Source organism: Priestia koreensis, assembly GCF_001274935.1.
GTDB lineage: Bacteria > Bacillota > Bacilli > Bacillales > Bacillaceae_H > Bacillus_AG > Bacillus_AG koreensis.
Window position 1 is genome coordinate 691,223 of the sequence record NZ_LILC01000002.1, and the last position, 56,841, is coordinate 748,063.

Annotated in this window: 68 protein-coding genes (2 of these 68 only partly in view); 58 read left to right on the forward strand and 10 right to left on the reverse strand. The window is 40.2% G+C overall.

Features of this window, described 5'->3' with window-relative positions; translation table 11 throughout:
* The 5 genes from AMD01_RS03295 to AMD01_RS03315 form a co-directional block, all read left to right on the forward strand.
* A protein-coding gene (locus tag AMD01_RS03295; protein ID WP_053399949.1) for a formate--tetrahydrofolate ligase crosses the window boundary here: on the forward strand, positions 1-595 show its 3' portion. Its footprint begins 1,094 nt before the window's first position; the window shows 595 of its 1,689 coding nt (coding positions 1,095-1,689); its start codon lies off the left edge, out of view; the stop codon is at positions 593-595.
* Positions 596-783: 188 nt separating this feature from the next.
* Complete coding sequence (locus AMD01_RS03300; RefSeq protein ID WP_053399950.1) at positions 784-1,302, forward strand: hypothetical protein; 519 nt, start codon at positions 784-786, stop codon at positions 1,300-1,302.
* 74 nt (positions 1,303-1,376) lie between these two features.
* Positions 1,377-1,859, forward strand: coding sequence for a glutathione peroxidase (locus AMD01_RS03305; RefSeq protein ID WP_053399951.1), 483 nt, complete (start codon positions 1,377-1,379; stop codon positions 1,857-1,859).
* Between the two features lie 130 nt (positions 1,860-1,989).
* Positions 1,990-3,702: a methyl-accepting chemotaxis protein gene (locus tag AMD01_RS03310; protein ID WP_053399952.1), complete on the forward strand. Its 1,713-nt coding sequence runs from the start codon at positions 1,990-1,992 to the stop codon at positions 3,700-3,702.
* Between the two features lie 12 nt (positions 3,703-3,714).
* Positions 3,715-4,119, forward strand: a complete 405-nt coding sequence (locus AMD01_RS03315; protein ID WP_053399953.1) for a chemotaxis protein CheW — start codon at positions 3,715-3,717, stop codon at positions 4,117-4,119.
* 51 nt (positions 4,120-4,170) lie between these two features.
* Here AMD01_RS03315 and AMD01_RS03320 read toward each other — a convergent pair whose 3' ends face one another.
* A complete protein-coding gene (locus AMD01_RS03320; RefSeq protein ID WP_053399954.1) occupies positions 4,171-4,977 on the reverse strand; it encodes a M48 family metallopeptidase in 807 nt (268 codons plus the stop codon).
* Between the two features lie 177 nt (positions 4,978-5,154).
* On the opposite strand from AMD01_RS03320, the gene AMD01_RS03325 reads away from it, so the two are divergent.
* The 14 genes from AMD01_RS03325 (at position 5,155) to AMD01_RS03380 (ending at position 17,835) form a co-directional block, all read left to right on the forward strand.
* Entirely contained in the window at positions 5,155-5,805 is a 651-nt protein-coding gene (locus tag AMD01_RS03325) for an HD domain-containing protein (RefSeq protein WP_053399955.1), read from the forward strand.
* On the forward strand, positions 5,802-7,694 hold the full coding sequence (locus AMD01_RS03330) for an ABC-F family ATP-binding cassette domain-containing protein (RefSeq protein ID WP_053399956.1): 1,893 nt from the start codon (positions 5,802-5,804) through the stop codon (positions 7,692-7,694). The genes AMD01_RS03325 and AMD01_RS03330 overlap by 4 nt, the downstream gene beginning before the upstream one ends.
* Before the next feature lie 120 nt (positions 7,695-7,814).
* Positions 7,815-8,939, forward strand: a complete 1,125-nt coding sequence (locus tag AMD01_RS03335; protein ID WP_053399957.1) for a conserved virulence factor C family protein — start codon at positions 7,815-7,817, stop codon at positions 8,937-8,939.
* Positions 8,940-9,123: 184 nt separating this feature from the next.
* Complete coding sequence (ilvD, locus tag AMD01_RS03340) at positions 9,124-10,836, forward strand: dihydroxy-acid dehydratase (protein WP_053399958.1); 1,713 nt, start codon at positions 9,124-9,126, stop codon at positions 10,834-10,836.
* Positions 10,837-11,049: 213 nt separating this feature from the next.
* Positions 11,050-11,241: a hypothetical protein gene (locus AMD01_RS23865; protein ID WP_157052588.1), complete on the forward strand. Its 192-nt coding sequence runs from the start codon at positions 11,050-11,052 to the stop codon at positions 11,239-11,241.
* A gap of 164 nt (positions 11,242-11,405) precedes the next feature.
* Positions 11,406-11,840 (forward strand): BrxA/BrxB family bacilliredoxin, encoded by a 435-nt coding sequence (locus AMD01_RS03345; RefSeq protein WP_053399959.1) that lies wholly within the window; start codon positions 11,406-11,408, stop codon positions 11,838-11,840.
* Positions 11,841-11,962: 122 nt separating this feature from the next.
* A complete protein-coding gene (locus AMD01_RS03350; protein WP_053400110.1) occupies positions 11,963-12,736 on the forward strand; it encodes a class I SAM-dependent methyltransferase in 774 nt (257 codons plus the stop codon).
* A 503-nt stretch (positions 12,737-13,239) separates the two neighbouring features.
* Positions 13,240-13,836, forward strand: coding sequence for a YpjP family protein (locus AMD01_RS03355; RefSeq protein ID WP_053399960.1), 597 nt, complete (start codon positions 13,240-13,242; stop codon positions 13,834-13,836).
* A gap of 198 nt (positions 13,837-14,034) precedes the next feature.
* Positions 14,035-14,262, forward strand: a complete 228-nt coding sequence (locus tag AMD01_RS03360) for a hypothetical protein (RefSeq protein WP_053399961.1) — start codon at positions 14,035-14,037, stop codon at positions 14,260-14,262.
* A gap of 215 nt (positions 14,263-14,477) precedes the next feature.
* Positions 14,478-15,380, forward strand: a complete 903-nt coding sequence (gene purU, locus AMD01_RS03365) for a formyltetrahydrofolate deformylase (protein ID WP_053399962.1) — start codon at positions 14,478-14,480, stop codon at positions 15,378-15,380.
* A gap of 92 nt (positions 15,381-15,472) precedes the next feature.
* Positions 15,473-16,267 (forward strand): thymidylate synthase, encoded by a 795-nt coding sequence (locus AMD01_RS03370; protein WP_053399963.1) that lies wholly within the window; start codon positions 15,473-15,475, stop codon positions 16,265-16,267.
* Entirely contained in the window at positions 16,264-16,743 is a 480-nt protein-coding gene (gene folA, locus AMD01_RS03375) for a type 3 dihydrofolate reductase (protein WP_053399964.1), read from the forward strand. The genes AMD01_RS03370 and folA overlap by 4 nt, the downstream gene beginning before the upstream one ends.
* A 258-nt stretch (positions 16,744-17,001) precedes the next feature.
* On the forward strand, positions 17,002-17,160 hold the full coding sequence (locus AMD01_RS23870; protein WP_157052589.1) for a hypothetical protein: 159 nt from the start codon (positions 17,002-17,004) through the stop codon (positions 17,158-17,160).
* A 15-nt stretch (positions 17,161-17,175) separates the two neighbouring features.
* Positions 17,176-17,835: a suppressor of fused domain protein gene (locus AMD01_RS03380; protein ID WP_053399965.1), complete on the forward strand. Its 660-nt coding sequence runs from the start codon at positions 17,176-17,178 to the stop codon at positions 17,833-17,835.
* Positions 17,836-17,883: 48 nt separating this feature from the next.
* Here the strand turns inward: AMD01_RS03380 and AMD01_RS23875 are convergent, their stop codons facing one another.
* The gene (locus AMD01_RS23875; protein ID WP_157052590.1) at positions 17,884-18,042 is read right to left on the reverse strand and encodes a hypothetical protein; all 159 of its coding nucleotides are present in this window, start codon (positions 18,040-18,042) and stop codon (positions 17,884-17,886) included.
* Between the two features lie 183 nt (positions 18,043-18,225).
* Here AMD01_RS23875 and ilvA point away from each other — a divergent pair, with 183 nt between their 5' ends.
* The 7 genes from ilvA to AMD01_RS03415 all read left to right on the forward strand — a co-directional run bounded on the left by ilvA (position 18,226) and on the right by AMD01_RS03415 (position 25,036).
* Positions 18,226-19,497 (forward strand): threonine ammonia-lyase IlvA, encoded by a 1,272-nt coding sequence (ilvA, locus tag AMD01_RS03385; RefSeq protein WP_053399966.1) that lies wholly within the window; start codon positions 18,226-18,228, stop codon positions 19,495-19,497.
* Positions 19,498-19,639: 142 nt separating this feature from the next.
* Positions 19,640-19,891 carry a DUF2535 family protein gene (locus AMD01_RS03390; RefSeq protein WP_053399967.1) on the forward strand — a complete coding sequence of 84 codons (252 nt, stop codon included), beginning with the start codon at positions 19,640-19,642 and terminating at the stop codon, positions 19,889-19,891.
* 122 nt (positions 19,892-20,013) lie between these two features.
* Entirely contained in the window at positions 20,014-20,856 is an 843-nt protein-coding gene (locus tag AMD01_RS03395; protein WP_053399968.1) for a DegV family protein, read from the forward strand.
* A 157-nt stretch (positions 20,857-21,013) separates the two neighbouring features.
* Positions 21,014-22,663 carry an ATP-binding protein gene (locus AMD01_RS03400; protein ID WP_053399969.1) on the forward strand — a complete coding sequence of 550 codons (1,650 nt, stop codon included), beginning with the start codon at positions 21,014-21,016 and terminating at the stop codon, positions 22,661-22,663.
* Between the two features lie 50 nt (positions 22,664-22,713).
* Entirely contained in the window at positions 22,714-23,265 is a 552-nt protein-coding gene (locus AMD01_RS03405; protein ID WP_053400111.1) for an SCO family protein, read from the forward strand.
* 334 nt (positions 23,266-23,599) lie between these two features.
* Positions 23,600-24,445, forward strand: coding sequence for an SGNH/GDSL hydrolase family protein (locus tag AMD01_RS03410; RefSeq protein ID WP_053399970.1), 846 nt, complete (start codon positions 23,600-23,602; stop codon positions 24,443-24,445).
* Between the two features lie 15 nt (positions 24,446-24,460).
* Positions 24,461-25,036, forward strand: a complete 576-nt coding sequence (locus AMD01_RS03415; protein ID WP_053399971.1) for a YpmS family protein — start codon at positions 24,461-24,463, stop codon at positions 25,034-25,036.
* 43 nt (positions 25,037-25,079) lie between these two features.
* On the opposite strand, the gene AMD01_RS03420 is transcribed toward AMD01_RS03415, so the two are convergent.
* Positions 25,080-25,940, reverse strand: coding sequence for a DUF4397 domain-containing protein (locus AMD01_RS03420; RefSeq protein ID WP_245638871.1), 861 nt, complete (start codon positions 25,938-25,940; stop codon positions 25,080-25,082).
* Between the two features lie 145 nt (positions 25,941-26,085).
* Between AMD01_RS03420 and AMD01_RS03425 the strand changes: the two genes are divergently transcribed.
* The 14 genes from AMD01_RS03425 (at position 26,086) to AMD01_RS03485 (ending at position 38,641) form a co-directional block, all read left to right on the forward strand.
* Positions 26,086-26,265: a hypothetical protein gene (locus AMD01_RS03425; RefSeq protein WP_053399972.1), complete on the forward strand. Its 180-nt coding sequence runs from the start codon at positions 26,086-26,088 to the stop codon at positions 26,263-26,265.
* The gene (locus AMD01_RS03430) at positions 26,249-26,737 is read left to right on the forward strand and encodes a hypothetical protein (protein WP_053399973.1); all 489 of its coding nucleotides are present in this window, start codon (positions 26,249-26,251) and stop codon (positions 26,735-26,737) included. Before AMD01_RS03425 ends, AMD01_RS03430 begins: the two co-directional genes overlap by 17 nt.
* 113 nt (positions 26,738-26,850) lie before the next feature.
* Positions 26,851-26,988: a YjcZ family sporulation protein gene (locus AMD01_RS23335; protein ID WP_083446400.1), complete on the forward strand. Its 138-nt coding sequence runs from the start codon at positions 26,851-26,853 to the stop codon at positions 26,986-26,988.
* A 142-nt stretch (positions 26,989-27,130) separates the two neighbouring features.
* Complete coding sequence (locus AMD01_RS03435) at positions 27,131-28,546, forward strand: ATP-binding protein (RefSeq protein ID WP_053399974.1); 1,416 nt, start codon at positions 27,131-27,133, stop codon at positions 28,544-28,546.
* Positions 28,547-28,757: 211 nt separating this feature from the next.
* The gene (locus tag AMD01_RS03440; RefSeq protein ID WP_053399975.1) at positions 28,758-30,230 is read left to right on the forward strand and encodes an NAD(P)/FAD-dependent oxidoreductase; all 1,473 of its coding nucleotides are present in this window, start codon (positions 28,758-28,760) and stop codon (positions 30,228-30,230) included.
* A 124-nt stretch (positions 30,231-30,354) separates the two neighbouring features.
* The gene (locus tag AMD01_RS03445) at positions 30,355-31,326 is read left to right on the forward strand and encodes a S66 family peptidase (RefSeq protein WP_083446417.1); all 972 of its coding nucleotides are present in this window, start codon (positions 30,355-30,357) and stop codon (positions 31,324-31,326) included.
* A gap of 144 nt (positions 31,327-31,470) precedes the next feature.
* On the forward strand, positions 31,471-32,814 hold the full coding sequence (locus tag AMD01_RS03450; protein ID WP_053399976.1) for an aspartate aminotransferase family protein: 1,344 nt from the start codon (positions 31,471-31,473) through the stop codon (positions 32,812-32,814).
* A complete protein-coding gene (locus AMD01_RS03455; protein ID WP_053399977.1) occupies positions 32,815-33,507 on the forward strand; it encodes a CoA transferase subunit A in 693 nt (230 codons plus the stop codon). It begins immediately after the preceding gene.
* The gene (locus AMD01_RS03460; protein WP_053400114.1) at positions 33,492-34,154 is read left to right on the forward strand and encodes a 3-oxoacid CoA-transferase subunit B; all 663 of its coding nucleotides are present in this window, start codon (positions 33,492-33,494) and stop codon (positions 34,152-34,154) included. Before AMD01_RS03455 ends, AMD01_RS03460 begins: the two co-directional genes overlap by 16 nt.
* Positions 34,155-34,167: 13 nt before the next feature.
* Positions 34,168-35,436: a peptidase gene (locus AMD01_RS03465; RefSeq protein WP_053399978.1), complete on the forward strand. Its 1,269-nt coding sequence runs from the start codon at positions 34,168-34,170 to the stop codon at positions 35,434-35,436.
* Between the two features lie 85 nt (positions 35,437-35,521).
* Complete coding sequence (locus tag AMD01_RS03470) at positions 35,522-35,830, forward strand: hypothetical protein (RefSeq protein ID WP_053399979.1); 309 nt, start codon at positions 35,522-35,524, stop codon at positions 35,828-35,830.
* A gap of 93 nt (positions 35,831-35,923) precedes the next feature.
* Positions 35,924-36,778 carry a putative beta-lysine N-acetyltransferase gene (gene ablB, locus AMD01_RS03475; protein WP_053399980.1) on the forward strand — a complete coding sequence of 285 codons (855 nt, stop codon included), beginning with the start codon at positions 35,924-35,926 and terminating at the stop codon, positions 36,776-36,778.
* Between the two features lie 153 nt (positions 36,779-36,931).
* Positions 36,932-38,353 carry a lysine 2,3-aminomutase gene (gene kamA / locus AMD01_RS03480; RefSeq protein ID WP_053399981.1) on the forward strand — a complete coding sequence of 474 codons (1,422 nt, stop codon included), beginning with the start codon at positions 36,932-36,934 and terminating at the stop codon, positions 38,351-38,353.
* Positions 38,354-38,368: 15 nt separating this feature from the next.
* Positions 38,369-38,641, forward strand: a complete 273-nt coding sequence (locus AMD01_RS03485) for a YokU family protein (protein ID WP_053399982.1) — start codon at positions 38,369-38,371, stop codon at positions 38,639-38,641.
* 66 nt (positions 38,642-38,707) lie between these two features.
* Here AMD01_RS03485 and AMD01_RS03490 read toward each other — a convergent pair whose 3' ends face one another.
* Positions 38,708-39,652 carry a manganese-dependent inorganic pyrophosphatase gene (locus AMD01_RS03490; RefSeq protein ID WP_053399983.1) on the reverse strand — a complete coding sequence of 315 codons (945 nt, stop codon included), beginning with the start codon at positions 39,650-39,652 and terminating at the stop codon, positions 38,708-38,710.
* Between the two features lie 278 nt (positions 39,653-39,930).
* Here AMD01_RS03490 and AMD01_RS03495 point away from each other — a divergent pair, with 278 nt between their 5' ends.
* A complete protein-coding gene (locus AMD01_RS03495) occupies positions 39,931-40,173 on the forward strand; it encodes a hypothetical protein (protein ID WP_053399984.1) in 243 nt (80 codons plus the stop codon).
* 9 nt (positions 40,174-40,182) lie between these two features.
* On the opposite strand, the gene AMD01_RS03500 is transcribed toward AMD01_RS03495, so the two are convergent.
* Together AMD01_RS03500 and AMD01_RS03505 are read right to left on the reverse strand one after the other, a co-directional pair.
* Entirely contained in the window at positions 40,183-41,022 is an 840-nt protein-coding gene (locus AMD01_RS03500; protein WP_053399985.1) for an aminotransferase class IV, read from the reverse strand.
* 161 nt (positions 41,023-41,183) lie between these two features.
* Entirely contained in the window at positions 41,184-42,218 is a 1,035-nt protein-coding gene (locus AMD01_RS03505; protein ID WP_053399986.1) for an acyltransferase family protein, read from the reverse strand.
* A 606-nt stretch (positions 42,219-42,824) separates the two neighbouring features.
* Between AMD01_RS03505 and AMD01_RS03510 the strand changes: the two genes are divergently transcribed.
* Positions 42,825-43,061: a YozE family protein gene (locus AMD01_RS03510; RefSeq protein ID WP_053399987.1), complete on the forward strand. Its 237-nt coding sequence runs from the start codon at positions 42,825-42,827 to the stop codon at positions 43,059-43,061.
* Between the two features lie 203 nt (positions 43,062-43,264).
* Positions 43,265-43,945, forward strand: a complete 681-nt coding sequence (locus AMD01_RS03515; protein ID WP_053399988.1) for a hypothetical protein — start codon at positions 43,265-43,267, stop codon at positions 43,943-43,945.
* On the opposite strand, the gene AMD01_RS03520 is transcribed toward AMD01_RS03515, so the two are convergent.
* A complete protein-coding gene (locus AMD01_RS03520; RefSeq protein WP_053399989.1) occupies positions 43,940-44,122 on the reverse strand; it encodes a hypothetical protein in 183 nt (60 codons plus the stop codon). The two genes, AMD01_RS03515 and AMD01_RS03520, sit on opposite strands and share 6 nt — an antisense overlap.
* A 153-nt stretch (positions 44,123-44,275) precedes the next feature.
* On the opposite strand from AMD01_RS03520, the gene AMD01_RS23340 reads away from it, so the two are divergent.
* Positions 44,276-44,443: a YozD family protein gene (locus AMD01_RS23340; protein ID WP_083446401.1), complete on the forward strand. Its 168-nt coding sequence runs from the start codon at positions 44,276-44,278 to the stop codon at positions 44,441-44,443.
* 44 nt (positions 44,444-44,487) lie between these two features.
* On the opposite strand, the gene AMD01_RS03525 is transcribed toward AMD01_RS23340, so the two are convergent.
* Positions 44,488-45,540, reverse strand: a complete 1,053-nt coding sequence (locus AMD01_RS03525; protein WP_053399990.1) for a DUF2515 family protein — start codon at positions 45,538-45,540, stop codon at positions 44,488-44,490.
* Positions 45,541-45,656: 116 nt separating this feature from the next.
* Here AMD01_RS03525 and AMD01_RS23345 point away from each other — a divergent pair, with 116 nt between their 5' ends.
* The 9 genes from AMD01_RS23345 to AMD01_RS03560 all read left to right on the forward strand — a co-directional run bounded on the left by AMD01_RS23345 (position 45,657) and on the right by AMD01_RS03560 (position 51,753).
* Positions 45,657-45,863, forward strand: coding sequence for a hypothetical protein (locus tag AMD01_RS23345; protein ID WP_083446402.1), 207 nt, complete (start codon positions 45,657-45,659; stop codon positions 45,861-45,863).
* Between the two features lie 5 nt (positions 45,864-45,868).
* Positions 45,869-46,672, forward strand: a complete 804-nt coding sequence (locus tag AMD01_RS03530) for a serine/threonine protein kinase (RefSeq protein ID WP_053399991.1) — start codon at positions 45,869-45,871, stop codon at positions 46,670-46,672.
* An 11-nt stretch (positions 46,673-46,683) separates the two neighbouring features.
* Positions 46,684-47,454 carry a sporulation protein gene (locus AMD01_RS03535; RefSeq protein WP_053399992.1) on the forward strand — a complete coding sequence of 257 codons (771 nt, stop codon included), beginning with the start codon at positions 46,684-46,686 and terminating at the stop codon, positions 47,452-47,454.
* 57 nt (positions 47,455-47,511) lie between these two features.
* A complete protein-coding gene (locus AMD01_RS24870; RefSeq protein ID WP_277933955.1) occupies positions 47,512-47,646 on the forward strand; it encodes a hypothetical protein in 135 nt (44 codons plus the stop codon).
* Positions 47,647-47,749: 103 nt separating this feature from the next.
* Entirely contained in the window at positions 47,750-48,337 is a 588-nt protein-coding gene (locus AMD01_RS03540) for a phosphatase PAP2 family protein (RefSeq protein WP_169775926.1), read from the forward strand.
* A 58-nt stretch (positions 48,338-48,395) separates the two neighbouring features.
* Entirely contained in the window at positions 48,396-48,896 is a 501-nt protein-coding gene (locus AMD01_RS03545) for a hypothetical protein (RefSeq protein WP_053399994.1), read from the forward strand.
* A 110-nt stretch (positions 48,897-49,006) separates the two neighbouring features.
* Complete coding sequence (locus AMD01_RS03550; RefSeq protein ID WP_053399995.1) at positions 49,007-49,576, forward strand: hypothetical protein; 570 nt, start codon at positions 49,007-49,009, stop codon at positions 49,574-49,576.
* Positions 49,577-49,769: 193 nt separating this feature from the next.
* Positions 49,770-51,251, forward strand: a complete 1,482-nt coding sequence (locus tag AMD01_RS03555) for an aldehyde dehydrogenase family protein (protein ID WP_053399996.1) — start codon at positions 49,770-49,772, stop codon at positions 51,249-51,251.
* A gap of 178 nt (positions 51,252-51,429) precedes the next feature.
* Positions 51,430-51,753 carry a YodL domain-containing protein gene (locus tag AMD01_RS03560; RefSeq protein WP_053399997.1) on the forward strand — a complete coding sequence of 108 codons (324 nt, stop codon included), beginning with the start codon at positions 51,430-51,432 and terminating at the stop codon, positions 51,751-51,753.
* Between the two features lie 25 nt (positions 51,754-51,778).
* Here AMD01_RS03560 and AMD01_RS24415 read toward each other — a convergent pair whose 3' ends face one another.
* Positions 51,779-51,937 carry a hypothetical protein gene (locus AMD01_RS24415; protein WP_169775927.1) on the reverse strand — a complete coding sequence of 53 codons (159 nt, stop codon included), beginning with the start codon at positions 51,935-51,937 and terminating at the stop codon, positions 51,779-51,781.
* 178 nt (positions 51,938-52,115) lie between these two features.
* On the opposite strand from AMD01_RS24415, the gene deoD reads away from it, so the two are divergent.
* The 4 genes from deoD to AMD01_RS23880 all read left to right on the forward strand — a co-directional run bounded on the left by deoD (position 52,116) and on the right by AMD01_RS23880 (position 55,354).
* A complete protein-coding gene (gene deoD, locus AMD01_RS03565) occupies positions 52,116-52,823 on the forward strand; it encodes a purine-nucleoside phosphorylase (protein WP_053399998.1) in 708 nt (235 codons plus the stop codon).
* A gap of 258 nt (positions 52,824-53,081) precedes the next feature.
* Positions 53,082-54,413, forward strand: coding sequence for a hemolysin family protein (locus tag AMD01_RS03570; protein ID WP_053399999.1), 1,332 nt, complete (start codon positions 53,082-53,084; stop codon positions 54,411-54,413).
* A gap of 107 nt (positions 54,414-54,520) precedes the next feature.
* On the forward strand, positions 54,521-55,102 hold the full coding sequence (locus AMD01_RS03575) for a DUF2087 domain-containing protein (RefSeq protein WP_053400000.1): 582 nt from the start codon (positions 54,521-54,523) through the stop codon (positions 55,100-55,102).
* Between the two features lie 78 nt (positions 55,103-55,180).
* The gene (locus tag AMD01_RS23880; RefSeq protein WP_157052591.1) at positions 55,181-55,354 is read left to right on the forward strand and encodes a hypothetical protein; all 174 of its coding nucleotides are present in this window, start codon (positions 55,181-55,183) and stop codon (positions 55,352-55,354) included.
* 52 nt (positions 55,355-55,406) lie between these two features.
* Here AMD01_RS23880 and AMD01_RS03580 read toward each other — a convergent pair whose 3' ends face one another.
* Positions 55,407-56,573 carry an FtsW/RodA/SpoVE family cell cycle protein gene (locus tag AMD01_RS03580; RefSeq protein ID WP_053400001.1) on the reverse strand — a complete coding sequence of 389 codons (1,167 nt, stop codon included), beginning with the start codon at positions 56,571-56,573 and terminating at the stop codon, positions 55,407-55,409.
* A gap of 210 nt (positions 56,574-56,783) precedes the next feature.
* On the opposite strand from AMD01_RS03580, the gene AMD01_RS03585 reads away from it, so the two are divergent.
* Positions 56,784-56,841 carry the 5' end (the start) of a hypothetical protein gene (locus AMD01_RS03585; RefSeq protein ID WP_053400002.1) on the forward strand. Its footprint extends 488 nt past the window's final position, so only the first 58 of its 546 coding nucleotides appear in the window; the start codon lies at positions 56,784-56,786; its stop codon lies off the right edge, out of view.

The window sequence follows — 56,841 nt, forward strand, 5'->3', positions numbered from 1 at the left end:
CTTGAAAAAGCATACGGAAACGATTGAAGCATTCGGTGTGCCGTACGTGGTAGCAATCAATCGTTTCATTACGGATACAGATGCTGAAGGAGAGGCATTGCTATCATGGTGTAAGGAACAAGGGATTCCTGTCGCGCTGACGGAAGTATGGGAAAAAGGTGGCGAAGGCGGATTAGAGCTTGCAAAAACGGTTCTAGACGTCATGGAAAAAGAAACAAACCAGTTTGCGCCGTTGTATGATGTGAGTGATTCAATTGCGTCGAAAGCTGAAACGATTGCGAAAGTGGTATACGGAGCAGACGGAGTAGAGTTTTCTGCCAAGGCACAAAAACAAATGAAGCAGTTTGAACAAAACGGGTGGGATAACTTACCGATCTGTATGGCTAAAACACAATATTCACTAAGCGATGATCAAACAAAACTAGGTAGACCGTCAGGATTCACCATTTCGATTCGTGAATTCCGACCTTCTATTGGTGCAGGATTTTTAGTGGCGCTTACGGGCAGTATTATGACAATGCCTGGATTGCCAAAACAGCCAGCCGCATTAAAAATGGATGTTGATGAAGATGGCAAAGCAGTAGGTATTTTTTAAGTGAATTGAAATGAATGCTCAGAAAGAAGCGCGATTTCGCGCTTCTTTTGTCATATGCTGATTAAGAACGGGCTGAACCGTCTACACTTAAAAGATATGGTGCATATCGGAGCGTTGTTTAAGTGAGACATCATGATGAAAAATAGGATAAACTATTAGTAAAAGAAGATCAGAAAGGAGGGCCCAGTATGTTTGATCCCATCGTATTTGATAACTTAAAGGTCGTGGTAGAAGGTGAGATCTACGACTTAGACTTAGAGGGCATTATTTCTGTGGTGAATCGAGAAGACTTGGTAGATCTGGCCCAATTTTCGAGGTTGTATTGTATTTCGTTTCAAAGACGTTCAACGGTAACAGCAACCATGAAGCTAACAACAGACCTTGATAACATCTATGCAGAACTTTCAACGAGAAAGCAGCGTAAGGAACGTCCTGCATGCCGAGTGGAAGTGCATTTTACTTTGCAGGATGCCAAGCCGTTTTCGGATGAAATGTGTGAAGAAATTCAGAACACAATGGTCGACCTTTGGGGTGGAGATTATCCAATTGAACAAAAGATTTCATACATATACGGTAGCAATCATTATGAAAATAAAGTGACCGTGGCGTTTAATCGCTTCATCTATGAAGATCAGGTGGATGATTTAATCCAGATGATTGATTACATGTTAAAAACCCTAGAAAAGCTAGGAGCGATTTATCCTTAAATCGTCTTTCCTGAGCTTTTTTAGTTGGTATTTGAACGAAAACCTCTTACAATGAGGAAAAAGGAGGCGTTTGCATGAGTGTATATGAATTTTCAGCTAAAACGATTCAAGGTGAGGACGTATCATTAGAGAAGTATCAAGGAAAGGTGCTCCTTATTGTCAACACGGCAAGTAAATGTGGATTTACCCCTCAATATAAAGAGCTACAGGCTGTTTATGAGCAGTACAAAGAACAGGGATTAGATATTCTTGGTTTCCCATGTAATCAGTTTGGTGGCCAAGAGCCAGGAAATGAAGGAGACATTGAGCAATTTTGTGAGCTAAATTACGGTGTTACCTTCCCAATGTTTGCGAAAGTAGATGTAAAAGGAAACAATGCACATCCACTGTTTACATACTTAAGTGAAAAAGCGCCTGGTCTGTTAGGATCGAAAGCAATTAAATGGAATTTCACGAAGTTCCTTGTAACGAAAGAAGGAGATGTTGTGAAGCGCTATGCTCCTCAAACATCTCCAGCAGATATCAAAAAGGACATTGAAGAATTGCTGACAAAATAAGCTTTTTAAAAAACGACTAGGAGAGCACTCTCCTAGTCGTTTTTTGGTGCAAATAAATAGTGAAATTCCCTACAGCCAGTCCTACTTAAACCTCATACTATAAAACAAACTAGTAAAAAAGGGTGAGAATATGAACTGGTTTGTTAATCTAACATTTGGAAAGAAGATTTTTAGCCTTGTGATTGTGGCAATCCTATTTATTTTGTGGGTCAGCACCATCTCCTATAATTATATGAATCAAATGGCGAATAATTCAAACATGATGTATTCCAATCGACTTTTGTCAGTCGATCTCATGAATAAAATTCGTTACAACATTCGCACAAGTGAGTCTCTCGTCTTTAAAAATATGCTTACGGAAGACAAGACAATTGTTAAACAATTCAACCAACAGTTAGCGAACAATCGAAAAGTGAACGATCAGATGATGAAAAAATACGAAGCAACATCCATGACGTCAAAAGAACGTGAAATGTTTAATCAATTAAAGAAAGATTTTGCGGCTTTTCGAGCCGTAAGACAGGTTGCAATTGATTTGGCTGACTCTGGAAAAAATAAAGAGGCGTACGCTTATTATAGCGAGAATGCCAGTGATAAATTCGAAGAGTTAAGTAATCTATTAAACCAATTAGTTGATTTAAATGCTCAAAAGGCAAAGGAATTAAATACCGAGTCAACGACAAGCTTTCAAAAAGCCATATGGATTACTCTTGGAATTACAGCAGGAGCTATTATTAGTTTCTTCCTTCTCGCGATGTATGTGACACGTACCATTACACGACCAGTAGCGTCTATGAAAGACTTAATGAAGCATGCAGAAGATGGGGATTTAACGGTACAAGGGTATTACCAGTCGAAGGATGAACTAGGACAGCTGACGTCTTCGTTTAACAATATGATGACAGGACTTCGGAGTACGATGAAAGATATCCAAAGCAATGCAGTATCATTGGCTGCGAATTCGGAAGAGCTGACGGCGATAGGAGAACAATCGAAAGAGTCTGCCGATCAAGTAGCAAGCGATGTACAGCAGGTGGCAAGAGGAGCAGTTGAACAAGGAAAGCAGGCAGAGGAGGGAGCAAAAGGAACAGAGGAAGTGAGCATTGGCATTCAGCGTATTGCGAGTAGCTCCACAGAAGTAGCTGACCTTGCTTTAAAAGCGGCTGAAGGGGCTCAGCAAGGAAATACGTTCGTGCAAAAAGCGATTTCACAAATGGAAAATATTCAAGATTCCGTGGAAGAAACAGCTCAGGTTATTCAGCTACTAGATGAACGAGCCAAAAACATCGAGCGGATCGTGAGTGTCATTACCGATATTGCGTCGCAAACGAATCTTTTAGCACTAAACGCTGCTATTGAAGCCGCAAGAGCCGGCGAACAAGGAAAAGGGTTTGCGGTCGTAGCAGATGAAGTCCGGAAATTAGCGGAGCAGTCAGCAAGCTCCTCGAGAGAAATTACGGATTTAATCAAGGGCATTCAGAAAGATTCTGTAAAATCCGTGGAATCAATGAGAAAAGTAAAAGAAGAATCAAAATCTGGAACGGAAATCATTGGACAAGTGGGCAGTGTGTTTGGTCATATTCTTGAGCAGTCGGAAAGTGTCGCACATCAAGTTCAAGATGTGTCTGCTACGTCAGAGGAAATCTCCGCGGTTAGTGAAGAACTAAATGCAGCTGTAGGAGAAATTAGCGCCATTGCTAATCAAACAGCTAGAAATTCAGAAAGCGTCGCGGCTTCTACTCAGCAACAGCTTGTCGCAATTGAAGAGCTTGCTTCTGCGTCAGCGCATTTATCGAGAATGGCAGAAGATTTGCAAACGCTTGTTGGAAAATTTACGGTGTGAGGAGGATCAAACGTGTTGGTAAATAAATCTGTTATCGTAAAGGTTGGAGAAGAAGAGTTTGCCATTCAGGTTGACTACGTCATTTCAATTGAACGGATGCAGCCCTATCGAAGATTCCCAGGACCTGAAGGACTTTTAAAAGGGATGATGCAAGTGCGTGGAGAAGTCATTCCCATTATGTCTCTAGCAAACTATTTCGGAGAGCGTCATGATAAGGAAGAGCAGGAGCAGCGTATTGTGGTAATTGAATATCATCATAAGGTCATTGGCGTAATCGTCGATGAGGCAACAGATGTGGTAACCATTGAACCAACGAACGTACAGAAAATTCAAGAGATGGAAACCGTTAAGCTTGGCGAGCGAATGATTATTTTATTGGATGTTCCTTCTATTATTAACAAAGCAATTTTATCATAAGAAACGCCCTTACTCATCGTCTTATCCGCTGGGGAAGGGCGTTTTCCTTCGTTATTTATCAAAGGAGATGGTTTGCTGAGTTGAGTGAAGAAAGGAAGCAGGAACTCCATACGATTCTGGATACGTATAGAAGTTTTGCACAGCCTTAATTCGTTTCGGAAGAGGAGGATGGGTAGATAGCTTTTCACTCATCCATACGAAAAGGCCCGTTTCTCTCATACTAGTTGCAATGTATTCTTTCACATTTAAGTTTATAGATAGCGGGGTACCTACAGCTAACACTCCTAGTGCATGAACGGCTGCCTGCTCATTTTTAATATAAGCACTAGCCATGCGGTCACACGTATACTCACAAGCTCTCGAATAAGCGCTTCCTAAATAAGGAACCCACATCGCAGGTAAAATAAGGATATTTTTTACAATGTGATTTTGTTTAATATGAGCAAGCTCGTGGGCGATGACAAACTGTAGCTCCTCATCGTGGCCTTCAGCGGCTATTTCCACAATATTTGAGTAGAGAACAACAAAGTTTCGTCCGAAAAAACGGGTTGCAAACGCATTAAGCGCGCCCTCAGACTGAACGATGAATATATGAGGAAGACGGATTAAGTCCATTTCTTCAATCATCTTAGCGGCTTTTTTATGAATGTCAGGATACTGTTTTTCGGTAAGTCGAACGCCGTTTCGTCGGATTGACCCCATAATTAGTCCATGTGTCCACCACGAAATAAATAGTCCCAAGATTAGAACGATAATGCCAACAATGCTAAAGATGAGTAAGAAATAGATAATGATACTTACAATTAAACATAGAATAAAGTAGATTTTTTCCTTATCATGAACAAGCTGACGGTGCATGTGCATTCCTCCTAAAAATGTATAAAGGTATTTAGTCTAAAAAGACAATTCCTTTTTTTGGATGTTATGAAACGTCTTTTTTTATGACAAGTGAACGGCTCGTTCTACAAAGCGTTTAGTGTTACAATAGGTGAATAAAAAGCTCGATTAAAAATAGCATAGGAATAGAGGAAAACGATGAATCAAACAGTAGAGATTATTGAGCAAACAAAGGGTTGGGTAAAGGAAAAATTGGCCCATGATCACAGCGGCCACGACTGGGATCATATTAAGAGGGTGCACCGAAATGCGCTGCTGATCGCAAAAGACGTCGAAGTAGATATACTCGTAATTGAACTAGCGGCTCTTCTTCATGATGCGGTAGATGAAAAGCTCTTTTCAGATGTGGAGCAGGCTTACCGAGATGTAAGAGCTTTATTGGAGCCGTTTGCAATTACAACGGAGCAAACCGAGCACGTCATCACGATCCTTCGTGGAATATCATTTAAAGGAGGTCAGCAACCTCCTCTTCAGACAATGGAAGGTCATATTGTTCAGGATGCAGATCGTTTAGATGCAATTGGAGCCATTGGCGTAGCCAGAACGTTTACATATGGAGGGTCAAAAGGACACCGAATGTACGATGAGGAATTAGCGGTTCGTGATCATATGACCGCAGAAGAGTATCGTAAAAACGAGTCCACCCCCATTCATCATTTTTACGAAAAGCTTCTCAAGCTCAAGGACTTAATGAACACAGATAAAGGGAGAGAACTAGCAGAAGAACGTCATGCGTTCATGGAGCAATTTTTACAACAATTTTTGAAAGAATGGAATGGTTTAGCATGAAGATATTAGCGGTTGAGGGATTAACAAAATCCTACGGAGAAAAAGAATTATTTGATCACCTGTCATTTACGATCTCAGAAAACGAGCGAATTGGCCTGATTGGTGTGAACGGAACAGGGAAATCCACGCTACTAAAAATTATTGCCGGTTTAGACGTATCAGATGAGGGTGAGATTACGCACCCGAAAGACTATCACATAAGCTATCTAGCACAGCATCCTGAATTCAATCCAGATTGGACAGTTCTAGAGCAAATCTTTAGCGGTGATACGCCTCTTCTACAGCTTTTAAAAGAATATGAGCTCGCCCTTTATCGTTTGCAGCAAGATTCAATGAATGAAAGCTATCAGCAAGACGTGTTTCGTCTGCAGCAGCGCATGGATGCGATGAATGCATGGGATGCCAATTCAAATGCACAGGCCATTTTAAACAAGCTCGGCATCACAAAAATGGATGCCAAAATGGGTGAAATGTCAGGTGGACAGAAAAAACGAGTGGCGCTAGCACAGTGTCTTATCGAAACACCTGATTTATTGATTTTGGATGAGCCGACCAACCACCTTGATTATCAAACAATCAAATGGCTTGAGGAATACCTCTCACGCTACCAAGGTTCCCTTTTACTTGTCACGCATGATCGCTATTTCTTAGATGCCATTACAAACCGTATGTTTGAACTTGAAGGTGGTCACATCTACTCGTACGAAGGCAACTATGCGGCTTTTCTAGAAGGAAAAGCGATTCGGGAGGAAAATGAGCGCGCCACACAGGCGAAGCTTCAAAACTTGTACCGAAATGAACTAGCATGGATTCGTCGCGGAGCAAAAGCAAGAACGACAAAACAAAAAGCGAGAATTCAGCGCTTCGAAGATCTTGAAGGGAAATTGGGAGGTCCTGAGAGTGAAAAGTTAGACATGAGCCTCTCGGGAAGTCGCCTTGGAAAGAAAGTATTTGAACTAAGCGCTGTATCAAAGTCATACGAAGATAAGACGCTTGTCAGAGATTTGACGCATATCATCCAAAAACGAGATCGTTTAGGGATTACAGGACAAAATGGAAGTGGAAAATCGACATTGTTGAATATGATTGCAGGACGAATTGAACCAGAGGCAGGTGAAATCGACCGTGGTCAAACGGTTAAGATCGCTTATTATACGCAGGAAAATGACGACATGGATCTTAATCAGCGCATGATCGACTATGTAAAAGAGTCAGCAGAAGTGATTCATGCGAGTGACGGAAAAACGCTGTCTGCTTCGCAAATGCTTGAGCGCTTTTTATTCCCGTCTCATACACACGGCACCCCAATTCGTAAATTATCGGGTGGGGAACGTCGACGTCTCTATTTATTGAAGCTGTTAATGACTGAACCAAATGTCCTTTTACTAGATGAGCCGACGAATGATTTAGATACGCAAACGCTAACGATTCTAGAAGACTATTTAGAAGAGTTTCCGGGTGTCGTGATCACGGTTTCGCATGACCGCTATTTCTTAGATAAAGTGGCTGATTATCTATTCGTGTTTAAAGGTCAGGGAGAAATTGAAACGTATTTCGGTGCTTACACAGAGTATCTTGAAAAAGAAGAAACGAAGCAAAAAGAACCTGTGGCGAAAAAAGAAAAAATGGAAAAGTCACAGCCTGAAAAAACAAAAAAACGTCGCTTATCCTACAAGGAACAAAAAGAGTGGGAAGAGATTGAGGATCGAATTGCAGAAGCTGAGGAGGAAGTAGAGCGCCTCGCTGCTGAAATTGAGCAGGCAGGAAGCAACTATGAAAAAGCCCATCAGCTGTCTGTTGCCCAAGAGGAAACAAATGCCGAACTAAACCGACTAATGGATCGTTGGGCAGAGCTTTCAGAACTTGTGGAAGAACTACAAGGGTCGTAATGACAAAAGCGTGTCGCCAAAGGCGGCACGCTTTTTTTAGAGGGTTCAGCATATTAGACGGTAGACTTTCGTGTATGCTACAATTCAAGATAGGAATTTGTATTAAAGGAGCGGTTAAACATGAGAATTAAATCAATCGAACCTACCCCAAGTCCAAACACGATGAAAATCAGTTTAGACGAAGTTTTACCAGGTGGGAAAAGCAACAATTACAACAAAGACAATGTGCAGGAAGCACCGGCAGTAGTTCAAGAAATCATGAAGGTCGAAGGAGTGAAAGGCGTCTATCATGTCGCAGACTTCTTAGCCGTAGAGCGAAATGCAAGATACGATTGGCAACTGCTCCTTCCTCTTGTACGTGCCGCATTTGGTGAATCAGTAGAAGAAAATGAGGAACAAGCGAAGCAACCAAACGATCATTTTGGTGAAGTAAAAGTGTCCATTCAAGTCTTCAAAAATGTTCCGATGCAAGTAAAACTAGCGGACGATCATAATGAAAAACGCTTTGGTCTTCCAGAACGCTTTCAGCTAGCCGTTGCAGAAGTTCAGCGCTACGCAGATAACGTCGTATTAGAACGTAAGTGGAAAGAGCAAGGGGTTCGCTACGGTGAGCTTGAAGAAATTGGTCAAGAAGTAGTCGAGGAACTTTCAGCTGCTTACCCGGAAGAGCGATTGCATCGTCTTGTCAAAACGGCGAAGGATGAAAAAGAAGGAACGGTTACCATTCAGCCTCGTTCAAGCTACAAGGTAACGACTGATATGTTAGACGAGGAAGATTGGCAAAAGCGCTATGCGCATCTAGAACAAATGAATCCGACAGAAGAGGATCTTCCTGTGTTAGAGAAGGCCCTACATGATGAGAAACCGTCTATTCGACGCTTGGCTACGGTCTATCTTGGCATGATTGAAAATAAAGCGGTGCTTCCGTATCTTTACGAAGCGCTCAAAGATAAGTCTGTAACGGTACGCCGTACAGCAGGTGACTGCTTATCAGACTTAGGGTTCGAAGAAGCAGCTCCTGCTATGTGTGAAGCGTTACAGGATAAAAACAAGCTTGTACGTTGGCGTGCGGCGATGTTTTTGTATGAAGTGGGAGACGACGCTTCTCTTCCGGCGCTTAAGGCTGCAGAAAATGATGCAGAGTTTGAAGTAAGCATGCAAATTAAAATGGCCATTGAGCGCATTGAAGGCGGAGAAGAAGCGAAAGGCTCCGTTTGGAAACAGATGACAGAAAGCAGAAAATAACAATGAGAGAAGGCTTACAAGGCCTTCTTTTCTTTTGTTTCAAAAGAAAGCGCTACCAAATGGTCAGAATAAATAAAAAGATTAAAAAATTCTGATAATAAGGTTGAAAAAGTCAGAAAAAAGGTCTATATTGTTTTAAATATAGAGAATATTTCATTTATTTGAGGTTAGGGAGGAACTAATAATGAGCAAAGATCTTAGAATTCGTAGTAAGGCCATCAGTGAAGACGCAAGACGAGCACCGAACCGTGCTATGCTCAGAGCAGTTGGGTTTAAAGATGAAGATTTTAAAAAACCGATGATTGGAATTGCAGGAACGTGGAGTGAAGTTACTCCTTGTAATATACATATTGATCAATTAGCAATAAGAGCGAAGAAAGGTGTAAGTGAGGCCGGTGGCGCACCGCTTATTTTTAATACGATTACCGTGTCAGATGGAATTTCAATGGGAACAGACGGAATGCGCTACTCGCTTCCAAGCCGTGATGTAATTGCTGACTCAATTGAAACCGTAGTGGGCGCTGAAAATCTTGATGCGTACGTAGCGGTTGGAGGCTGCGATAAAAATATGCCAGGCTGTATGATTGCGATTGCACGCTCTGAAGTACCAGCGTTGTTCGTGTACGGCGGAACGATTTCACCGGGATACCATAACGGCAAAAAGTTAGATATCGTATCTGTATTTGAAGGAGTAGGACAATATAATGCAGGAAAAATCACTCGTGAAGAACTAAATGATATCGAGTGTCATGCGTGTCCTGGAGCTGGATCGTGCGGGGGAATGTACACGGCAAATACGATGGCATCAGCTATTGAGGCGCTAGGAATGAGCTTACCTGGAAGTTCATCAAATCCAGCGGAATCACCAAATAAGCTAGACGATTGCTACAAAGCTGGACAAGCAGCGTATCATTTGCTTGAAAAAGGAATCTATCCAAAAGACATCATGACGAAAAAAGCATTTGAAAATGCAATTACCGTCGTTATGGCACTTGGAGGTTCCACAAATGCCGTTCTTCATTTATTAGCCATTGCACATTCAGTGGAAGTAGATCTAGATTTAGATGATTTTGATCGTATTCAAAAGAAAGTGCCTCACTTAGCTGATTTAAAGCCGAGCGGAAAATACGTAATGGAGGACTTACACGAAATTGGTGGAATTCCTGCCGTTATGAAACTATTGCTTGAAGAAGGATACTTGCACGGTGATTGTTTGACGGTAACAGGAAAAACGATCGCGGAAAACTTAGCTGATGCACCTTCTTTAAAAGAGGGGCAAGATATCATCCAGCCCGTATCAAAACCACTTCGCGAAGCGGGACCGCTTGTTATTTTAAAAGGGAACCTAGCGCCAAGCGGGGCACTTGCAAAAGTATCCGGTGTGAAGGTTACTCGTCATACGGGACCAGCAAAAGTGTTTGATACCGAGGAAGAAGCAACACAGGCCGTGATGAACAATGAAATTGTAGACGGTGACGTGCTAGTTATTCGCTACGAGGGGCCAAAAGGTGGTCCTGGTATGCCTGAAATGCTCTCACTATCTGCCATTCTTGTCGGGAAAGGGCTTGGAGAATCTGTTGCGCTTCTAACAGACGGTCGTTTTTCAGGTGGAACACATGGACTTGTTGTAGGGCATATCGCACCTGAAGCACAGGTTGGAGGACCGATTGCACTTCTTCAAACAGGGGACGAAGTGACGATTGATTCGGTTGCCCAGGAAATTACAATGAACGTGAGCGCAGATGAGTTAGAACGTCGTCGTGAAGACTGGATTGCACCACCTCTTCATAACAAGGGCGTTCTTGGTAAATATGCACGCCTTGTATCATGCTCATCAAAAGGGGCTGTAACAGACCTCTTTGAAGAAGCTGAGCAAAAAGTGCCGGTTAAAAAATAAATAAAAAGGCCTCCTTGCTTAAGGAGGCCTCTGAAAAACTTCGGATTTTTTTAGATAATCATTAGAACATAAGACAAAAAAGCTGAATCCACTCCGTTTTTGGAATGGATTCAGCTTTTTTCATTCTTTTTAGGCTGCCGGTGAAAATGGACCTTGCCCCTTGCATTTCCATGCCAACTAGACCCGCGGATGTGGCGCATCATACCCGTATCTATGCTTGAATTCGCTATTCTATCTGATGCAGTCGCTCTAGGTTGTTTGAAACGGAAGGTGCGAGACTCCTGCGGGATTAGCGTGACAGGTGAGACCCCGCAGCGCAGCGAGGAGGCTCACCGCACGCCCCACGGAAAGCGAAGCGACCTGGAGTGGAAATCAACCGACTCCGTTATGAACGCAACCCTTTAAGGACTTTTTCAGTGGCCTCTGCTTAAGGATTTCTTTTTTTGCTGGAGATCGCCTGCTCTATAAATTCCGTCTAACAATGGGAAATTACGGTTCATTTCATTGCGCTACAGCCTGCATTTGTAGTATGCTGTAAGCGTTAAAGGAACGTGAGGAGGTAATTCACCATGTCAATGGCTTATGAAGAATATATGCGTCAATTGGTTCAACCAATGCGCACAGAGTTAACAAATGCAGGATTTGCAGAATTACGTGATGAAAACGCAGTCGAGGAATTTATGGAAAAAGTGGAAGGAACAACGTTTGTGGTTGTCAATTCCGTATGCGGATGTGCGGCTGGATTAGCACGCCCTGCTGCTACCCAGGCAGTATTGCACAGTGAGAAAAAGCCTGACCATATCGTAACGGTTTTCGCTGGTCAAGATAAAGATGCAACGGCAAAAATGCGCGAATACTTCGATGGAATTGAACCGTCTTCTCCATCCATGGCTCTTTTAAAAGGAAAAGAAGTGCTTCACTTTATTCCTCGTCATGATATTGAAGGACAGCCACTTGAAGCGATTTTTGAAAACATCGTGCAAGCCCTTGATAAGCACTGCTAATTGTCGAATTTCTGACACAGCATATAGGTAGATATTAAAAAGAGTTACGCATATACTTTTGTAAAGAGAAAAGGATGTCATTATGACATCCTTTTTTAACGGAAGCAGGAGGAGCAATGAAAGTGATTGTCACGACAGCCGGTCGAACGAATCAAGAAATGGTTAAAAAAGCAAGAAGCGTAGCAGGTGAGCTTTGTGTGCCATACGTTACGAGAAACAAAGAGTCTATTTTCACTCTTCAGCAGCGGGAGGAGGCAGATGTAATCGCCGTTGGCAAAAATCGGTTGGAGCTTCATCCGTATGACGGAGAGGAGCCCATTTTCTTTCATCCCAATTCATCCATGTTTCGGGCCAAACGAGTGCTAAGGGGAGAGTACGATCCTTTTCTTGAAGCGACGAAATTAGAAGAAGGAATGAGTTTTCTAGATTGTACGCTTGGGCTCGCCTCTGACAGTATTATTGCGAGTCTTGTTACAGGGGAAAGCGGCCGCGTAATGGGGATTGAAGGAAATCGATACGTTGCGTATCTTGTGAAAGAGGGATTACAGTCATGGTCTACAGGTGTCTCAGAGCTTGATGAAGCCATGCAGCGTATTTTCGTTCATCATCAAACCTTTGAAGCCTACTTACGCTGCTGTGAGGATAACAGTGTGGATGTAGTCTACTTTGATCCGATGTTTTCAGAGACCATTGAGGAATCTGATGGCATCAGAGGATTAAAACAAGTAGCCTTATATACCACAATTTCAGAAGAAGTAATGGAAGAAGCAAAGCGGGTTGCTAAGAAGCGAGTAGTATTAAAAGATCACTGGCAGAGTAATCGCTTTGAACAGTTCGGATTTGACGTTTATCGTCGTAAAACCGCTAAATTCCATTTTGGTGTGTTAGAGGTTTAAGCGTTTTAAAGAAAATGGAGTTAGATGATCCTCATATGAAATGGAACCAACTTCAAAAGCTGAAGTCATCACTGTGACTTCAGCTTTTTTTAATCCACGATCGTTAGAATAATGAAGAATGCGAGCATCGAAAAGCACGCTGAGACAAATACGGCATCCAAAAGCATATCCTCCTTATATTTTGAAATAAGTGATGAAAAAATGAAACCTTTTACTGATTTGCTCGTCTATATAGAAAGTCGCTTTTTTTTGACGAATAGTATTCATCTTTGTATAATCGAAAGTTTTTTCAATATTGTTACTTATTATGGTCTGTTTTAAAAACTTTTATAAGGAAGAAAGTAAAACGTTTTCATCTATGATACAATTGACGAGAACACGGAAACGAATAGAACGAAAAGGTTTAACTAGTATGAGCAGAGGTTATAGAGTATCATCAGCTTATTTATAAATGAACGTGAATGATAGATAAAGGAGATTAGCAGAGGAAAGGAAGACGTACGATGCCAAAATGGATGCGTAAAACACTCATTGTCTTAATAACGGTTTGTACATTTGGACTGGTCACTCCACCGGAATACTTGTACATAGACGAAGCAGAAGCAAGTAACACCAATCACAAAGAAAACTATGTTCAGGAGGCATCTCCGGACGAATTAGCTTATTATTATAACGAAACGCCCCAAGAGGAAACAGAAACGCCAAAAGAATTTGTTGCGAATGCAATGCAGTCCATTGAAGCACAGTCGGTAGAGAAATTCGGAACAAAAATTGGTCCGAAAATTGACGATCAGTTCCGTGCTCAAGTGCTACCGCAAGTTGAACAAACCCTGACGGCCTTTGTGGAGAAATATCCTTATCTTAATAACTTAGAAATTAGTGAGCATCCTGCTGGAGGCTACGGTGAAAAGATTTTTCATGTGTACGATCGTGAGACAGGTCAAGATTTAATTCGATTCCACGTGCGCCGGGATCATCCACCAAAAGAAGGGTATTGGTTTAATTTCCATTACCACATGGCTGACGACCAGTTCCAAAAACATTATGATCTAGCCAAAATATATTGGAATAACAATGAACCACCAAAATGGTATAGCTAAAAACCACTCCAACGAGTGGTTTTTTTGTGTGTAATCATTTTTAATAAAAATATGTTCTAAATAATCTGTATGGAAAAGTAATAGTATGTACAGAGAAATGAGTGGTAAGAAATCACCTAGTAAAGGTTTTCAATAAGATAAAGGGGAATAATATGAAGCAGATAGACGATGCCAAGAAAAAAAGGGGGGAGGCGTAACATGAAAGAAACGATCGGAAAAAAATCTACGGCTGGGCATGATTTAGGAACTGCACATACTTCTTCACCTATTGAGGAATATCAGCGTATCGCAAGCGGTGGCCCTCTAAATAAAGAAGGGATAAAAAATATAGGTAAATTTCCACAAGGAATAAAATATGTTGGGTATTTTTTATTCGGTAGCCTAGGTGCGATGATGATTATTGGCGGATTATTAAATTTCCTATAATGTGACAACTCGTATGATGCCATTCATTAAGAAGGTCTCTTTCATTTGCTAACGGTAGTAAAGGATTCGCTACCGAATCAAACACATGGGAAAGAGGCCTTTTTGCCAAGCGCTAAATCGAAAAAAAGCTCTTTTTACGAAAAGTCATTTACAGATGAAAAAAATTTTCGTTATAATGATTAAATAATCTGAAAATTATAACAGGGGGAATCATCATGAATGCATTTACGGGAACATCGGTTGAATCCTATAAGCAGCGTTACATAAATCGGGGAAGATTGCTTATTAGCTGTCCTGATCAGCAAGGGATTGTCGCAAGTGTTTCAAAGTTTTTATACGATCACGGAGCAAATATTATTGAGTCCAATCAATATTCGACCAATCCATCAGGTGGAACATTTTTTATTCGCATTGAATTTGAGATGGAGGAATTAGCTGAACGAAAAGCGACTCTTGAGAAGGAGTTCCGTCCTATTGCGTCGGTTTTTAACATGGAATGGAAATTTACGCGTGTATCAGAACTAAAAAGGACAGCCGTTTTTGTATCAAAGGAGCTTCATTGTTTACTTGAATTGCTATGGGAATGGCAAAGTGGCGAATTAATGTGTGATTTGGCGCTGGTCATTAGTAATCATGAGGAAGCGCGAAGTGTGGTCGAATCATTCGGAATTCCGTTTTACTATTTGCCGGCGTCGAAAGATATCCGCGAAGAAGTCGAGAAAAAGCAGCTAGCGATGCTTCAAAAGGAAGAAATCGATGTCATTATTTTAGCACGCTACATGCAAATCCTTACACCTAACTTTGTGAGAGCCCATCCATATCAAATCATCAACATTCATCACTCGTTTCTCCCTGCTTTTGTAGGGGCAAAGCCATATCATCGTGCGTATGAACGTGGAGTAAAGTTAATTGGTGCGACGTCGCATTACGTGACGGACGATCTTGATGAAGGCCCTATTATTGAGCAGGATATTGAACGGGTCGATCACCGCAATCAAGCAGAAGATTTAAAGAAAATTGGACGATCCATTGAGCGACGAGTGTTGAACAATGCGGTTAAATGGCATTTAGAGGACCGTGTCATTGTCCATGAAAATCGCACGATTGTGTTTAATTAGCGTTTAGCATTTGTTCACATAAGATTTCCTTGTTTCTCTTTACAGACACCTTTACAATGAAAAGAGAAATATAGTAGAAGGAAGTGCATGATATGAATCAATATTTACAATTGTGTGAGCATATTCTCACAAATGGAACAAAAAAAGAAGACCGAACAGGTACAGGAACGATAAGTACGTTTGGACATCAAATGCGCTTTGATCTACAAGAAGGATTTCCGCTTTTAACAACGAAAAAGCTTCACTTAAAATCAATCATTCATGAACTGCTCTGGTTTTTAGACGGGGATACGAATGTAAAATATCTTCAGGATAACGGCGTGCGTATTTGGAACGAGTGGGCAGATGAACAAGGGGAGCTTGGACCTGTATACGGTCATCAGTGGCGCTCTTGGCCAACGCCTGATGGTGGTCACATTGATCAAATTACAAAAGTAGTGGAACAAATCAAGCATAATCCGGATTCGAGACGTATGATTGTCAGCGCATGGAACGTAGCGGACGTAGACAACATGGCGCTTCCGCCGTGTCATTGCTTGTTTCAATTTTATGTGGCGGATGGAAAGCTATCGTGTCAGCTCTATCAGCGCTCTGCAGATGTATTCTTAGGGGTGCCGTTTAATATCGCCTCTTATGCACTATTAACGATGATGATGGCGCAAGTGTGCGGATTAGAACCAGGTGATTTTGTTCATACGCTTGGGGATGCGCATATTTACTCCAATCATATTGAACAAGTAAACCTTCAGCTAACGCGTGAGCCAAGAAGTTTACCGAAAATGAAGATCAATCCGAACGTTACGTCCATTTTTGACTTTACGTTTGAAGACTTTGAATTAACGGAGTACGATCCACATCCTCATATTAAAGGAGCTGTGAGCGTGTGATTTCGTTAATTGCGGCCATGGATCAAAAGCGCTTAATCGGAGCGGACAACGATATGCCTTGGCGCTTGCCAGCAGATCTAGCTTATTTTAAAAAGGTAACGATGGGTCACCCGGTAGTAATGGGACGTAAAACGTTTGAATCGATTGGAAGACCACTTCCAGGTCGTGAGAACATTGTTATTACACGCAACGCTGACCTACATCTTGATGGTGTAACCATCGTTACTTCTCTAGATGAATTACAAAACGCTTCCGCATCAAAAGAATTATTTGTGATCGGTGGTGGAGAAGTGTATCAGCAAACGATGGCGATTGCTGACAGGCTTTATATCACGCATATCGAGGAAACGTTTGAAGGTGATACGCATTTTCCGGAAATTGACGTTTCTATATGGGAAGAAGTGTCGCGCACACCAGGCATAAGAGATGAGAAAAATCCGTATTCGTATTCGTTTGTCGTATATGAACGCAGATAAATCACGTAGAAGATGGATGGCTTAGTAGTCATCCATCTTTTTGTCTTCGCTGCTAAACCGATAAATAATGAGTGATAACCATCGAAATATTTAAATGACACAAACATCTCGTCCTTTTTAGGAGAAAGGGAGAATACGTATCGCCGTTTGCGTGAATTAAAATTTAATGTATCGTGAAATAATAGCAACGTTTAAAAATGAATAGGTGTGGTATGAATAGAGAAACACGGCAAGGTGAACTGTGAGTCTTTCTTTGAAATGTTTACAAGCTATGAGAATTCTCTGTATTCATCAACTCTAGAAAACTCACAATCCAAAGATGTTTATGTATTTATTAAGAACGCAATCGATGAGGTAGCGGATCTTTACAATGGTTTTCAGAAATATTTTATTGAATTTGTACAAAAAGAAGGATAAATAGGAGGACGGAAAATGAATCTAGAAGAATATCAAAACCAGGTGGATTTACAAGAGGATTGGGCACCTGGATGGGATGCGATTGATCAGGCATTTGCGCGTCGCTACGGTGATCAAGAGCCTGCACATTTTGCAACTGACCTTCATGCTAGAGCGCTATTCGGTGGAGATGCCTTTTTGGATGGCTATAGTATTTACGATTCCCCGAGCGGTTACAAACATATTGTGACATATGGAATGACAGAATTGTACGCAAATGAACAGGCATTTGGCGGAGAGTGGAGCAAATGGGGATACGAAATGACGTTAAAGTTAAAGGAGAACGCAGCCGAAGATTGCTTTTGGGGAATTGATATGCTCTCAAATCTTGCTCGCTATACATACACACAAGAGCGTTTTTTTGAACCACTACAATTTATTGGAGGAAGCGGGGAATCCCTCCATATTGGCACCGTTTCTGCTATTACGGCTCTTTTAGTTGTGAATGATACGGAAATCGATGGAGTGGATACGCTGCACGGAAGGGTTGATTTCTTGCAGCTTGTGGGAATTACGGAGCGAGAATTAACGGTTCTAAAGGAAGATCGTCAACAAGCGAGCACATTAGTAGAGCGTATGAAAAAAGACAATCCGTATCTTATTACCGATATGGGGCGTACAACATCCTATTTATAATAATACGATCCAAAAAGAAAGAGGAGCAAATGGTGCTCCTCTTTCTTTTTAGGCTTCCTCATGAACATATTTTCGAAGTGATAGAATCATGTGCTGAAATTCTTCCGGCTGCTGAAATTTTTCTGAGCTCCAGTTGGTTTCTACCCATTGAAGGAGTTCTTCTGGAGAGTTAAATATTTCACCGCTTGTATCTTCTTTACGAAGCATATAGCGACCATTTTCTTCTCCTCCTCATTGTGCATACGTCTATTTTTCTTTGTTACTAGTACTAGTTATACCCTTTTTTCATCTGTTTAAAGAAAAAAACCTTATTGAAAGAAAATAATGATTTTTCTTAATATTTTGTGATATAATGTACAAATTACTAAAGGAGAAGGAAGGAAGTTGAGGATGAAACAACAGGTGAAAAATCGTAAGAAAGTCGTACAACTAGAAGATATTATTATTGCAAATCAGATGATTAAAGATGTTGTTATTCATACTCCACTGCAAAAAAATGATATTTTATCCGAGCGCTATGAGTGCAACGTCTATTTAAAGCGTGAAGATCTACAGGCTGTGAGGTCGTTTAAGCTGAGAGGAGCGTACAACAAAATCAAAAAGCTTACCCCCGAGCAATTAGAGAATGGAATTGCGTGTGCAAGTGCAGGAAACCATGCACAAGGCGTTGCGTATGCATGCCGCCATTTGAAAATTCAAGGGAAGATCTTCATGCCAAGCACCACTCCGCGACAAAAAGTGAATCAAGTCGGGTTTCTCGGAAAGGAATTTGTGGAGATTGTTCTAATAGGAGATACGTTTGACGATTCGTACGAAAAAGCGATTGCATGCAGCGATCAAGAGGGTCGAACATTTATCCATCCCTTTGATGACACGGACGTCATTGCTGGTCAAGGCACGGTAGCGGTAGAAGTGTTAAACGATTGTGAAGAAGAAATCGATTACGTATTCGCAAGCATCGGAGGCGGAGGATTAGTCTCAGGAATCGGTACATATTTTAAGAGTATTTCACCGCACACACAGCTTATTGGAGTGGAACCGAGCGGAGCACCCAGTATGCATACATCATTGCAAAAAGGAGAAGTAGTTACGTTAGGAACCATCGATCCATTTGTGGACGGGGCCGCCGTTAAGCGCGTTGGTACCCAGCCCTATGAGGTTTGTAAAAATCTATTAGATGATATTGTTGTCGTTCCCGAAGGAAAAGTGTGTTCAACTATTCTATCTCTTTATAATGAAAATGCGATTGTCGTCGAACCGGCGGGGGCACTTCCTGTTGCAGCACTCGATGCATACCGCGAGCAGTTGAAAGGAAAAACGATTGTTTGTGTTATAAGCGGGGGCAACAACGATATTGGTCGTATGCAGGAGATCAAGGAAAAGTCGATGATTTTCGAAGGTCTTCAGCATTATTTTATCGTGAATTTTCCTCAGCGAGCAGGGGCGCTAAGAGAATTTTTAGATGAAGTATTAGGACCTAACGACGATATTTCTCGCTTTGAATATACGAAGAAAAATAACAAAGATAGCGGACCAGCTCTTGTGGGGATCGAACTTAAATACAAAGAGGACTATGTTCCACTTGTTGCACGAATGGAGAAAAAAGGGTTCCCATTCACAGAAATTAATAAAAATAGTAATTTATTTCATCTATTTATCTAGTATCAGATAAGGGTATTTTTATGCTTATATAGGTCTTGGGGAGGAAGTTAGAAATTTTCTAATGAACCGCCATATTTAGACAACTTTTGCGCGATGAAACGTTGTATAATGGAACAAACGGGTGAAAAAGAGGATTGATATCTTGCTATTCAAAAGCCTTGAATTTATTCATGCAAGTGGCCAACGAGTAAAAGTGATTGATATTCCAATGTTGAGGGAAGATGATACGTTAAAATTTATGATCTCAGCTCGATTCGAAATCTTTTTAAGCAAGATTTACAGTGAGAAACATCCGAACAGCCTATATTCATTTAAAGACCATTTGAAACGAGTGTTAAAGTGGAAAGATTACGAACGGATTTTTTATTTCAATACGCTAAAACACAATGCATAAAAGAGATGGTAATTTTTCTATTAAATGTAGAAAAGTTGCCATTTTTTTATTTAGAATGGTGCTGTTAGCATAAAGAAAAAGGTGATATAATGATGTGCAAGGTATTATAAAGAGGTGACTTCATGGCAAAAATTAAGATTGTAACAGATTCTACTGCTGATTTAACCAAAGAGGAGATTGAGCAGTACGGAGTTGAAGTAATTCCTCTGTCAATCTGTATTGATAATCAAACCTATTTAGACCGAGTAGACATTACGCCGACTGAATTTATTGAAAAAATGAAACATTCGAATGAGCTTCCAAAAAGCTCACAGCCAGCAATTGGTGAATTTGTAGAACTATATGAGCGCTTAAGTAGTGATGGTAGTGAAATTCTATCCATTCACATGACAGGTGGCATGAGTGGAACTGTTCGTGCAGCTGAGAGTGCAGCTCAAATGGTAGATGCTAACGTGACCGTAATTGATTCGATGTATATTTCCAAAGGCCTTGCATTTCAAGTAATTGAAGCATCGAATATGGTGAAAGAGGGCAAGGGAATTTCTGAAATTGTCAAAAGATTAGAAGATATTAGACGGAATACTACGCTATTTGTCGTGGTTGATACACTTGAAAATTTAATTAAAGGCGGGCGAATTGGACGCGGCAAAGCGCTCATTGGATCGCTTCTAAATATTAAGCCGATTGCTTCTTTGGCTGACGGTGTGTATACACCTGTATCGAAAGCTAGAAGTCATTCGCAAGTTGTAAAATTTCTAACAAAGCAGTTTCAAGAAGCCATTCAAGGTAAAACCGTAAAAGGCGTTGGCCTTGTTCATGCGGAGGGAATTGAATTAGCCAACCGAGTCAAAGAGGCGGTTATAAATGTAAGCGGTTTTTCCAAATTCTCTATTGAGGATACGACTCCTATCATCTCTACACATACAGGTGTAGGAGCTATTGGATTTATGTATTATGCAGAGTGATAATCCTAGTTTTACAACTAGGATTATTTTAATTGTAGATGTGATAGATAAGTAGAGTATGATATAATTTTAGGAAAATATAGGATGTATGATAGATTGCTGATGCTGTGCGTAAAAAATAGAAATGAAAAAAATGTCATAGTGATGAGGTTCAGTAATGAGAGAGTATATTCGCAATTTGAGCATCTTTAACAAAACCGTCCTGTTTTCAACCTTTGTGGTGATTTTAATGGGCGTAGGAACAGCATACATAAGCTACCATGTGCAGCGCAATATGACAAAGGATATCTTGATGCAACAGGCAACGGGCGTTTCCTCATTTTATAGTCATACGTTAAATGCGACGGATATTTTAAAGGTAGAGAATTCGAAAGATTCAAACACCGATGCGAATTCGCGGGTGAAAAGGGATATACAGAAGGTAAGTAATTCCTCCTCTTCCTACCTGTTGAGCTATGTCGTTTCAACTAAAAAGGTAGCAGGAAATAACGTGAAAATGCTTGTTGTATCTGATAAGGAAGTTGAGAAACGGTTAGGGAAAAAGCATATCTACCAAGCAGATCCCAGGTTTTACGAAGCGTACCAAAAGGCAATTAAGACAAAAAAAATGACAGAAACACATGTTTATAAAGACCGATTCGGCGTTTGGACGACGTCATTTGCTCCTATTCAGGATTCAAATAAAGAGGTGGTGGGAGTTGTCGGAGTAAGCGTTGATGCGAGCATACTCGCTACGTTTCAAAGAAAGCTCATTGCTTCTTTAATTGCCGGATGTATTATTTTCTTCACGATCATCATTTTCTTCCAGGACTGGGGACTGCGAAAGCTTATGTCTCCGCTTCGAGAATTGCTTCTCGGTATTCAGCAAGTGAGCAAAGGGAATTTTCAAGTAAGGTTAAGGCAACAGGACGCGTCAGAATTAGGCGAGATTAGTAAGCAATTCAATGAGATGACGTTAATGCTTCAAACCTTGTTCGAACAAGTAGCGGTTACAAAGGAAAACTTAGGAGAAAAAGCATCACCAAAACCACCGCTCAAAGGATTAGAAAAAGCCATTGATGAAATGGAGCTTATTATTGAGAAGACAAGGCTTCAAAAGGAGCTGCAGCGTGCAGAAAAAATGAATGCGATTGGTCAATTAGCGGCTTCAGTTGCCCACGAAATCCGCAATCCAATGACGGTAGTAAAAGGCTTTTTACAGCTTTTTTACGCAAAGGATAATTTGAGTGATACGGAAAAAGGCTACATTCAGCTAATGATCGATGAGATTAATCGGGCGGAAATTATTATTAATGATTATTTATCATTAGCTCGCCCAGACGTTGAGCAAACAGAAGCCATTCATTGCTATGCGTCTGTTAATAATCTTGTTGAGCTGTTGTCATCATACGCACTGCTGACAAACAATATTAATATTGAAGTCAGCTTAAATGCTAAACCCGTTATTCGGGGTGTGAGGAATGAGTTCAATCAAGTCTTGCTGAACATTATGAAAAACGGGATCGAAGCAATGAAGCACGGAGGTACGTTAAAAGTAGTATTAGAGGAAACAGAACATAACGCATTAATTAAAGTATCTGATACGGGAATCGGTATGAACAAGGAAGAACTAGAGCGATTGGGTACACCTTTTTATTCTTTAAAAGAAAAAGGAACGGGAATCGGTCTAATGGTTTCCTATCAAATTATTGAAAAGATGAAAGGGAAAATTCAAGTTCAAAGTCAGCGTGGATTAGGGACAACCTTTTTGCTTGAGTTTCCGAAAATTTCTGCCGAAGGAGAACGAATCCTTGCCATTAAACAATAAATAAGGGAGTGGTGAAGGTGTTACTACGTCGATATCGTTTAGTTGTCGTGATGTTAGCGGCCACAATGATCATCTCTGCGTGTGGCAAACCGCAGCTAGCGAACGCACTGAATTGGAATTTAGATTCGTTTACATACACAAACCAAGAAGATAAGGAATTTGGTACAAAAGATTTAACGAATAAAGTGTGGATTGCGAACTTTATTTTTACGAACTGTGAAACGGTTTGTCCACCCATTACAGCGCATATGGCAAAGCTACAGCGCATGATGAAAAAAGAAAACGTACCTGTGGAGTTTGTATCGTTTAGTATTGATCCAGAAAATGATACGCCCGAGGCGTTAAAGAGCTTTGCTCAACAATTTACGGAAGATTTCTCTAACTGGACATTCCTGACGGGTTATAGCCAAGAGACAATCGAAAAACAGGCAAAGACCCAATTTCACGAGTTGGTACAAAAAACGGATGCATCCACACAGGTAACGCACGGTACGCACTTGTTTCTCGTTGATAAGGATGGGAAAATTATGAAAAGCTATAGTGGGTTTGCTAACGTGCCGTACAAAGAAATTGTACAAGATGCAAAAACACTTAACGAGTAACGCAAGTATTACGCTGTGCATAGGCATGGCGTTTTTTAGTTTTGGGTAAACATAAAGTATAAGATGAATGAAGCAGTGAGTTCGGTAGAAAAGAGGACAGCAAAGCTGATAAGAGGTCATTCCATTGGCAAGATCAAAACCATCTATTTTAAAGAAGACAGGTTAAATAGCACAGATGCAAAAATATTGGTTCTCATCTACACGAATGGGAAACTTTAAAGCGTTTTCAACGTAGAATTTAGTAGAAACTCTATAATCATCGAGTTAATGTGTGTTATGATGATAAATAAAATCGATGTGGAATTCATCAATGATAATACAGTAGGTGTTGTAAATGCATAAATACAAATTATATATCGTATTAATGATATGTACGGTGTTGCTAAGTGCCTGTTCGTCACCCGTATTCTCATTTCGAGCACCGTCTGAGGCTAGTGAAAAAAAGCTTGATCTGATTGATAAGTCTCATTTACCAAAGGGATTTTTTCCAGTTGATCTCAACGTAGTGGCGATCGGGGACTCATTGACAGAGGGGGTAGGCGATTCATCTAAAAAGGGTGGATATGTGCCTTATGTCGTGAAGTTTCTTTCACAGCAACGTTCAGTAGACAATGTTCGGGTGAGTAACCTTGGAAAACGTGGAAACCGTACAGATCAGTTGCTAGCACGATTGGATCAAGAGGAGATTGGGGCAAAGGTGTCAAGAGGAGACGTTATTTTTGTCACGATCGGTGGAAACGACATTATGAAAGTAGTAAAGAATTTCTTTTATAATATTTCTGTTGAAGCATTTGATAAAGAACAAGCCAAATACGAATTTCGATTGAACCGTGTTCTCAATAAAATACGCAGTTTGAATCCGAATGCGCATATTTATTTGATTGGCTTTTACAATCCGTTCTTTCACTCGTTAAATTCGGTTCAAGAAATTAATACGGTTGTTTCACAATGGAATCAGGCAAGCGAGCGGATAGCAAATCGTCATAAGGGTGTGACATACGTGAAAGTAGAAGATATCTTCTCAAATCCAAAGGAAGATAAACTTCTCGGAAAAGATCAGTTTCACCCAAATAAAAAAGGGTATGAGTTAATGGCAGACCGTATTAACTTTTACGTGAAACAAGATCCGCCAGACAATCTTCCAACTCATGAAGAAAATGATGAAGCAACGGCTAAATAAGGAGTTTGGTTTTGAATGAAAAAATGGAAACGTCTTTTTTGGGGACTTTTGACGCTTAATATTGTAATTGTACTTGTCGTGATCGTGCTTATTTTTCAGCCGGCCGATAATCAACCTTTTCCAAGTGGTAATCAGCCACAGAAAAAACAAGTCGAACTAACAATTTTAGCGAAAAAGAAAGATTTAAATGCGCTCATTGATAAGTATTTGCAAAAAGAATTTCATAATGAAGAATTAAACTATAATGTTCGACTAACGGACCAGGTCGAGGTGAATGGAACCATTCAAGCTTTTGATAATAAGCTGGATGTACAAATGGCCTTTGAGCCACATGTGCAAAAGAACGGTGGGATTATTTTGGAGCAGAAATCTCTTTCCGTTGGGAAACTGCAACTACCTGTACGTACGGTCTTAAAATACGTGAACAACAACTTCAATCTTCCTGACTATGTAAAAATTAATCCAGCAGATGAATCTGTATATGTCGGGTTACAGGAAATGAGGACGACGAACGACTTTAGAGTAAAGGTAGAGAAGTTTAATTTAGAAAAAGATGAGTTCCGCTTCAAATTAATTGACTCCGTAAAGTAGGAGCATTGAAAAGGCCGCTGACACATATCAGCGGCCTTTTTTATTATTCGAGCGTATCTTGAACAAGTAAAGGTTCAAGCGGTGGTTGCCCACTTAGTTTTCCAACCGCATAAATCGTGTAGGAACGATTAGGACGAAGACGAAGCGGTGGAATTTCAAGAACAGATTTCTTTTGTCCTGCTGGTCTCACTTCAAGCATTAGCGTCATTGGGGTAATACCGACATAATCAGTTACTTGACGATAGGCAATATTTGAAAAGATTGGATCACCGTTTTTAACCACAATATCAACAGCTGGCGCATCAGGCGAAAGATGAACAAATCTCACCTTTGATTCACCCTTTGGCACCTTATGATCATCTGCAATTAAAAGTAGATCAAGATTGGCTGGATCATTAATTGCTGCGACGGTATATCGTTGACCATCCTCTACTTTCACACTTTTCGTTAATAAAGGCTGCCCCTGCTGTCCAGCTTGGTAAATATCGATCTTATACGTATCGCCTTTCTTTAACGGAATATAATCTGTTTCTTGTTTAAAGGCAAGACTTCGAATAACCTTTCGCCCGTTTAAATAAATATCAACGCTTGGTGCTCCTGGTGACGCATGGAAAATTCGAATAAGAGGGCCAGGATGTCTGTATTGATCCTGAAAGTCTCTTGATGCCTCTTGCACACGCTCTAAGTGCTTTTGATAATACAAAATATGGAGGTTAGGATCTCGATATTTATAGTAATTTGACAGCATGTCATACATGATGGCTTTTTGCATATTTTTATCCCGATATCCGCCTGATAATCCCGAAGAATCATATAGACCATATGGGTTATACATGTTGTACATACGCTCAACTCCTTTTCGCGAATTCACCACTGAAAAGCGAATATTGTACGTTGAAAACATATGCGAAATATTAAAAAATATGCTCGTTGCCTTCGAAATGATTAGAATAAGACCAACTATCCAAACGCCTGATTGTGCATATAATACTACAACACGTTAAAAGGAAAAACGTTCAAATGAAAAAGTAGGCAAAGGGGTGGGAGGTATGAAAAAATTTTATAAGATGTCGATCAGAATTATGATTATGGGCGTCATACTAGTAGTAATTCTAAGTCATTTTGTGACCGTGTCTGAATCCCAAAGAAAGGATCAAATCGTTCGGCAGTCTGTCTCTCACATGAATAAGCTTCTCGTGGAGGTGACAGAAAATGGTCGAAAGCCGTGAACGAAGATTTTACTGGTTTAGATGGGTTCTTGTGTTATATATTGTATCGTTTACTGCGATTTTCTTCTCGTTAGTTCCCCTGTTTTTTGGTTATCATCTGACAGTACAGGAGAACAGCGAATTAGCCTCCACTATCCCGCAAAAGTCTCTCGTCATCGCCAAACAATTTCATCAGCAACCGTTAAAAGAAGGAACGGTTATTTTGATATCTGCTTCATCTACGCGTGAAATGACCACCATTCACCGAATCGAAAAAATTACGGATCAACATCATTACATGATTAACATCGGTACCAAAAACATGCCTGTACTAGAGCCAGTAGCCAAAAAAGATATTCTTGCTACGTATGCTTATCACCTTCCTTTTATTGGTGGGGTGATTGAATTATCAAAGGAATATATGGTAACGATTTTTGCTGTTTGTGTGCTTTTGTACTTATACACGTATACATGGGAAGAGAAAGAATTGTAGCGATGAAATGAAAAATTTTCAAAAAATAGGCATATGCCCAGACAATACAAACTAGGCAAACATACAGTGTAAAGGTAATGATTACCTAGGTAAGACGAAAGGAGAATGAAATAATGTACGGTTATGATGGATATGGTTGTGGGCAGGTTTATTCTTATGGAGGATGCGGAACAGGCCACGGAAATTCTTTTGTCTTGATCATTGTTTTATTTATTTTACTCGTCATTATCGGCTGTTCTTGTTTCTGTTAAATGTAAATTGTAAGAGGCCCTTTTGAGAAAAGGGGCCTTACGTTTTGTTCTTGGATAGGTTTTAGAAAAATATTCAAGGTAGATTTATCTTGATTTCCATATTATACTATCTAATAGAAAGTGAGAATATGAAGGTGACTACATGGAAACGATGAATCTGTTTGAAGAGCTTTGCAAGATTTCATTAACCCCCATACTTCTTATGACAAAAGATGGGGATATCCGATTTGCAAATGACTCATTTTTACGTCTCTTCGATCTATCGCTTGAGATGATTCAAGATCAAAACTTTTTCACCTTTTCGACAGTATTTCGTGTTCAACGCAGTGAGGTGCAAGCCTTATCCGAGGGTGAAGAACATTTTTTGCTGTTAAAGAAGCGAGATGTGCATCATAAGCCTATACATATGCAACTTCAAAAGCTCCAGCTTTCCCCTAATCAAGAGGACGAATATATCGCGATTCAAATACGAGATTTTTCCGTAACAAATGAAAAAAAAGAAGAAATCATTCAGAAAATGAAGCAATATAAGCAGTTTGTAAAGCAAAGTCAAGATGCGTTCATCGTCGTGCAAAATGAACGGATTCAATACTTAAACCCAGCTGGATATAGGTTGCTTGGTGTAGCCAAAAAGAGTCAATGTATGGACAGGTCTTTCTTTGATTTTATTCATCCTGACGATATTGAGAAGACGAAAAAACGAATGGAACGCATTTTAAGTGGATCAAAAGTTCATGCTCAATCAGAAGTAAGGATTATGACGAGAAACGGACAAATTCTATCGATTGATTCATCAGCGGTAAAAATTCAATTTAAAGAAGGAAAAGCCATTCAATATATTATGCGCGATGTTACAAATCGCCGTAAGTATGATGAGATGGTTAGCACATCGGAGAAGTTAACTGTTGTTAGCAAACTAGCTGCGGGAGTTGCTCATGAAATTCGAAATCCGATGACAGCCATTAAGGGTTTCATTCAATTGCTACAGGCCTCGAAAGAATATAATGAAGAATACAATACGATTATGCTAGAAGAATTGAATCGTGTTGAATCCATTATCCACGAATTTTTAACACTAGCCAAGCCAAAGCAAGTCAAAGATTATGAAATGAAAAGTCTACAAACCATTATGAGACACGTGGTGCTGCTTCTTAATACGCATGCTAGCTATAATAATTCGCAAATTTTAAGTGGATTTGAAGCAGATGACATTACGATTTATTGCGACGAAAATGCGATTAAGCAAGTATTCATTAATCTAATTCAAAATGCGTTAGAATCAATGGAACGTGGAACCGTTACGATTCGAGTGGAAAAAAAAGACGATGAAGCGGTGGTTCAAATTCGAGATGAGGGACAAGGGATCCCGAAAGAATCGCTTGCGAAGCTAGGGGAACCGTTCTTTTCTACAAAGTCCTCTGGAACGGGTCTTGGATTGATGATTAGCTATCGTATTATCGAACAGCATAATGGAAAAATGACGTTTGCCAGCGAAGTTGGTAAAGGAACGACGGTTACAATTCATTTACCTCTACAGCGCAAGATAGTCCTTACATAGTGTAAGGGCTATTTATTTTTTTAGAAAATAAAAATTATTTATTATCCATATTTATGAATATAAAATAAAGATAAAGTAACAAAAAGCGAACATTATATTTATTTTATATTTTAATGTTCGTTTATATTGTTGACTTCAATAAATAACTTTGCTATAGTTACACATGGTGATGCGATCATCCCGAGTAGGATTACGATGGAGGCGAAAGCTATTGAAATCACAATATGATGTAATCGTTGTGGGTGCAGGACCCGCTGGGATTTTTACTTGTTATGAATTAACCCTTAAATTGCCACAGGCAAATATATTATTAATAGATAAAGGACACGATATTTATCGTCGTAATTGTCCGATTCTTCAGAAAAAAATAACGAAGTGTCCACCGGCCGCCGGGAAAAAGGATTTTGCAGGATGTTTACCAGCATGCTCAATTACCAATGGATTTGGTGGAGCAGGAGCTTATTCAGACGGGAAATTTAATATTACGAGCGAATTTGGTGGATGGATGACGGATTATCTTCCTGAATCAAAAGTGGTTGAGCTCATCAAATATGTGGATGACATTAACTTAAGTCACGGTGCAACGGAAAGCATTACAGATCCAATGACGGATCAAGTGCGTGACATCGAGCGTCGTGGGTACGCTGCAGGGCTTAAATTGCTTCGCGCCCAAGTTCGCCATCTTGGCACAGAGCAAAATCTTGAAATTTTGATGAGTATTTTTGAATATTTAAAAGACCGTGTTGACATGGTGTTTAAAACGGAAGTAGAAGATCTAATCACAGAAAAAGTGGATGGGACGCACCAAGCAAAAGGAATTCTCTTGAAAAATGGTGATAAAATTACAGCGGACAAAGTGGTTATTACACCAGGGCGTGATGGCTCAACGTGGCTAACAAAAGTGATGAAAAATCGTCGCCTACGCATGATTAACAACCAAGTAGACATCGGTGTTCGTGTAGAAACATCAAACATTGTGATGGAAGAAATCAACCGTCATCTGTACGAAGGAAAGTTTATTTTTAACACATCCGTTGGAACGCGTGTACGTACGTTTTGTAGTAATCCATCAGGTCATGTTGTTGTTGAAAACCACTCTGGCATTATGCTTGCGAATGGTCATGCGTACAAAGATGAAAAGCTTGGTAGCAGTAATACAAACTTTGCGTTACTTGTTTCCCATAAATTTGCTGATCCATTTGATCAACCGAACGAGTATGCCCATGAAGTGTCACGATTAGCGAACGCGTTATCAAGCGGAGGTATCACGGTACAGAAGTATGGTGATATTTTAAAGGGTCGTCGTTCAACGCTAAAACGTATTCAAGAAGGGTTCCTAGAACCGACGTTAAAAGAAGCGGTTCCAGGAGATCTTGGTTTGGCTCTTCCGTACAATACAATGAAAAGCTTAATTGAGATGACGGAGGCACTTAATCATGTCACACCAGGTCTCGCATCAGAGCATACGTTGTTTTACGGAGTAGAAGCGAAATTCTATTCAGCCCGCCCGAAACTAAATGATAAATTTGAAACAGAAATTTCTGGTTTATATGTAGGTGGAGATGGAGCTGGAATTACGCGCGGACTCGCGCAGGCAAGCGCGTGCGGTGTATGGATTGCACGAGATATTGTTGAAACGCTACATACGGGTAAAACGACTGAATTTGTTCCCGTTACGATTTAATTCGACTAAAACGAATGTCTTCTCACTTTGTGTGTGAAACATTCGTTTTTTTATTGTCAAGAAGGGATTTTATGACAGGAAAAAGAAGTGAAAAGAGGATAAGATAATGGAAAGGATGAACAACATGTTACAACCAAAAGCGTTACAAGCAGGCGATGAAATTCGAGTGATTGCGCCTTCACGAAGTCTTGCAATAATAGAAGAGCAAGTGATTAAACGAGCAAAGGAACGGTTTGAGGCATTAGGATTAACAGTATCGATCTCAAAGCATGCATTTGAAATCGATGATTTTGCTTCGTCTTCGATTGAATCGAGAATAGAGGATCTTCACGAGGCGTTTTCTGATCCCAATGTAAAAGGCATTATGACGACATTAGGCGGATTTAATAGCAATCAGCTGCTTTCTTATATTGATTATGATCTGATTAAGCAACATCCAAAGATGATCTGCGGATATTCTGACATTACCGCACTCTCTCATGCGCTCTATAAAAAAACTGGATTAGTTACCTATTCGGGGCCACATTTTTCTACGTTTGGAATGGAAAAAGGCTTCGATTATTCATATGAGCATTTTCAAAAAGCTGTTATGATGAAAGAGCCTATTCATCTAAAACCATCGGCTCATTGGTCGGATGATGCATGGTATCTTAATCAAAGTGATCGAACATTTTATGACAATGATTGGGTCATTATTCAAGAGGGAGAGGCAGAAGGAACGCTTCTCGGTGGAAATTTATGCACGCTCAATCTCTTACAAGGAACGGAGTATATGCCGTCGTTGGCTAATTCGATTTTAGTTGTGGAAGATGATTCCATGACGATTCCCGAGACGTTTGATCGTGATTTGCAATCGCTGCTTCATCTATACGATGCGACACCGCTAAAAGCGCTCATTATTGGACGATTTGAACAGAAATCAAATATGACGCTTCCATTGCTAAAGCAAATCATTGCGTCTAAAAAAGAATTAAGGAACATTCCAATTATCGCGAATGTAAATGTTGGACATACTTCTCCCATCGTAACCTATCCTGTTGGTGGACAAACGTCCGTACGTGCATACGGGAATGATATTCAATGGATCATTAACTAGAGTTACTAGTGGAAAAGGCCTGTTTTATCTCGAGCAATAGAGATAAAGTAGGCCTTTTTGAACTTGTCTACTTTTTCTACGAAAGAAACGGAGAGAGTCAACATATAAATGTAGAGAAAGAGTTCAAGAAACGGAGGCGCTCTTATGCCGCAGAGTCGACTAATTAAACCCCTTTTAGATCAAGAGTATCCCATGATTTCTCATGGAAAAGGTATTTATTTGTATGATCAAAATGGAAAACGATACATAGATGGATCATCTGGAGCAGTAACCGCAAGTATCGGACACGGTGTGGATGAAATTATTGAGGCAATGAATGAGCAGGCGAAAAAGGTTGCGTTCGTTTATCGTTCACAGTTCACAAGTGAGCCTGCTGAACAATTAGCAGATACGCTTTGTCGCTTATCTGACGGTCATCTCCCGTGGACATTCTTTGTCAATAGCGGTACAGAGGCCACAGAGACGGCAATGAAAATGGCTATTCAGCACTGGCAGGAGCAGGGACGAGGAACGAAAACAAAGATTCTATCGAGATGGATGAGTTATCACGGTATCACAGTAGGAGCGCTCTCGATGTCAGGTCATCCGCTTCGCAGGATGCGTTTTGTGCCACTTCTCGAAGAATATCCATCTATATCACCTCCTTATTGCTATCGTTGCCCTCATAAAAGTTCGTATCCTAGCTGTCAATTAGCCTGTGCCTCTGAGTTAGAGCGTGTGATTAAGAGAATAGGTGCTCAATATATTGCGGCATTTATTGCTGAACCAATTGTGGGAGCAGCAGGGGGAGCGCTGACGCCACCAGATGGGTATTATGAAAAAATTCAAGAGATTTGTGAGAAGCATGACGTGCTTTTTATTATGGATGAGGTGATGACTGGAAACGGACGAACCGGGACACATTTCGGCTATCAACACTGGAACGTAAAGCCTGATATTGTCACACTTGGAAAAGGACTGAGCGCAGGGTATTCCCCAATTGCTGCCACGCTCGCTAGCCAAAAGGTAATTGATCCTATTTTAAGCGGAACGAAGGTAGTGATGAGTGGTCATACGTTTAGTGGAAACCCACTATCAGCAGCGGTTTCGATGGCTGTCCTCTCCTATTTAGAACGCCATAAGCTTGTCGATCAAGTAGAAGAAAAAGGGAAAAGGCTCAAACAAAAGCTGAAACGTCTTCAAGGAGAAACATCCATGATCGGTGACATTCGAGGAAAAGGATTGCTCATCGGGGTTGAGCTCGTACAAAATACATTGACCAAACAACCTTTTGAACGTCATTTAAACGTAATGTCTCGCTTAGTAGAAAAAGCACAAAGAAATGGCTTATTAATCTATCCTGCCGCAGCCGGGGAGGATGGCATAGACGGTGATGCTGTAATCTTATCACCACCTTTTATCATTTCAGACGATGAAATGGATGAATTATTCAACCTATTTTCTCTGTCCATTAAGGAACTCGAACATGAGCTGAAAGGAGAAATATAATTGAAAAATGTATTTGGAAAGATTATTTCTGCTGAAGAGGCATGCGCGCTCATATCTGACGGCAGTATTTTAATGGCAGGAGGATTTGGCGGAATTGGCTCGCCTCCTACATTGATTGATGTCCTAGTAAATAAGGGGACAAAAAATTTAACGCTTATTTGCAATGACACGGGATTTCCTCATATCGGGGTTGGGAAACTAGTGAGCGCAGGAAGCATAAAAAAAGTAATTGCCTCTCACATTGGCTCGAACCCTCTTGCAGGTAAGCTAATGACGGAGGGGAAAATGGACGTGGAATTTTCTCCTCAAGGAACGCTTGCTGAACGAATCCGAGCAGGAGGAGTTGGGTTAGGTGGGATACTCGTTGAAACAGGATTGGATAATGAAATTGTTAACAAAGGTAAAGGAGTCGTTGAACTAGATGGGAAAACATTTTTAGCGGAGACGGCCCTAACAGCTGATGTATCGATCGTTTATGCAAAAAAAGCCGATGAATTCGGAAATCTAATTTTTGATAAAAGTGCACGAAATACGAATCCGCTTGTGGCAATGGCAGGAAACGTAACGATTGCAGAAGTAGAGGAAATCGTTGCGTTAGGAGAGCTAGGTCCTGACGAAATTATAACCCCGGGTATTTTTGTTCAGCATATTGTGCAGACAAAAGGGGTGGAATGGAAGTGGGTGTGGGAATGAATAGTCGAGAAAAAATGGCCAAACGAGCAGCGCAAGAAATTCATCATGGAATGATTGTCAATTTAGGGATTGGCATTCCTTCCCTAATTCCAAACTATCTCTCGTCAGACTGCTCGGTAATGTTTCATGCGGAAAATGGGATTTTAGGAATGGGACCGACCCCAGGTGTGGGGGAGGAAAATGCGCATGTTTGCAATGCGGCTGGATATCCTGTTACAACAGTTGCTGGCTCATCCTACTGTGATAGTGCGATTGCTTTTGCGATGATTAGGCGAGGAATGGTCGATGTTACAGTACTAGGCGCACTAGAAGTAAGTGAGGGCGGAGATCTTGCCAATTGGATTGTACCAGGAAAGCGTGTTCCTGGAATGGGCGGAGCGATGGAGTTAGCTGAAAGAGCGAAAAAGGTTATTGTCGTGATGAATCATTGCAATAAAAACGGTGAATCAAAAATTGTGCATAAATGCTCGCTCCCACTAACGGCGAAGGCTTGTGTAAATTTGATTATCACCGATCAAGCAGTTATTCAGGTAACGAAAAAAGGGCTACTTCTCACAGAGGTAATGGCCCCTTATACCATTCACGATGTTATTCGTCATACGAATGCCCCTTTATTAATTAGTGACCACATTAAAACGAACGAATAAAGGAGAGATTACAATGAATGAACAAGCGAGCGCCATCCACGAATGGATTCAAAAACACGAGGCAAAAGGAATACGTATGCTAAAGCGCTTTGTACAAGAAGCAAGCACACAAGGAAATGAAAAAAACGTGCAGGCCATGGTCGTGGAAAAACTTCGTCAGCTAGGGTTGGAAATTGATATTTGGGAGCCGAAGATTCGTGATCTAAAAAAACATGAGGCATTTGTAACGGCTCGATCATCGTTTCGGGATAGCCCGAATGTAGTTGGCGTATGGAAAGGAAGTGGAGGAGGACGCTCCTTAATCCTTAATGGGCATATTGATGTTGTACCAGAAGGGGATGTGAAGCTTTGGGAAGATGATCCATTTAGTGGGAAAGTGAAGGATGGTCGTCTATACGGAAGAGGGTCCACGGATATGAAAGGTGGAAACGTTGCGATGATTCTCGCTCTTGAAGCGCTCATTAGCTTGGATATTTCATTAAAAGGTGACGTAATCTTTCAAAGCGTTATTGAAGAGGAGAGCGGAGGAGCAGGAACGCTTGCATGTATTGAGCGAGGGTATCGAGCGGATGCAGCGATCATACCAGAGCCTACAAATATGAAGATTTTTCCGAAACAACAAGGGTCGATGTGGTTTCGTGTTGTTGTTCATGGCATGTCCGCCCATGGAGGAACACGCTATGAGGGCGTAAGTGCGATTGAAAAAGCAATGAAGGTTGTTCAGCATTTACAGGAATTTGAAAAGGTTCGCAATGCGCGCATTACAGATCCTCTCTATCAATCCATTCCAATTCCTCTTCCTATTAATATCGGAAAAATATCAGGTGGGTCATGGCCATCCTCTGTTCCCGACGAAGTAACGATTGAGGGGAGAATTGGTGTAGGTCCCCACGAAACATTGACACAGGTAAGAGAAGAGACAGCAACATGGTTGCAGAAGCTAAGTGAGATTGATAGCTGGTTTGAAAGTCATCCTACTCAATTGGAGTGGTTTGGGGCGCACTGGTTGCCAAGTCAAATGAATATCGAACATGATCTTGTTACTATTTTAACAGCTCAGTTCAGAGGTGTTTTAGGAAAAGACCCTATTCTTGAAGCCTCACCTTGGGGTACGGACGGTGGGCTATTAACGAACGTAGGAGATACACCGACTATTGTATTTGGGCCTGGTCAAACAGAGATGGCCCATTTTCCAAATGAATACATTGAGCTAAAAAAGGTATTTGAAGCAGCAGAAATTCTAGCTTTAACAATTGTAGAATGGTGCGGACAAAGCAAATAATTCCTCCTTTTGTAAATTATATCTGAAAATTTATTATTATCTGATATAATTTAAATAAAAAGAAATGGAAAAAGGTGGAGGGGACATGGACGTTATCAAGTCCGCATATCAAAGGCGAAAAGTACGAATGGAAAAAATTCAGTTTAGTAGTTTGCAAGTATTTCTAGGGTTTTTATATGCGCTATTTATGATGGTATGGATTAAAAAGGTCAACGAATTTCAGCATTTTTGGTTACAAACCGCTCTTTTACTTCTAGGGATGTTTTTCATTGTAAATGTTCAAAGCTTTTTTGCATCCGCACAGCAGCATGATGCTCGTATACATGGTGTTTGGCGCTTTGTTCTCTTTTTACTCGGAGTAGGAATCTACTATTTGTTATTTCATTTCATGTAAGAGAGAACGAAAATCATAGAATTTTCCTCATAAATAAGCCAAGGCGTCTATATAGTAGTAGTGAAGATTTTTTACTAGAAAGGAGGTAACCGAATGAATACAGACGTTTTTTATGAGAAACGCATTATGAATACGAGTCGATGCTACATAGAGTATGTATGCGATCACTTTAATAAGCGCTTGCGCATTGACGATTACCGAGGAAATGTTTTGCTCGTTATAGAAGAGATGCTTAAGGAGCGGGAGAAGCATCAATATGAAAAGCTGATTTTTAAATCAAAATTTGAGCATGTTTCTTCCTTTATTTCAAATGGATTTCAGTTAGAAGCACTTATTCCAGATTATTTTAACGGCAGTACCGCGTATTTTATGACGCAATACTTTGAGACAGCTCGCCATCAAACCGAAAAGTGGATCGAAGAAGATCAGATCATACAGTCCGTCAAACGACTGCCCCTTTCTTTAGATTTGATAGCGCTTTCTTCTAGCTATGTAAAAGGCTTTGCGACCGTAGACGATGCTAATGAGCTTGCGAGCCTATATCAAACGGTATTTGAAATCTATCCAGCCCCTCTTCATCATCCTAACTATGTAAAAGGCTTATTAGAAGAAGGGGCTGTCTTCGCCATCATTCGCCACAACAATCGTATTATTAGCGCTGCTTCAGCAGAAGTGAATGAAACGTATCATAATGCAGAGCTTACAGACTGTGCGACGCTTCCCGAGTATCGCAAGCATGGATTAATGAAGCATTTGCTTGTTGCGTTAGAGGAGAATTTAGCATCCAGGCAGATCTTCTGTGTTTATACGATTGCCCGAAGCCTTTCGTTTGGAATGAACGCTGCGTTTTATCAGCTCGGCTATGAGTATTATGGCCGTTTAACGAATAATTGCTTTATTTTTGATAAGCTTGAAGACATGAACGTATGGACAAAGAATTTAGCCTAGATATACAGAGCGAAAGATAACCAAATGCCTATATTCAACATATAAATATGTATCGATCTTCTTCCACTAAACACTAGCGTTTGTTGCTATATTGATTGATGAGAGGGATTTGCCAAAGGTGTACCGCAACTCATTATTAAGGAGGCGACGTTAATGTGGCAAGATTTATATAAGCCAAAAAGGCATTGGAAAGAGATAGAATTATGGAAAGACGTGACGGAGGAGCAGTGGAACGATTGGATTTGGCAGTTAACCAATACGATCCGGACGCTCCCCGATTTGAAAAAAGTCATTAATCTAACGCCAGAAGAAGAAGAGGGCGTTCGAATTTCAACAAAAACGATCCCGTTAAATATTACGCCCTACTACGCGTGGCTAATGAATCCAGACGATCCACGTTGCCCGATTCGCATGCAGTCGGTTCCTGTTGGAGAAGAACTTCATAAAACGAAATATGATTTGGAAGATCCGCTTCACGAAGATGAAGATTCTCCAGTACCAGGTCTTACTCATCGCTACCCAGACCGCGTGCTATTCCTTGTGACGAATCAGTGCTCCATGTATTGCCGTTACTGTACAAGAAGACGTTTTTCAGGGCAAATTGGCATGGGTGTACCAAAGAAACAGTTAGATGACGCGATTGCCTATATTCGTTCTACCCCTGCTGTGCGTGATGTCCTCATTTCAGGAGGAGACGGCCTTTTAATCAACGACACCATCTTAGAATACATTTTAAAAAATCTACGCGCCATTCCACATGTTGAAATTATTCGTATTGGTACTCGCGCACCCGTTGTTTTTCCGCAGCGCATAACCGAAAACCTGTGCAATATTTTGAAAAAGTATCACCCAGTTTGGTTAAATACGCATTTTAACACGTCGATTGAAATTACCGAAGAGTCGAAAACAGCCTGTGAAATGCTTACAAATGCAGGCGTCCCTGTAGGAAATCAGGCCGTTATTCTTGCCGGAATTAATGATAGCGTGGTTATTATGAAAAAGCTTATGCATGATTTAGTGAAAATACGTGTTCGCCCTTATTATATTTATCAATGTGATTTATCAGAGGGGATTGGTCACTTCCGCGCACCAGTTGCGAAAGGGCTTGAAATTATGGAAGGATTGCGCGGTCATACGTCAGGCTATGCAGTACCAACCTTTGTAGTAGATGCGCCTGGAGGCGGGGGGAAAATTGCCTTACAGCCAAATTACTTAATTAGTCAAAGCGCCAACAAAGTAGTGCTGCGAAACTTTGAAGGAGTTATTACAACTTATCCAGAGCCAGAACACTACGTATCAGGGCGGGCAGATGATTACTTTAATAGTATTTATCCAAAAGCCGACGAGAAGAAATCATCCGGAGGTATTTCAGGTCTTCTGAACGAAGAACGCTTTAACTTAGTTCCTGAAGGACTGCAACGTTTATACAGGAGGAAAGAATACGAGCAAAATCCTGAGCATGCTTCGCTGAAAAATAAGCGTGAAAAGCGCGATGAACTAAAAGAAAAGAAATTCCAGGCTCAAGTGAAGAAAAATAGCGAAGGGGATCCCAAAGATGACTCTTCCTCTTCCTAAAAGAAGGTGTTCATAATGGATTGTGTATGGTGCGAGGAAAAGGGCGCATTTGAGACAACAACTACGGTATATTGGGAGCTTCCTGACGGTTCAAGAAGCATTGAGATTACCGAAACGCCATGTATTCAATGTCCTTCTTGTGGAATGAATTATCAAACCGAAGAGACCATCGAAGAAATTGAGAATCACTTTATGATGATTGATACGAAGAAGCTAGAGAAAAGCCTAACGTTTGTCGAATTTTTGGCTGTCCCAACATGGTTAAAGAAAAATTACTTTAATTTTTAATGGCTAAAGAATTGAAATAAAGTGTTCAAAAAAAGTACCGCTTTCGCAGGCGGTACTTTTTTTTGATTATGCTTGTTTTGGAGTTGCATTTAATGTCTCTGTTAAAACAGGAACGACTTGTTTTTTACGAGAAACAACGCCTTTTAACAAAGCAGTGTTGTTGCTTAGTTCAACGTTGTATGCGCGTTCTACAGCCGCAACTTCGCGTCCTAATGCAAGGGCAACAGAATCATTTTCAAGAATGTCCGTTACAACTAAAAGGAATAAGTCTAATTCACTTTCAACAATAACACCTAAAATAGACGCTTCTAATTCTTCTTGACGAGCCAACACATCATTTGTATCAACCGCATTTACTTGTGCGATTACGACTTTGTGGCCACCCATTTCGAATTCTTTTGCATCAAGAGAAATTAGCTGTGCAACTGTTTTGTCGCTTAAGTCTGCGCCAGCTTTTAGCATTTCAAGACCATACTCATCTGCGTTTACCCCTGCAATTTCGGCAAGCTCGCGCGCAGCAGCAATGTCTTGATCTGTGCAAGTTGGAGATTTGAATAGTAGAGAGTCAGAAATAATTGCTGATAGCATTAACCCAGCCATTTCTTTTGTGATCTCTACGTTATGTTCTTTGTACATTTTGTTTAGGATTGTTGCTGTGCAGCCTACAGGCTCAGCGCGGTAGTACAAAGGATCACTTGTTTCAAAATTTGCGATACGATGATGATCAATTACTTCTAAAATACGAACTTGATCAATGTCTGTTGCGCTTTGCTGAAACTCGTTGTGATCGACTAAGATAACGTTACTTACTTCGTTTGCTACTGTTTCGACAAAACGTGGTGCCTCTACTTTAAAATAGTCGAGTGCGAATTGTGTTTCACCGTTTACCTCACCTAAACGTACCGGTTCTACATCAAAGCCTAGCTTGCTTTTTAAGTCAGCATATACAAGTGCAGAGCAAATTGTATCTGTGTCAGGGTTTTTGTGTCCAAAAATAAATGCTTTTTCCATTTTGACTCTCCTTACATGTGTAATGAAAATTTTATTGTGCTTGCTCTCTCTAACGCGAGAACGTCACATCTAGGGTCTATTCTAACACAACTCTTACGCTTTTTTCCTCTCTCCTATTTAAAAAAGTACAAAACCAATAAAAGATATAAAAATAGGGGGTGAATAGCTGCTCCCTATAACTTTGTTTAAGAAGGTGAGGTGGGAAATATAGGTTAAGTTTCATAAATCCGCGTAAGAAGGAGTGATGAGGGAATACAACAAGTAAGGAGGGAGAGAACATGTTCAGCTTCACCATACTTGTTGCAGGAATCGTGATCTTTTTCTTGATTATTATCCGTGTATTATGGCGTCGTGAGTGGGCAATGTTATCGTTTGTGATCGTGCTATTTCTCCTCTTCATCGTTTTAAATCACGTTTTTCGTCCATTGCTTTTGCTACCGCTTGCTTTTATCTACAGTAAACGGATGACAGAAAAATCCATTAAGCTAAGAGACGAAAAAAATCTCCCCAGTCAAGACTAGGGAGAAGAATTAAAAACTAATTTTCTTTGCATACAGCTTTTTATACGCGCTGTGCAAAGAAGCGGTAATAGGGCGCTCGCGTGGCAAGCTTGTTTCGTTTATGCGAGATATGGGCATCAGTTCAACGGAAGTACTTGTAAAGAATGCTTCATCTGCATCTAGGAAAAAGTCCATGTTCATATCTTTTTCTTGAAAAGAAACATTCACTCGATTAGCACACTCTAACACAGCCGCTCTTGTAATACCGTGCAAAATACGATTAGTTGCTGGTGTTGTATACAGCGTTCCGTGCTTGACAACAAAAACGTTGCTGCTTGATCCTTCGGTAATGAACCCGTCTTTCACTAATATCGCTTCTTCAAACCCTTGTGATACAGCTCGTTGCTTAGCAAGTAAGTTTGGGAGAAGGTTAAGCGATTTTATGTAGCAATTTTTCCACCTCTCATCTTCAAGTGTAAGAACCGCAACACCGTTTCGTTTCTCGCTAGGAATGACTTTCGCTGGACGAATCGTCATTGAGAATTGAGAAGGAACGTGTGGGAATAAGTGATTTCGCGGTGCTATTCCCCTAGTGAACTGCATATAAATTTCTGCTTCTAACAAACCTGTTCGTTGTAATCCATCTTCTACGATCGCTGTGATTTCCTCTTTTGAAAGAGAAGGTGTTAGTAAAATTTCCTTACTGCTTCGTTCGAGTCGCTCTAAATGTTCAGTTAGTAAAAAGGGACGACCATCGTAGACACGGATAAACTCATACACACCGTCTCCAAACTGATGTCCTCGTTCTTCAATAGGAATTACTTTTTCATCGATTGAGATAAATTGACCGTCGTAATAGGCTAATTCCACTGTAATCACTCCTTTTTACTATCTTAATCAGTGATAAAAGTGATGTAAAGCTAAAAAGAAAGTATTTTCTGAATTTTATAGACTTTTTTCGTTAATATAGGTATAATGTCCTTAACTAGAAAAGACGCCTCTGCTATGAGAAGCGTCTTTCTTAACTAATATTATGAGACTCGACGTTTTTTAAATGATAAGCGACTCCAATTACGTGTGACGATGAATTTAAACGTAAGTTTAAAGACAGTTATCACGGCATCAACAATACGACTTCCGAGTACCATCGTAATAAGAATGGACAACAAGGTTAGCATGACGAAATCTCCAGATGTATGAAGATTTTGCGCGTACTTCGTCGTAAAGAACCACTTAATCACAAATCCGTGCAACAGGTACACGTATAAAGAACGTTGCCCAATGCCTGTAAACAAGAATCGTTGCGTTGGAATGAGAGCCATAAATGCGAAAGATACAATGATGGAAATCGTATAGTGAAGTACTCGCATCATAAATTCTCCAGGCTCATTGTAGATGTTTGTTCCGTACAGCATATCCGTATATGACGTGTCGTTTAAGAAGTAATAGCTTCCTGTGAGTGCGACTACTAGCACAACGGCTGAAACGAGACGACTTTTCCACGTTAGCAACTTTCCTAAAAAGTTCTGATGTTGCGACAAGTAATAACCCAATAGGAAGAAAGGGAAAAACACAAGCATACGGCTAAGACTTAAAATTTTGTCCATTCCGTTCGCATCAACAAACCCTACTAATAAACCAAGACCAATTGATACCGGCATGCTGATCCACATGGAGAAGCGAGCAAACAGTGGAAGCATGAGCTTCCAAAAAATTAAACTCAGTAGGAACCACATCGCCCAGCGCGGCACGAGATATTGAAGCGTAAAGCTTTGGTCATCATAGATGAAATTGTAGTAAAACGTATAAACCGTTTGGAAAATGAGGTAAGGTACAACGACCTTAGTGAAAATCTTTTTGTAGTATCCTTTCTTTTTGAAATTTTTGGAAAAATATCCTGCCAGTAAAATGAAAACCGGCATGTGAAAAATAAAGATAAAGTGATAAATCGACAGAACGCCGTCTGAGTCCGTTCGATACGGAGAAATGGTGTGTCCAAAGACGACTAGAAAAATTAATATGAATTTTGCGTTGTCAAAATAAGCTGATCTACTCATAGTATTCATTTTTTACCTCAAAAGATAAAAATATAAACCTCCTCTTCAGAAGTTAATGTCACTTCGCTTAATCTCTATCATGTATCATACCCAACCAATATGTCAGGACTATGTCAGATTAATAAAAATTTGTTATGTGTCGAGCTCCCTTTATTAACTACGTGTTCAGCTCTTTTCGTGATTAAAACATGAATGAATTTTTTTTGCAACCGAGCCTATTACAGAGAAAGTGGACAAGTAATACAGATGTAACACTACAAAGGACCATAGTCTCTCTAAAAGAGAATGAGAATGCTTTTTTATAGTGTATCCCTAAGCCTGTCGACCCATTAGATTATAAATTGATTTCAGTTTGTTATTTTGAAGAAAACAGTTGTATAAGCGTATGTTTTAACGGGGAGCAGTGCAACCATCCAAATTAACGAAGGTATGTGGGGATATAAGGAAACACACCGATTTTGCTGGCGATCGGTGTGTTTTTTAGGGAGAAAATATCCATATGATCGAGCTAATTTAAATGCCGAGAAGGTTAGAACGAGCACTGGGCGTGTACGTTGCTTCTATTCTGTGATAAGGTATAGAAAAATATACAATAAGGTACGAGGAGGATAAGAAGTGAAGTCCTTTTATCACTATTTAATGAAATACCGAGCGAATAAAAAGAACGATGCTCTTGGCGAGTTTGCGCGAGCTGCTTATGACGATCATAGCTTTCCAAAGGCGGAAACAGATTATAATGAGATCAGTTCCTATTTAGAGATGAACGGTCATTATCTACCGAGCATGAGCGTGTTCGATGAGGCGTGGGAGCTATATCAAAGTGAAGAAGCCGTTCCGTACCTTCAAAATTAATGCCCATTTTTACTAGACATTTAAAGAGGTTCTTTCCCTGAAAATAGTGCTATCACTACGTTATAGGGAAAGAACCTCTTTTTGTTTTTTCAGTACCGCTTGGTGGGACATTCTTAATTTCAAGATGTTGGTTTCCCCCTTTTCCTTGAGCTGCATATACTATCGTAATTAAGAAGTCGTTACTGCATAGCAAAGGGGGTGTGATGATGGCTGACACAAATCCAAAATTTCAAATTGGCGACACGGTTGTCATCACCATTTATGGTACCGTTGGAGTCATTACGGATATTAAAATAATGGATGGTTTGTTTGTATATGAAGTCAATGATAGTGAAGGATTGTTTTTAGAAGAAACCATTGAGCTTCTTGACGAATACAATGGCAAAGTACTCATTCAAGAGAAGCTCGAGCTTGAATATCAATTTTTCTTTGGGGATGTTGTGAACGTCGAAAACTATGGTCAAGATTTGTTTAAGGTAATTGGAATTCGCACGGAAATATGGCGATACCAAGAAGATGCTTGGGAAGACGTTATTTACGAGCTTTCGCGTATTAGCGACGGCGAATGGCTCGAAGCAAGTGAAGAGGAACTTCTGCTAATCTCCCCCCATGATCAGTCCGATCAATATTTACAAAGTGTTGACATGCTGTACTTAGGAAAAGAAATCAATAAAACGGAGTTGCTACCAGCGATGAAAAAATCAAACGACTATGAAAAAGAGCACAAACGTATATTGAAAGAACGAAGCGAGATCATCGACGGCCTGCTTGATGTCTATAACGATTATTTTTTGTTGCACCAAATGTTTGAAGACGATGAATATGTAGAGGTAATGGATTTAGTGATGAAGCATTTATCCAAAATCTCAAAAGAGCGCTCATAGCTGTAAGAACTGCCATAAAACATAAAAAATATAAGGAACTGCTAGAACATAGAGCATTGTATTTAGCATGGTTTCAAACCATTCATCGACTGTCTTGCTATGTAGAATTTTCGAAATAGAAGATAATGCGAAGTGGTTTTCTTTTTTATGCTTTAGTACGGTCGTTACTTGTCTCATTAGTAGTTCCTCCTTTAAGAAACGGGTTTAATACATTCATATGAGACGGGCATGCTTTAGTAGAACTAGAAAATGGGACAAGCTAAAACTTTTTAAATTTTATACATACAAGCTCTTTTTTTATCATACATCTAAGTGTAAAGGGGTGATATTGTGAAAGAAATCGAAGTGGTGATTGATACGGAAGAGATAGCGGAGTTCTTTTACAATCAGCTAATGAAAAGAGGGTATGTTCCATCGGCACAAGAGGTTGAAGAGTTAGCTGACATTGCCTTTGATTATTTGCTAGAAAAATGCATTATTGATGAAGAGGTTGAGTAGTGAGGGTATGGTGAAGAGGAGGATCTTTCTAAGGATCCTCCTTTTTAGTGATGACTTAAAAGCGAAAAGGCCGTCATTTTTTTATAATATTCATCCGTAATGTCAATAGGTTCAGAGGGCGGATAAGGTTCTAACAACGAGAGCATATCCGGTGATGTAAACCAATCGCTTAAGTCATAAAAAGAGTGACGAATATTAGGCCACGCGTGATGTAAAAATGGGCTTTGTACTTTGCGGGAGTGAGGGTGTGGAGAAAAGAATTGTTCACTATAATCACTCCGTGAAGCAGTATGTGGATAATTGGCTATAAACTGACACGCTCCTTTTAAAATAGAAGGGTGAAACAACGAATGATAGAGGTGTTTTCCATACTCAATTCGTTTGGTTAAATCCGAAAAAGAGTCAATCGCTTGACCGACAATGCGAATGTGCTGGTCTTTTTGTAAGGGAAGAAGCACATACGTCATCCGTCCCCATTCTTGAAGCGTAAATTGCCACGTGTTTAACACGTGTTTTTTGACAAATGGAAGGTGCATCAACCTCTGTTCGATGTAGTGTTGCTCGTTAACAATGAGAGAAGTAGTCAGAAGAGAGGCGTTTTTAGTTGATAAAAACTCATTCCACATCATATACATGAACGATGATGCGTGAAAGGCAGGTAGTAAATGAAACAACGATTTTTGCTGTCGCTTCGTTTCTTCATACAGGAGAAGCTGCGGATAAGCATCATAAAAAATGAGCGCGTTGGCTCGCTCAAGGAAATGAAAAAAGGCTTCTTTTTTCTTTGTAGAAAGAAGATGTTTAATCAAGCCTCCTTTTAAATCAGTCATGTGATAACCACCGTTTCGAGATACAATGTGTGCAAGGAGAGACCAATGAATTTCAGGGTGACGAATAAAAAAATGTAAATAAGCATTTGTTCGTGTAAGGTTATTTAGATTTAATGAATCTGTTTGAAGTCGTATTTTACGGATCAATGCTGTTTCGTTTTTTGACAGAATCGCTAATTCACTTGGTGGTTTTTCAAGAAGAAGATTTGCCGTCGCGTGTAAATGCTCCATTTCAACTTTTTCTTCTGTGAACAAATTGTGAAACATTGTGTAAAAACCTCCTTTTCGATGGAGAAATGGGTAGTTAGAGAGGAGAGCTAGTGAAACCTTTTCGATTTCTAGTACGTATACACAGTATAACTTTTATGAAATGAGGGAAGTACGTGATTAAACGTATATTGAAATCTCTTTTAGGCCAAAGCAGTCACCGTCGATACAGCAGCAGTGACTATAAAAAAAGACGTCATTACAGCAGCAGCGATTATAAAAAACGTCGAAACAGTCACCACGGTCATTCTAGCTATGGACATCATCACTACAAGAAAAAACATCGAAGTGGCAGCTTTTTCTCGAGTTTTTTTAGTAGCTGATTCTCATGTCTTGGTTTTATCAACTATATGAATACGTAAAAGATCGTCCTCTTAAAGAGGGGGACGTGATTGATCATCAATATAAAATTCAAACATTGTTAGGGATGGGCAGCTATGGCATTACGTACGTTGCAACAGATCTTGTCACAGATGAATCCGTCGTGTTAAAGCAGCTACGTCCAACAAAGCAAAAGCTAGAACGAGGAAAGCGCTCGTTTCAATATGAGTGCGAACTGCTTGGATTTATTCAGCATCCTCAAATTCCGTCCTTGCATCGCAGTGTCCAAGATAAAAAAGGTAGCTTCCTTATTATGGATTATGTAAAAGGACATACGTTTGAGGATCTTATTTTCCGAGACGATCGTCGTTACTCTGAAAGTGAATCATTGACAATTTTATTAAAAGTGATTGATGTGGTGTCAGATCTTCACGATCAAGGAATTGTGCACCGAGATTTACGCATTCCAAATATCATTGATGTCGGTGGTACGATACATATCATTGATTTTGGGCTTGCAAGATGGAAGCATGACACAGATCCGGATATTCATACCTATGACGTAGAAAAGCGATTGATGCGCTCTGTAACCGTTAAAAGTGATATCTATGCGCTAGGCCATTTTTTGCTTTTCCTTTTGTATTCTTCCTACGAGACAGAAGGGACAGAAGAGAAGAGCTGGGAGCAAGAACTACCACTTTCCGTACCTTTAAAGCAGATTATTCGTCGAATGTTACAAATAGAAGGTGAATATGAATCCATTGGAGACCTTCAGGTTGACGTGCTTCACTATTTACCTATCACAAAGTAGAGGGTGAGAGAATGGCAATATTTAATAAAGTGTTAGCTAGAATGGGGATTGGATCTGCAAGAGTAGATACAAAGCTCTATAAAGATCAGCTTATTGCAGGAGAGAAGATTGAAGGAGTGATCGAAGTATACGGTGGAAACGTCGAGCAGGAGATCGACTCCATTTATTTAAACTTATATACATCGTACATTCGAGAAGTGAATGATTCCAAAGTAAAAGAAAATTATTTGTTAAATAGCTTTAAAATTGCTGATCCCTTTGTGATTCAGTCACAGGAAAAGAAAGAAATCCCGTTCTCATTTGATCTGCCTGCCGATACGCCCGTTACGATGGGAAGAACGAGAGTATGGATCGCAACAGGTCTTGATATAAAAAATGCCGTTGATCCGTCTGATGTGGATCATATGGAGGTTCTTCCGCATCCAATCTTACACGCAACGATTAACGCGATGAGTGACATGGGTTTTCGCTTGCGCCAAGTCGAGTGCGAGGAAGCACCGAGACGTCTCCGTGGGCGTCTACCGTTTCTACAAGAATTTGAGTTTGTCCCAACAAGAGGTGCTTTCCATGGAAAGCTAGATGAACTCGAATTAATGTTTTATTTTCGCGCTCCAGGGAAATTTGATGTATTAATGGAGGTAGACCGTCGTTCAAGAGGAATCAGTGGCTTTTTAGCAGAAGCACTGGAACTAGATGAAACGCTCGTCAGGTTCACAGTGACAGATGAAGATATTCCACAGCTAAAATCACTTCTTGAAAGCGTTGTGGCACGCTATAGCTAAAAACGGATAAAGCTCTCTTCTTCCTCACATATTAAGGAGGAGAAGGGAGGCGAACGTATGTCACATAAACATAGTAACCAAACAGAACAAAAGGCTATCCAACATAAGCAAAAAACACAACCGGAGTTTTCAAATGAATTCGTAGTGAATCAGGCACCGAAAAAAGAGCATTACCCTCAGCCGAAAAAATAATGCTTGTGCGAAAACATGTGGGTGTCTTCATCCACATGTTTTTTTATTCGTAGCGGAAAGGAATGAGAGAATGAAACAGAGAGGAAAAGACGGCGTTTATATAATGGCATCACTCGTCCTGTTTATGTGCTTATTGGCCATTTTCAAACTAGAATGGGTACAAGCGCTAGATCAGTCCATTACAGATGCGATGTTTAATAAACGTGGAGATGAATTTACAGCGCTGTTTGTCTTTATGAGTACGTTGGGATCGTGGAAAGTCACCGGGGTAATAGCAATTATCATATGCCTTTATCTTTTAGTGAAGAAGCAACATCATGCGGCAGCTTTGCTAGCAATCATCTATATTACATCACGTGTATTAAATTGGTTCGTGAAGGAACTCGTTCACCGACCGAGACCAACGGTAGAGCACCTAGTGGCAGCATCTAGCTACAGCTTTCCAAGCGGCCATGCAATGAATTCGATGTCCTTTTTTGGCTTTATTTTGGTTTTAATTCTTTACTACCAGAAAAAAGGCATTGGACGAGCTTTATCGTGCGTTTTACTTGGCGTCATCATTTTTCTCATTGGCTTAAGTCGTATTTATGTCGGGGTTCATTTTTTCACGGACGTATTAGCTGGCTTTTCGCTCGGCTTTACCTTAGTAACCGTATTTAAAATATTGCTGAAGAAAAAACTGTCAAAATAGGATTACAAAGAGGAGATTTAGGATATATAAACAGAGAAGCATCTAAGGAGGAATAGAAATGGTCTCGAATAAAGCAAATGTTTTTAGAACGAGCTTTCTGTCCTGTTTACACCAACATATGGAGCAATCTTCTATTTCTAATATACGTAATTTCTATGAAACAATAAAAACACAGCCGTTTCACTTTCAGATTCGTTCATTGTTTGAACAATTGCCCCTTTTTTATAGCGGGGGACTCACGGAGATCATCAGCTGCATTAGTGAAGCTCTAGCGTGTACAGTTGAACGTTATACGGTTGATCTTATTCAATCAGCCGGTTTTCGTATTTTAGGTAAGCCGTCGTTTTTTTGCGGACCGAGTTATTATGAACTAAACGCAGACGGAGACTTTGAACTTTCTGTTGATCTGTCGGTCACGTGTGAAAATCGAACGGTCGTATTTATCTCCATTAAATGCACGCAGTACGACCTGCTAACAGATTCAGGGGTACATCTTATTTGTGACATGATCGAGCGGCGCGTTTTGAACAAGTTGGGCATCAGGCAGCAAATCTCGTAAGAAGCATTCAAAAGCAAACAAGCTTTTGAATGCTTCTTTTTGCGTGAATACAAAAAAATGAAACTTTTTCCACTCTGTGCCGTATTACATAGAGTAAGGAGGAATTTTAGATGACTCAACCACAGTTACTAAAACTACGAAAATTTCAATTCTTATTCATGAATGCCATTATTGCTGTTTTATTTTTGCTTCTTTTTAGCCTCATCCACATCGGGATTGGCATGAGAAACTTCTTCATACTGATGAGTTTACTCATGATTGCACAAACGATGTTGTTACTTTTTGACAAACGTCCCCTTATTTATCGCCTCTCTAAAAATATGGCAAAGCTTTTAGAGTATGAGAAAGAGAAGCTCGGAAACGAATGGCGGAAACAACAAAAAAGCCAGATTATTGCTAGCGTCATGGTTGCTATTATGTTTATGATGAATGCGAATTTAATGGACAATCGCCAGCTCTTTACAGGTTTTGGAGACGTTTGGGAATACATTTTATTCTTTGTTTTTATGTTAGGTATCGTGAACATTCCGCTGTATTACCACGTTAAAAAAGTGGATCGACAGTCGACGGAAGAACTTCAAGGCTATACGAAAAGCATGTATATCTCGAGTCTAGTAACGGCGATTATCTGCTTTTTTACCGTCGCCCTGATTACAGCGATCATAAGTAATTTTCTATAAATAGAGCTTAAAGCGCTACGTGTTGGCGCTTTTTTTGCATATTTTTTTACATTTTAAAAAAATATGCAAAAAAATGATAGAAATATTTTACTATTCAGATAAAAGACGTTACAATAAGAATCGGAATGAGAAATTGCTACATCATTCTTTGTAAGCGTTAACAAAAAAGATAGGTTAAAAGGAGAGGTTGTAGATGCTAAAAGAATCCAAATCGAACAAGCAGCTAGAGTCCTACTTGAAAGAGCCGAAGAAACTATTTGTAAACGGAGAATTTATTTCGTCCACTAGCGACAAAACGTTCCCAACGTACAACCCCGCAACAGGTGAGACGTTGGCTCATGTGTATGATGCGAACGAACATGATGTAGACAAGGCAGTAAAAGCGGCAAGACACGCGTTTGAAAAAGGCGAATGGTCGAAGATGAGCGCATCAGATCGCAGCCGCTTAATTTATAAACTAGCTGATTTAATTGAGGAGCATAAAGAAGAATTAGCTCAATTAGAAACGCTGGATAACGGAAAACCGTTAGCAGAAACACGCAATGTAGACGTACCGCTAACCGCTGAGCACTTCCGATATTTTGCGGGGTGGGCAACGAAAATTACTGGACAAACGATTCCAGTTAGCGGTCCGTACTTTAACTATACAAGACATGAAGCAGTCGGGGTAGTAGCCCAAATTATTCCGTGGAACTTCCCGTTACTGATGGCTGCTTGGAAGCTTGGAGCAGCGTTAGCAACAGGATGTACGGTTGTACTTAAGCCGGCAGAGCAAACGCCGCTTTCAGCTCTATATCTAGCAAAACTAATTCAAGAAGCTGGCTTCCCAAGCGGAGTAGTGAACGTCCTAACTGGATACGGAGAATCGACAGGACAAGCACTCGTCAAACATCCTGATGTTGATAAAATTGCCTTCACGGGTTCAACGGAAGTCGGAAAGCTCATTATGAACCAGGCAAGCCAGACGTTAAAACGAGTAACGTTAGAGCTTGGCGGTAAATCACCGAATATTATCCTTCCTGATGCGGATTTATCTCGTGCGATCCCTGGAGCGCTAAGTGGAATTATGTTCAATCAGGGTCAAGTATGTAGTGCGGGATCTCGCCTTTTTATTCAGAAAAAGCTGTATGATAACGTTGTAGCAGATCTCGTTACGCACGCGCGCAAAATCAAGCAAGGAAACGGTCTAGAAGACGGAGTGGAAATGGGTCCTCTCGTATCTGAGGAGCAGCAAAAACGCGTTATGAGCTACATTGATAGTGGGAAAGAGCAGGGAGCAGAACTGTTAACGGGAGGAAATAGCCCTTACGACAGAGGATACTTCGTTTCACCTACTATTTTTGCCAACGTAAATGATGATATGAAAATTGCACAAGAAGAAATTTTCGGTCCAGTCGTATCGGCACTACCGTTTGAAGACTTAGATGATTTGGTCGATCGTGCTAACAAAACCGCCTATGGATTAGCGGCAGGTGTATGGACAGAAAACGTGAAAAAAGCTCATTACATCGCCTCTAAGCTAAGAGCAGGTACGGTATGGGTGAACTGTTATAACGTATTTGATGCCGCTTCACCGTTTGGTGGATTTAAGCAATCGGGTATCGGCCGTGAGATGGGAAGTTATGCGTTAGATAATTATACGGAAGTAAAAAGCGTATGGGTGAATATGCGCTAACTTCTAGATGAAGATAGGGAGAGTACCGATTCTTTCGGTGCTCTCTCTTTTTATTTAAAATTTTGAATATTTCGACAAAAATACTGAGAATTAGAGAAAGGATTTTGAAAATCTCACCTTGAATAATATACAGTATAAATATGTTTTATTGATTAAGAGCAAAGGAGAGGTTTAGAAGATGGTGAATACATGGTTGAAAGTAAAAAAAATGATTAAGCGTACGTTTGAATACGATGTGACGATTATGCAAACACCGAGAAAGGGCGAAGAAAAAGGATATCGACAAGTATATCGTTTGACTCTTGCGGCTGGTAATCATGATGAAGCCATGCTCCACATCTTTCGCACATTTAATGTGGCAGACACTCTTCCAAGGGATTTCAAGGCCCGTTTCGTTAGTACAGGGGACGTGCTAATGATTGATGAAGGAACAGGAGGAAAGCATTATTACAAGCTATGGGCTGGAGGATGGCAGCCCGTTAATCGCGCACATATTCGTTAGAAAAACCCTTGGATATCCAAGGGTTTTAACTTGTGTACTGGTTATGGTTATGACCAGGGCCATTTTTACGCTTTGCTGCTGTGTATTCATCCCCGTGTGCTTCATGCTCAGCTACAATTGCCTCTGGTGGCGTATGATTATTCTTTTTCGGTGAATTAATCCGATTGCGATGTTTCTTTCCCATTGCAATTCCCCCTTTATACTATTTGGTTAATCTTTAATAGCTTGCCCTTGATAAGCAGGTGTATGTACAAAGAATAGGAAAGTGAAAGCGCCTCCTAACAGTGGCATAGCTCCCTGTTTTAGGTTATAATAAGGCTGTCCTTGAGGCAGATGTCATGAACATAATTAGGAGGAATAAAATGAGCGTACATATTGGGGCAAAAGCGAATGAGATTGCGGAAACGATTTTACTTCCAGGAGATCCATTACGCGCAAAATATATTGCAGAAACGTTTTTAGAAGATGTTACATGCTATAACGAAGTTCGTGGAATGTTAGGTTTTACAGGTACATACAAAGGGAAGCGTGTATCAGTTCAGGGAACGGGTATGGGTGTTCCGTCCATTTCAATCTATGTCAATGAGTTAATGCGTGAATATAACGTACAAAACTTGATTCGTGTCGGAACGTGCGGCGCTATTCAAAAAGACGTAAAGGTGCGCGACGTAATTTTAGCGATGACGTCTTCAACAGATTCTCAAATGAACCGCGTGGCATTTGGACCGATCGACTATGCACCAACAGCAGACTTTACGTTATTGAAAAGTGCATATGATGCAGGTACTGAAAAAGGTCTTAACTTAAAAGTAGGGAGCGTTTTCACTGCGGACCAATTCTACAATGATTACGGCGATCTAGAAAAGTTAGCTAATCACGGTGTGTTAGCGGTAGAAATGGAAACAACGGCCCTTTACACGTTAGCGTCTAAGTACGGTCGTCGTGCATTATCTGTGCTAACGGTAAGCGATCATATTCTAACAGGCGAAGAAACGACTTCTGAAGAGCGTCAAACGACGTTCAATGAAATGATTGAAGTGGCATTAGAAGCAGCATTAAATATGAAATAAAAAAGAAACTGCTGAGAGATTTCTCAGTAGTTTTTTACTTGTGCATGCATTTAGGCGAGGTTTTTAAAACTGTTGCAAAGGGTAACTCTTTCACAAAAAGACTTATTTGTAGTAGAATACCGATTAGGTCATTTTTTGACCTTGTAACGGAGCTCGCGTATAATGGCTTTTTAGTAAAACTGTGTATGTTCTTTAATACATAGGCGTGATTTTGTATTAATCAGGAGGTGTAATCCGTACGTTTGTTACGGAGCCAAATTGGAAGTTTTTAAATTAATTATGATTGCAGTATTAATCGCCATCTCAGGTTTTTTTGTGGCGTCTGAGTTTGCAATTGTAAAGGTACGATCATCAAGATTAGACCAGCTCATCGGTGAGGGAAGTAAGCGGGCTATAGCCGCTAAACGAATGGTAGACAATTTAGATGAATATCTGTCGGCTTGTCAGCTAGGTATTACGCTTACGTCTCTTGGACTAGGGTGGCTTGGTGAACCAACGGTAGATGAAATAGTTCATCCCCTTTTAACAAAACTAGGTTTACCTGCTTCTGTTTCAGGCATTATTTCGTTTATTATTGCTTTTGCAGTGATTACGTTTATTCACGTTGTGGTAGGGGAATTAGCACCGAAATCATTTGCCATTCAAAAGGCAGAAAAAATCAGTCTGCTAACGGCACAGCCGTTAATTTTATTTTATAAGGTCACATATCCATTTATTTGGTTGTTGAACACGTCTGCGCGTGGCGTAACAAAAACATTTGGTTTAGAAGCGGCTAGTGAACATGATCTAGCGCATACAGAAGAAGAGCTTCGACTCATTCTGTCGGAAAGCTTTAAAAGTGGGGAAATTAATCAGTCAGAATTTAAATACGTGAATAACATTTTTGAATTCGACGAGCGCCTTGCAAAAGAAATTATGGTGCCCAGAAAAGAGATTATTGCCCTCGATCAAGAAAAAACGATCCGTGAAAACATTGAAGTGATTCGCGAGGAGAAGTTTACTCGCTATCCCGTTATTGAAGGGGATAAAGACCACGTAATCGGATTAGTGAATATGAAAGAAATTTATACAGACCTGGTAATGAACGGGGTCAAAAAAGATCATTCCATTCATGATTATGTTCGTCCAGTGATTCAAGTCATTGAAACGATTGCGATTCATGACTTATTGATTAAAATGCAAAAGGAACGTACTCATATGGCTGTGTTAGTCGATGAGTACGGTGGAACGGCAGGTCTTGTAACGGTAGAGGATATCCTAGAAGAAATCGTCGGTGACATTCGAGATGAATTCGATACGGATGAACAAGCTGAAATTCAAAAGATTAATGAAAACAAAACGCTGTTAGATGGAAAGGTTCTGATCTCAGAGGTTAATGATCTGTTTGACCTTGAAATCGATGATACCGAAATGGACACGATTGGCGGCTGGATTCTCTCAGAAGAGTTTGAAATTCAAGAGGGAGATAGTTTGACCGCAGGAAGCTATCGTTTCAAAATTAAAGAGCTAGATGGTCATCATATAAAGTGGATCGAAGCAACGCATGATCCAGCTTTAGAAGAAAAAAACAGTGAGAATGTCGAAGTGTAAAAATGTGAGCCTAATCTGGCTCACATTTTTTTTATGGAAATCAATTGCATATTTTTGGTTATTAGACTATTATCTAATTAGATAATAGTCTAATGAAGGAGAATAACATGCAGTTAAACCGATTAGTCGCTTTTCACAAAACAATGGGAGACACGACACGTATTCGTATTTTAATGTTGCTGACAAATGGACCTCTTCACGGTCAGGCGATTGCAGGGAAACTAGGATTGACGGCTCCGACAATTACACATCACATGAACAAATTAAAGGAAATCGGAGCCATTTATCAGAGGCGAGAAGGAAATACCATTTACTTTTATTTGGATAAAAAGTCATTGGAATTCAGTTCAAACGCGCTTCTAAAAATGATTATGGAAGGGGAAGAGGGGAAATTGACCAAATCAAAACAAGGGGAATACGAGCTGATTGTGCAAAACTTCTTACAAGGAGACGGACGTCTAAAAACAATTCCCGCACAGCGTAAGAAAAAACAAATTATTTTACGGTACATGATGAGAAGCTTTGAAAAAGGACGAAAATATGAGGAAAAAGAAATTAATGAACACATTAAACGATTTCATGATGACTATGCGACTATTCGACGCGAGTTTATTATGAGCAACATGATGTACCGTGAAAATGGTATATACGAAGTGAATCCTGAAGAGCTGTGGACGTCTATCGAGTAAGTAAAAACAGATTGGATTAACAAATGTGAAAAAGGGGTACACCACTATTAACATAACGTTTTATGGAGGTAATAGGTGATGAAAGCATTTGTCGTACAATATACAGATCGTGAAACGAGAGAACGCGTATTTGATGGTCCTGTCTTTGGAACAGAAGAAGAAGCGATGGAGGCACAGCGCAAGCTCGAAGAAAAAGGGCATTTTGACGTAATTGTTGAAAGCGAAAATGACATTCAGCTGGATCGAGAATAACGCCACAAAAAAACCACGCATTTGCGTGGTTTTTTTGTGGTAATCATTACTCTTATTCTGAACCGAACATATAACGCTTGTAGTGAAACGAAACGCCGAATATGAGTCCCATTGCAAACATATTTCCCATTAGTGAGCTTCCCCCATATGAAACAAATGGAAGAGGAATTCCCGTAATTGGAAGAACTTGAATGGTCATCCCAATATTCTGGAATACGTGGAACGAAACAAGAGCAATAACGCCCGTACATAAGTATGAATTGAATTCGTTACGCGTTTCGAGTCCAAGTTTAATTAAGTAATAGACAAGCACAAAGAACAGACTGATAACGACACTTCCACCGATAAACCCAAACTCTTCGCCAATTACAGCGAAGATGAAGTCTGTATGCCCTTCAGGGAGGTATACCATGCCTTTTGTAAACCCTCTGCCGTTAACCATACCAGAACCGATTGCATTAAGGGATTTAATTAAGTGATAGCCATCTGATCCGCTATAGTTGTAAGGGTCTACCCACGAATAAATTCGCCCTAATTGATATGTTTTTAATCCCAACACATTTTTAACAAAGGAAGGAAAATAAACAACGAGAGATAGAATTCCTACGCCTAAAGCAGCGATGGATGAAAAAATCGGCACAATAATTTTCCACGAAATTCCCGAAACGAATACCATTCCTGTGAAGATGGCAATCATTACAAGCCCGGTTCCTAAATCCGGCTGCTGCATGACGAGCAACCACGGAACTAACAGCGTTAATCCAAGCTTAAATAGTAACAAAATATCTTCTCGGAACGAGCGAATTCGGTATTTTTCATTGTGTTTCACAATGACGTTACTAAGCGCAATAATTAAAAACACTTTCATAAATTCTGACGGTTGCAGGGAACCAATTCCAGGAAGTTGGAACCAGCTTTTTGCACCGTTCACTTCGTGTGCAATTGAATCTGGTGCTACGATTAGAAACGTCAAAATCAAAAGTCCAAGCCCATACATATACCAGGACAGCTTTTGAAGCTGATCGGAATCTAAAAGCATTACTCCTCCAGCAATTGCTGCTCCTACGATATACCAAACAATTTGTTTCACGACAAAGTTTTCATCATATTGTCCTAAATGTTGAGCGCTATATATTGCCGTACAGCTTACACAAAAGAACAAAAAGAGGATGAATGCTAAGTTCCAATCAAATCTACTAATGTTGTTATTATTACCCATTTTCTCACCTAACAGCCTTCAGTTTTAAAACAAATACAGCTACTTATTATACAGGAATCCCTCTCGAACATAAATAGTCTGTACTTAACAATTTTATATATAATATTGGCATTTTACCAATGATAACTATGAATATTCGTTAAAAAGGACTAAATCTAGTAAATGTTGCATATAAATTAACTAGTAAGAAAGAGTAGGAGAGGAGAACCCATGTTGAAACAAGAGCTGATTATCGTACTTATTTTACTGTCCTTTGCTTGTCTAATCA

Coding starts and splice junctions, on each gene's coding strand:
- AMD01_RS03300 (WP_053399950.1), top strand. CDS start 784: ATGTTTGATCCCATCGTATTTGATAACTTAAAGGTCGTGGTAGAAGGT.
- AMD01_RS03305 (WP_053399951.1), top strand. CDS start 1,377: ATGAGTGTATATGAATTTTCAGCTAAAACGATTCAAGGTGAGGACGTA.
- AMD01_RS03310 (WP_053399952.1), top strand. CDS start 1,990: ATGAACTGGTTTGTTAATCTAACATTTGGAAAGAAGATTTTTAGCCTT.
- AMD01_RS03320 (WP_053399954.1), bottom strand. CDS start 4,977: ATGCACCGTCAGCTTGTTCATGATAAGGAAAAAATCTACTTTATTCTA.
- AMD01_RS03325 (WP_053399955.1), top strand. CDS start 5,155: ATGAATCAAACAGTAGAGATTATTGAGCAAACAAAGGGTTGGGTAAAG.
- AMD01_RS03330 (WP_053399956.1), top strand. CDS start 5,802: ATGAAGATATTAGCGGTTGAGGGATTAACAAAATCCTACGGAGAAAAA.
- AMD01_RS03335 (WP_053399957.1), top strand. CDS start 7,815: ATGAGAATTAAATCAATCGAACCTACCCCAAGTCCAAACACGATGAAA.
- ilvD (WP_053399958.1), top strand. CDS start 9,124: ATGAGCAAAGATCTTAGAATTCGTAGTAAGGCCATCAGTGAAGACGCA.
- AMD01_RS23865 (WP_157052588.1), top strand. CDS start 11,050: ATGCTTGAATTCGCTATTCTATCTGATGCAGTCGCTCTAGGTTGTTTG.
- AMD01_RS03345 (WP_053399959.1), top strand. CDS start 11,406: ATGTCAATGGCTTATGAAGAATATATGCGTCAATTGGTTCAACCAATG.
- AMD01_RS03355 (WP_053399960.1), top strand. CDS start 13,240: ATGCCAAAATGGATGCGTAAAACACTCATTGTCTTAATAACGGTTTGT.
- AMD01_RS03360 (WP_053399961.1), top strand. CDS start 14,035: ATGAAAGAAACGATCGGAAAAAAATCTACGGCTGGGCATGATTTAGGA.
- purU (WP_053399962.1), top strand. CDS start 14,478: ATGAATGCATTTACGGGAACATCGGTTGAATCCTATAAGCAGCGTTAC.
- AMD01_RS03370 (WP_053399963.1), top strand. CDS start 15,473: ATGAATCAATATTTACAATTGTGTGAGCATATTCTCACAAATGGAACA.
- AMD01_RS23870 (WP_157052589.1), top strand. CDS start 17,002: ATGTTTACAAGCTATGAGAATTCTCTGTATTCATCAACTCTAGAAAAC.
- AMD01_RS03380 (WP_053399965.1), top strand. CDS start 17,176: ATGAATCTAGAAGAATATCAAAACCAGGTGGATTTACAAGAGGATTGG.
- AMD01_RS23875 (WP_157052590.1), bottom strand. CDS start 18,042: ATGCTTCGTAAAGAAGATACAAGCGGTGAAATATTTAACTCTCCAGAA.
- ilvA (WP_053399966.1), top strand. CDS start 18,226: ATGAAACAACAGGTGAAAAATCGTAAGAAAGTCGTACAACTAGAAGAT.
- AMD01_RS03395 (WP_053399968.1), top strand. CDS start 20,014: ATGGCAAAAATTAAGATTGTAACAGATTCTACTGCTGATTTAACCAAA.
- AMD01_RS03400 (WP_053399969.1), top strand. CDS start 21,014: ATGAGAGAGTATATTCGCAATTTGAGCATCTTTAACAAAACCGTCCTG.
- AMD01_RS03405 (WP_053400111.1), top strand. CDS start 22,714: ATGTTAGCGGCCACAATGATCATCTCTGCGTGTGGCAAACCGCAGCTA.
- AMD01_RS03410 (WP_053399970.1), top strand. CDS start 23,600: ATGCATAAATACAAATTATATATCGTATTAATGATATGTACGGTGTTG.
- AMD01_RS03415 (WP_053399971.1), top strand. CDS start 24,461: ATGAAAAAATGGAAACGTCTTTTTTGGGGACTTTTGACGCTTAATATT.
- AMD01_RS03420 (WP_245638871.1), bottom strand. CDS start 25,940: ATGTTTTCAACGTACAATATTCGCTTTTCAGTGGTGAATTCGCGAAAA.
- AMD01_RS03425 (WP_053399972.1), top strand. CDS start 26,086: ATGAAAAAATTTTATAAGATGTCGATCAGAATTATGATTATGGGCGTC.
- AMD01_RS03430 (WP_053399973.1), top strand. CDS start 26,249: ATGGTCGAAAGCCGTGAACGAAGATTTTACTGGTTTAGATGGGTTCTT.
- AMD01_RS23335 (WP_083446400.1), top strand. CDS start 26,851: ATGTACGGTTATGATGGATATGGTTGTGGGCAGGTTTATTCTTATGGA.
- AMD01_RS03435 (WP_053399974.1), top strand. CDS start 27,131: ATGGAAACGATGAATCTGTTTGAAGAGCTTTGCAAGATTTCATTAACC.
- AMD01_RS03445 (WP_083446417.1), top strand. CDS start 30,355: ATGTTACAACCAAAAGCGTTACAAGCAGGCGATGAAATTCGAGTGATT.
- AMD01_RS03450 (WP_053399976.1), top strand. CDS start 31,471: ATGCCGCAGAGTCGACTAATTAAACCCCTTTTAGATCAAGAGTATCCC.
- AMD01_RS03465 (WP_053399978.1), top strand. CDS start 34,168: ATGAATGAACAAGCGAGCGCCATCCACGAATGGATTCAAAAACACGAG.
- AMD01_RS03470 (WP_053399979.1), top strand. CDS start 35,522: ATGGACGTTATCAAGTCCGCATATCAAAGGCGAAAAGTACGAATGGAA.
- ablB (WP_053399980.1), top strand. CDS start 35,924: ATGAATACAGACGTTTTTTATGAGAAACGCATTATGAATACGAGTCGA.
- kamA (WP_053399981.1), top strand. CDS start 36,932: ATGTGGCAAGATTTATATAAGCCAAAAAGGCATTGGAAAGAGATAGAA.
- AMD01_RS03485 (WP_053399982.1), top strand. CDS start 38,369: ATGGATTGTGTATGGTGCGAGGAAAAGGGCGCATTTGAGACAACAACT.
- AMD01_RS03490 (WP_053399983.1), bottom strand. CDS start 39,652: ATGGAAAAAGCATTTATTTTTGGACACAAAAACCCTGACACAGATACA.
- AMD01_RS03495 (WP_053399984.1), top strand. CDS start 39,931: ATGTTCAGCTTCACCATACTTGTTGCAGGAATCGTGATCTTTTTCTTG.
- AMD01_RS03505 (WP_053399986.1), bottom strand. CDS start 42,218: ATGAATACTATGAGTAGATCAGCTTATTTTGACAACGCAAAATTCATA.
- AMD01_RS03515 (WP_053399988.1), top strand. CDS start 43,265: ATGATGGCTGACACAAATCCAAAATTTCAAATTGGCGACACGGTTGTC.
- AMD01_RS03520 (WP_053399989.1), bottom strand. CDS start 44,122: ATGAGACAAGTAACGACCGTACTAAAGCATAAAAAAGAAAACCACTTC.
- AMD01_RS03525 (WP_053399990.1), bottom strand. CDS start 45,540: ATGTTTCACAATTTGTTCACAGAAGAAAAAGTTGAAATGGAGCATTTA.
- AMD01_RS03530 (WP_053399991.1), top strand. CDS start 45,869: ATGTCTTGGTTTTATCAACTATATGAATACGTAAAAGATCGTCCTCTT.
- AMD01_RS03535 (WP_053399992.1), top strand. CDS start 46,684: ATGGCAATATTTAATAAAGTGTTAGCTAGAATGGGGATTGGATCTGCA.
- AMD01_RS24870 (WP_277933955.1), top strand. CDS start 47,512: ATGTCACATAAACATAGTAACCAAACAGAACAAAAGGCTATCCAACAT.
- AMD01_RS03540 (WP_169775926.1), top strand. CDS start 47,750: ATGGCATCACTCGTCCTGTTTATGTGCTTATTGGCCATTTTCAAACTA.
- AMD01_RS03545 (WP_053399994.1), top strand. CDS start 48,396: ATGGTCTCGAATAAAGCAAATGTTTTTAGAACGAGCTTTCTGTCCTGT.
- AMD01_RS03550 (WP_053399995.1), top strand. CDS start 49,007: ATGACTCAACCACAGTTACTAAAACTACGAAAATTTCAATTCTTATTC.
- AMD01_RS03555 (WP_053399996.1), top strand. CDS start 49,770: ATGCTAAAAGAATCCAAATCGAACAAGCAGCTAGAGTCCTACTTGAAA.
- AMD01_RS03560 (WP_053399997.1), top strand. CDS start 51,430: ATGGTGAATACATGGTTGAAAGTAAAAAAAATGATTAAGCGTACGTTT.
- AMD01_RS24415 (WP_169775927.1), bottom strand. CDS start 51,937: ATGGGAAAGAAACATCGCAATCGGATTAATTCACCGAAAAAGAATAAT.
- deoD (WP_053399998.1), top strand. CDS start 52,116: ATGAGCGTACATATTGGGGCAAAAGCGAATGAGATTGCGGAAACGATT.
- AMD01_RS03575 (WP_053400000.1), top strand. CDS start 54,521: ATGCAGTTAAACCGATTAGTCGCTTTTCACAAAACAATGGGAGACACG.
- AMD01_RS23880 (WP_157052591.1), top strand. CDS start 55,181: ATGAAAGCATTTGTCGTACAATATACAGATCGTGAAACGAGAGAACGC.
- AMD01_RS03580 (WP_053400001.1), bottom strand. CDS start 56,573: ATGGGTAATAATAACAACATTAGTAGATTTGATTGGAACTTAGCATTC.